54 protein-coding genes (2 of these 54 only partly in view) are annotated in these 57,357 nt (G+C 62.1%); 23 read left to right on the top strand and 31 right to left on the bottom strand.

Annotation, left to right across the window (positions count from 1 at the left end):
• From pseC to DWF74_RS24070, 17 genes are all read right to left on the bottom strand, one after another.
• On the bottom strand, nt 1–1,019 hold the 5' portion of the coding sequence (pseC, locus tag DWF74_RS24150; RefSeq protein ID WP_115581857.1) for a UDP-4-amino-4,6-dideoxy-N-acetyl-beta-L-altrosamine transaminase. Its footprint begins 151 nt before the window's first position; only the first 1,019 of its 1,170 coding nucleotides appear in the window; it begins with the start codon at nt 1,017–1,019; its stop codon lies beyond the left edge, outside the window.
• A gap of 94 nt (nt 1,020–1,113) precedes the next feature.
• Nucleotides 1,114–4,050, bottom strand: a complete 2,937-nt coding sequence (locus tag DWF74_RS24145) for a TIGR00180 family glycosyltransferase (protein WP_115581856.1) — start codon at nt 4,048–4,050, stop codon at nt 1,114–1,116.
• A 51-nt stretch (nt 4,051–4,101) separates the two neighbouring features.
• A complete protein-coding gene (locus DWF74_RS24140; RefSeq protein WP_102864042.1) occupies nt 4,102–4,839 on the bottom strand; it encodes a cephalosporin hydroxylase family protein in 738 nt (245 codons plus the stop codon).
• Between the two features lie 20 nt (nt 4,840–4,859).
• Nucleotides 4,860–5,930: a class I SAM-dependent methyltransferase gene (locus DWF74_RS24135; protein ID WP_115581855.1), complete on the bottom strand. Its 1,071-nt coding sequence runs from the start codon at nt 5,928–5,930 to the stop codon at nt 4,860–4,862.
• Nucleotides 5,920–6,777, bottom strand: a complete 858-nt coding sequence (locus tag DWF74_RS24130) for an NAD-dependent epimerase/dehydratase family protein (protein ID WP_115582483.1) — start codon at nt 6,775–6,777, stop codon at nt 5,920–5,922. Before DWF74_RS24130 ends, DWF74_RS24135 begins: the two co-directional genes overlap by 11 nt.
• A gap of 5 nt (nt 6,778–6,782) precedes the next feature.
• On the bottom strand, nt 6,783–8,009 hold the full coding sequence (locus DWF74_RS24125; RefSeq protein ID WP_115581854.1) for a class I SAM-dependent methyltransferase: 1,227 nt from the start codon (nt 8,007–8,009) through the stop codon (nt 6,783–6,785).
• Complete coding sequence (locus tag DWF74_RS24120; RefSeq protein WP_102864045.1) at nt 8,006–8,566, bottom strand: dTDP-4-dehydrorhamnose 3,5-epimerase family protein; 561 nt, start codon at nt 8,564–8,566, stop codon at nt 8,006–8,008. The genes DWF74_RS24125 and DWF74_RS24120 overlap by 4 nt, the downstream gene beginning before the upstream one ends.
• Complete coding sequence (gene rfbG / locus DWF74_RS24115; RefSeq protein ID WP_102864046.1) at nt 8,563–9,645, bottom strand: CDP-glucose 4,6-dehydratase; 1,083 nt, start codon at nt 9,643–9,645, stop codon at nt 8,563–8,565. The genes DWF74_RS24120 and rfbG overlap by 4 nt, the downstream gene beginning before the upstream one ends.
• Complete coding sequence (rfbF, locus tag DWF74_RS24110; RefSeq protein ID WP_102864047.1) at nt 9,627–10,400, bottom strand: glucose-1-phosphate cytidylyltransferase; 774 nt, start codon at nt 10,398–10,400, stop codon at nt 9,627–9,629. Before rfbF ends, rfbG begins: the two co-directional genes overlap by 19 nt.
• Before the next feature lie 270 nt (nt 10,401–10,670).
• Nucleotides 10,671–14,243 (bottom strand): glycosyltransferase, encoded by a 3,573-nt coding sequence (locus DWF74_RS24105; RefSeq protein WP_115581853.1) that lies wholly within the window; start codon nt 14,241–14,243, stop codon nt 10,671–10,673.
• A 121-nt stretch (nt 14,244–14,364) separates the two neighbouring features.
• A complete protein-coding gene (locus tag DWF74_RS24100; protein WP_115581852.1) occupies nt 14,365–15,933 on the bottom strand; it encodes a flagellar hook-associated protein 3 in 1,569 nt (522 codons plus the stop codon).
• 13 nt (nt 15,934–15,946) lie between these two features.
• Complete coding sequence (flgK, locus tag DWF74_RS24095; protein ID WP_102864050.1) at nt 15,947–17,998, bottom strand: flagellar hook-associated protein FlgK; 2,052 nt, start codon at nt 17,996–17,998, stop codon at nt 15,947–15,949.
• 10 nt (nt 17,999–18,008) lie between these two features.
• Entirely contained in the window at nt 18,009–19,274 is a 1,266-nt protein-coding gene (flgJ, locus tag DWF74_RS24090; RefSeq protein WP_102864051.1) for a flagellar assembly peptidoglycan hydrolase FlgJ, read from the bottom strand.
• A 10-nt stretch (nt 19,275–19,284) separates the two neighbouring features.
• The gene (locus tag DWF74_RS24085; protein ID WP_016963126.1) at nt 19,285–20,394 is read right to left on the bottom strand and encodes a flagellar basal body P-ring protein FlgI; all 1,110 of its coding nucleotides are present in this window, start codon (nt 20,392–20,394) and stop codon (nt 19,285–19,287) included.
• 15 nt (nt 20,395–20,409) lie between these two features.
• The gene (gene flgH / locus DWF74_RS24080) at nt 20,410–21,105 is read right to left on the bottom strand and encodes a flagellar basal body L-ring protein FlgH (RefSeq protein ID WP_102864052.1); all 696 of its coding nucleotides are present in this window, start codon (nt 21,103–21,105) and stop codon (nt 20,410–20,412) included.
• 61 nt (nt 21,106–21,166) lie between these two features.
• Nucleotides 21,167–21,952 (bottom strand): flagellar basal-body rod protein FlgG, encoded by a 786-nt coding sequence (gene flgG / locus DWF74_RS24075; RefSeq protein WP_102864053.1) that lies wholly within the window; start codon nt 21,950–21,952, stop codon nt 21,167–21,169.
• A gap of 45 nt (nt 21,953–21,997) precedes the next feature.
• The gene (locus DWF74_RS24070; RefSeq protein ID WP_102864054.1) at nt 21,998–22,738 is read right to left on the bottom strand and encodes a flagellar basal body rod protein FlgF; all 741 of its coding nucleotides are present in this window, start codon (nt 22,736–22,738) and stop codon (nt 21,998–22,000) included.
• Between the two features lie 332 nt (nt 22,739–23,070).
• On the opposite strand from DWF74_RS24070, the gene DWF74_RS24065 reads away from it, so the two are divergent.
• Together DWF74_RS24065 and DWF74_RS24060 are read left to right on the top strand one after the other, a co-directional pair.
• Complete coding sequence (locus DWF74_RS24065; protein ID WP_102878839.1) at nt 23,071–23,937, top strand: hypothetical protein; 867 nt, start codon at nt 23,071–23,073, stop codon at nt 23,935–23,937.
• Nucleotides 23,934–24,656: a TylF/MycF/NovP-related O-methyltransferase gene (locus DWF74_RS24060; RefSeq protein WP_102864056.1), complete on the top strand. Its 723-nt coding sequence runs from the start codon at nt 23,934–23,936 to the stop codon at nt 24,654–24,656. Before DWF74_RS24065 ends, DWF74_RS24060 begins: the two co-directional genes overlap by 4 nt.
• A 54-nt stretch (nt 24,657–24,710) precedes the next feature.
• Here the strand turns inward: DWF74_RS24060 and DWF74_RS24055 are convergent, their stop codons facing one another.
• A complete protein-coding gene (locus DWF74_RS24055; protein WP_102864112.1) occupies nt 24,711–26,273 on the bottom strand; it encodes a sigma-54-dependent transcriptional regulator in 1,563 nt (520 codons plus the stop codon).
• 305 nt (nt 26,274–26,578) lie between these two features.
• On the opposite strand from DWF74_RS24055, the gene phhA reads away from it, so the two are divergent.
• The 6 genes from phhA (at nt 26,579) to DWF74_RS24030 (ending at nt 30,907) form a co-directional block, all read left to right on the top strand.
• Nucleotides 26,579–27,370 carry a phenylalanine 4-monooxygenase gene (gene phhA / locus DWF74_RS24050; RefSeq protein ID WP_102864057.1) on the top strand — a complete coding sequence of 264 codons (792 nt, stop codon included), beginning with the start codon at nt 26,579–26,581 and terminating at the stop codon, nt 27,368–27,370.
• 69 nt (nt 27,371–27,439) lie between these two features.
• Nucleotides 27,440–27,796 carry a 4a-hydroxytetrahydrobiopterin dehydratase gene (locus DWF74_RS24045; protein WP_007930096.1) on the top strand — a complete coding sequence of 119 codons (357 nt, stop codon included), beginning with the start codon at nt 27,440–27,442 and terminating at the stop codon, nt 27,794–27,796.
• On the top strand, nt 27,796–28,986 hold the full coding sequence (locus DWF74_RS24040) for an amino acid aminotransferase (RefSeq protein WP_102864059.1): 1,191 nt from the start codon (nt 27,796–27,798) through the stop codon (nt 28,984–28,986). The genes DWF74_RS24045 and DWF74_RS24040 overlap by 1 nt, the downstream gene beginning before the upstream one ends.
• 202 nt (nt 28,987–29,188) lie before the next feature.
• Nucleotides 29,189–29,320 (top strand): hypothetical protein, encoded by a 132-nt coding sequence (locus DWF74_RS30830; RefSeq protein ID WP_258009278.1) that lies wholly within the window; start codon nt 29,189–29,191, stop codon nt 29,318–29,320.
• An 87-nt stretch (nt 29,321–29,407) separates the two neighbouring features.
• The gene (locus DWF74_RS24035; protein ID WP_102864060.1) at nt 29,408–29,590 is read left to right on the top strand and encodes a hypothetical protein; all 183 of its coding nucleotides are present in this window, start codon (nt 29,408–29,410) and stop codon (nt 29,588–29,590) included.
• Nucleotides 29,591–29,707: 117 nt separating this feature from the next.
• The gene (locus tag DWF74_RS24030) at nt 29,708–30,907 is read left to right on the top strand and encodes an MFS transporter (protein WP_115581851.1); all 1,200 of its coding nucleotides are present in this window, start codon (nt 29,708–29,710) and stop codon (nt 30,905–30,907) included.
• Here the strand turns inward: DWF74_RS24030 and arfB are convergent.
• Nucleotides 30,904–31,317 carry an alternative ribosome rescue aminoacyl-tRNA hydrolase ArfB gene (gene arfB, locus DWF74_RS24025; protein ID WP_065363350.1) on the bottom strand — a complete coding sequence of 138 codons (414 nt, stop codon included), beginning with the start codon at nt 31,315–31,317 and terminating at the stop codon, nt 30,904–30,906. The two genes, DWF74_RS24030 and arfB, sit on opposite strands and share 4 nt — an antisense overlap.
• 201 nt (nt 31,318–31,518) lie before the next feature.
• Nucleotides 31,519–32,940 carry an amino acid permease gene (locus DWF74_RS24020; RefSeq protein WP_102864062.1) on the bottom strand — a complete coding sequence of 474 codons (1,422 nt, stop codon included), beginning with the start codon at nt 32,938–32,940 and terminating at the stop codon, nt 31,519–31,521.
• Between the two features lie 1,027 nt (nt 32,941–33,967).
• Here DWF74_RS24020 and DWF74_RS30485 point away from each other — a divergent pair.
• Both DWF74_RS30485 and DWF74_RS24015 read left to right on the top strand, forming a co-directional pair.
• Nucleotides 33,968–34,105, top strand: a complete 138-nt coding sequence (locus DWF74_RS30485; RefSeq protein WP_162884115.1) for a hypothetical protein — start codon at nt 33,968–33,970, stop codon at nt 34,103–34,105.
• A 63-nt stretch (nt 34,106–34,168) separates the two neighbouring features.
• Complete coding sequence (locus DWF74_RS24015) at nt 34,169–35,134, top strand: leucyl aminopeptidase (protein WP_115581850.1); 966 nt, start codon at nt 34,169–34,171, stop codon at nt 35,132–35,134.
• 154 nt (nt 35,135–35,288) lie between these two features.
• On the opposite strand, the gene rluB is transcribed toward DWF74_RS24015, so the two are convergent.
• The 5 genes from rluB to DWF74_RS23990 form a co-directional block, all read right to left on the bottom strand.
• Nucleotides 35,289–36,479, bottom strand: coding sequence for a 23S rRNA pseudouridine(2605) synthase RluB (rluB, locus tag DWF74_RS24010; protein ID WP_102864064.1), 1,191 nt, complete (start codon nt 36,477–36,479; stop codon nt 35,289–35,291).
• Nucleotides 36,480–36,738: 259 nt separating this feature from the next.
• Nucleotides 36,739–37,770, bottom strand: coding sequence for an SMC-Scp complex subunit ScpB (scpB, locus tag DWF74_RS24005; RefSeq protein WP_115581849.1), 1,032 nt, complete (start codon nt 37,768–37,770; stop codon nt 36,739–36,741).
• Between the two features lie 12 nt (nt 37,771–37,782).
• A complete protein-coding gene (locus tag DWF74_RS24000) occupies nt 37,783–38,481 on the bottom strand; it encodes a segregation and condensation protein A (RefSeq protein WP_170001339.1) in 699 nt (232 codons plus the stop codon).
• A gap of 120 nt (nt 38,482–38,601) precedes the next feature.
• Nucleotides 38,602–39,231, bottom strand: coding sequence for an L-threonylcarbamoyladenylate synthase (locus DWF74_RS23995; RefSeq protein ID WP_102864113.1), 630 nt, complete (start codon nt 39,229–39,231; stop codon nt 38,602–38,604).
• Between the two features lie 13 nt (nt 39,232–39,244).
• Complete coding sequence (locus DWF74_RS23990) at nt 39,245–40,105, bottom strand: PHP domain-containing protein (protein ID WP_102864067.1); 861 nt, start codon at nt 40,103–40,105, stop codon at nt 39,245–39,247.
• A gap of 87 nt (nt 40,106–40,192) precedes the next feature.
• Between DWF74_RS23990 and DWF74_RS23985 the strand changes: the two genes are divergently transcribed.
• From DWF74_RS23985 to DWF74_RS23960, 6 genes are all read left to right on the top strand, one after another.
• The gene (locus DWF74_RS23985) at nt 40,193–40,789 is read left to right on the top strand and encodes a septation protein A (protein WP_115581848.1); all 597 of its coding nucleotides are present in this window, start codon (nt 40,193–40,195) and stop codon (nt 40,787–40,789) included.
• A gap of 1 nt (nt 40,790) precedes the next feature.
• Nucleotides 40,791–41,090, top strand: a complete 300-nt coding sequence (locus DWF74_RS23980) for a YciI family protein (RefSeq protein ID WP_102864069.1) — start codon at nt 40,791–40,793, stop codon at nt 41,088–41,090.
• A gap of 110 nt (nt 41,091–41,200) precedes the next feature.
• Entirely contained in the window at nt 41,201–41,611 is a 411-nt protein-coding gene (locus tag DWF74_RS23975) for a translation initiation factor 2 (protein WP_102864070.1), read from the top strand.
• 7 nt (nt 41,612–41,618) lie between these two features.
• Nucleotides 41,619–42,296, top strand: coding sequence for a response regulator transcription factor (locus tag DWF74_RS23970; protein ID WP_102864071.1), 678 nt, complete (start codon nt 41,619–41,621; stop codon nt 42,294–42,296).
• 143 nt (nt 42,297–42,439) lie between these two features.
• A complete protein-coding gene (locus DWF74_RS23965; protein ID WP_102864072.1) occupies nt 42,440–42,877 on the top strand; it encodes a Spy/CpxP family protein refolding chaperone in 438 nt (145 codons plus the stop codon).
• A 67-nt stretch (nt 42,878–42,944) separates the two neighbouring features.
• Entirely contained in the window at nt 42,945–44,285 is a 1,341-nt protein-coding gene (locus DWF74_RS23960; protein WP_102864073.1) for a sensor histidine kinase, read from the top strand.
• Nucleotides 44,286–44,366: 81 nt separating this feature from the next.
• Here the strand turns inward: DWF74_RS23960 and DWF74_RS23955 are convergent, their stop codons facing one another.
• Nucleotides 44,367–44,933, bottom strand: a complete 567-nt coding sequence (locus tag DWF74_RS23955) for a nitroreductase family protein (RefSeq protein WP_102864074.1) — start codon at nt 44,931–44,933, stop codon at nt 44,367–44,369.
• A 122-nt stretch (nt 44,934–45,055) separates the two neighbouring features.
• Between DWF74_RS23955 and DWF74_RS23950 the strand changes: the two genes are divergently transcribed.
• On the top strand, nt 45,056–46,510 hold the full coding sequence (locus DWF74_RS23950) for a TrkH family potassium uptake protein (protein WP_102864075.1): 1,455 nt from the start codon (nt 45,056–45,058) through the stop codon (nt 46,508–46,510).
• On the opposite strand, the gene DWF74_RS23945 is transcribed toward DWF74_RS23950, so the two are convergent.
• Entirely contained in the window at nt 46,467–47,528 is a 1,062-nt protein-coding gene (locus DWF74_RS23945; RefSeq protein ID WP_102864076.1) for an AraC family transcriptional regulator, read from the bottom strand. The genes DWF74_RS23950 and DWF74_RS23945 overlap by 44 nt on opposite strands.
• 158 nt (nt 47,529–47,686) lie before the next feature.
• Here DWF74_RS23945 and DWF74_RS23940 point away from each other — a divergent pair, with 158 nt between their 5' ends.
• Nucleotides 47,687–47,998 carry a DUF962 domain-containing protein gene (locus DWF74_RS23940; RefSeq protein ID WP_025132224.1) on the top strand — a complete coding sequence of 104 codons (312 nt, stop codon included), beginning with the start codon at nt 47,687–47,689 and terminating at the stop codon, nt 47,996–47,998.
• 136 nt (nt 47,999–48,134) lie between these two features.
• Here DWF74_RS23940 and DWF74_RS23935 read toward each other — a convergent pair whose 3' ends face one another.
• Nucleotides 48,135–48,956, bottom strand: coding sequence for a UDP-2,3-diacylglucosamine diphosphatase (locus tag DWF74_RS23935; protein WP_102864077.1), 822 nt, complete (start codon nt 48,954–48,956; stop codon nt 48,135–48,137).
• Between the two features lie 132 nt (nt 48,957–49,088).
• Between DWF74_RS23935 and DWF74_RS23930 the strand changes: the two genes are divergently transcribed.
• Together DWF74_RS23930 and DWF74_RS23925 are read left to right on the top strand one after the other, a co-directional pair.
• Complete coding sequence (locus DWF74_RS23930) at nt 49,089–49,898, top strand: helix-turn-helix transcriptional regulator (RefSeq protein ID WP_102864078.1); 810 nt, start codon at nt 49,089–49,091, stop codon at nt 49,896–49,898.
• 229 nt (nt 49,899–50,127) lie between these two features.
• A complete protein-coding gene (locus tag DWF74_RS23925; protein ID WP_102864079.1) occupies nt 50,128–51,021 on the top strand; it encodes a DMT family transporter in 894 nt (297 codons plus the stop codon).
• Here the strand turns inward: DWF74_RS23925 and DWF74_RS23920 are convergent.
• Nucleotides 51,015–51,302 (bottom strand): SelT/SelW/SelH family protein, encoded by a 288-nt coding sequence (locus DWF74_RS23920; protein WP_102864080.1) that lies wholly within the window; start codon nt 51,300–51,302, stop codon nt 51,015–51,017. The genes DWF74_RS23925 and DWF74_RS23920 overlap by 7 nt on opposite strands.
• A 72-nt stretch (nt 51,303–51,374) precedes the next feature.
• Here DWF74_RS23920 and DWF74_RS23915 point away from each other — a divergent pair, with 72 nt between their 5' ends.
• Nucleotides 51,375–53,564: a patatin-like phospholipase family protein gene (locus tag DWF74_RS23915; RefSeq protein ID WP_102864081.1), complete on the top strand. Its 2,190-nt coding sequence runs from the start codon at nt 51,375–51,377 to the stop codon at nt 53,562–53,564.
• A 96-nt stretch (nt 53,565–53,660) separates the two neighbouring features.
• Here DWF74_RS23915 and DWF74_RS23910 read toward each other — a convergent pair whose 3' ends face one another.
• Nucleotides 53,661–54,095: a MarR family transcriptional regulator gene (locus tag DWF74_RS23910; RefSeq protein WP_102864082.1), complete on the bottom strand. Its 435-nt coding sequence runs from the start codon at nt 54,093–54,095 to the stop codon at nt 53,661–53,663.
• 119 nt (nt 54,096–54,214) lie between these two features.
• On the bottom strand, nt 54,215–56,341 hold the full coding sequence (gene recQ / locus DWF74_RS23905; protein ID WP_102864083.1) for a DNA helicase RecQ: 2,127 nt from the start codon (nt 56,339–56,341) through the stop codon (nt 54,215–54,217).
• Nucleotides 56,342–56,615: 274 nt separating this feature from the next.
• On the opposite strand from recQ, the gene DWF74_RS23900 reads away from it, so the two are divergent.
• Both DWF74_RS23900 and DWF74_RS23895 read left to right on the top strand, forming a co-directional pair.
• Complete coding sequence (locus DWF74_RS23900; protein ID WP_102864084.1) at nt 56,616–57,203, top strand: YecA family protein; 588 nt, start codon at nt 56,616–56,618, stop codon at nt 57,201–57,203.
• Between the two features lie 10 nt (nt 57,204–57,213).
• Nucleotides 57,214–57,357, top strand: partial view of a YbaN family protein gene (locus DWF74_RS23895; RefSeq protein WP_115581847.1) — the 5' end (the start) only. Its footprint extends 252 nt past the window's final position; the window shows 144 of its 396 coding nt (coding positions 1–144); its start codon is at nt 57,214–57,216; its stop codon lies off the right edge, out of view.

Raw genomic sequence — 57,357 nt, 5'->3', positions numbered from 1 at the left:
TGCAGATGCACGGGAATGTAATGCAGGTTCACCCCCAGCCCCGCCGCACGTAATTCGTCAAAGACTTGCTTCTGGGTCAGCCGGATACGGTTCAGATCCAGACGCACCACATACAGATGCCAAGCCGAGTCGGACCCGTTCTGCACCACCGGCAAGGTCAGCGGCAAGTCGGCCAGCAACATCTGGTAGCGCGCCGCCAGCTCCCGGCGCCGAGCCACGAACTCGTCGAGCCGGGACATTTGAGATAGTCCCAGTGCTGCATGCAAATCGGTCATCCGATAGTTGAAACCAAGCTCCAGTTGCTGGTAGTACCACAGGCCGGTATCCGGGATCTGCATCAGCGCTGGGTCGCTGGTAATGCCATGACTGCGCAAACGGCGCAGGCGTTCGGCAAACTCAGGCCGGTTGGTCAGCACCATTCCGCCTTCGGCACTGGTGATGATTTTCACCGGGTGAAAGCTGAAGATGGTCATTGCCGCATAGGTTCCGCAACCCACTGGAAGCCCCAGATAGGAGGCCCCCACGGCATGTGCCGCGTCTTCGATCAAGACAAATCCGTAGCGTTCGGCAAGCTCGGCAATGGCCTGCATATCGGCACTCTGTCCGGCGAATGCGACAACCACCACCACCTTCGGCAGGGTGCCGTTGCGTTCGGCTAACTCGAGCTTCTGCGCCAGCAGAGCAGCGTCCATGTTCCAGGTATGAGGATCGATATCAACAAAATCCACCTCGGCTCCGCAGTAACGCCCACAGTTGGCCGATGCGACGAAGGTATTGGGGCTGGTCCACAGAAAGTCGCCCGGCCCCAACCCCGCCGCCAGACAGGCAATATGCAGCGCCGCCGTGGCATTGCACACGGCAACCGCATGCCCGGCCTGACAATAGTCGGCCAGGGCCTGCTCAAAACGCTCGATAGTCGGCCCTTGGGTCAGCCAGGGAGACTTGAGCACCTGGAGCACCGCATCGATGTCCGCCTGATTGATGCTCTGGCAGCCATAAGGAATCCTGTAGGGAGTCATGGCCGTATCCCACTGCAAGCAGGTGTCAAGCCACGATGCGCAGAGCGGATGATCAAAAGCTTGTTGAGCATGTTTGGGCCCCTGGAAACAGCAATCAATTGGCAATCATCTGCAGCCAATCCACACCACTGGCGGTACCGAGCGAAAAACCCTTGCCGCTCAACGCCAGGTTCTGGTTATAGGCAATATCCTGGGCAAAGCGTGCCGCCCATTTGTCTTGCAGGGCCGCGGCCGCCTGTGGGTGTTGCGGCAACGTCCCCGGATGCTGCACCTGGGCCTGGGGCGTCAGTACCGTGAGGTAACCGGCATCGGCCACTTTCAGGCACAGGTCGACATCGGCGAAAGCCTGGTCGAAATGCTCTTCATCCAGCCCGCCCACCGCCTCGAACAGCGCTTTGCCGATCATCAGACAGGCACCGGACACCGCTGAATAATTCTTCTCCACCCACAGGCTATTCATGTAGCCCGCAGCCTCCTTGGTCTCACCGGCGAAGGCCGCACCCAGGTGGCCGTCGAACCCCAGGATCAGCCCGGCCTGGGTGGTCACGCCGTTTTCGTTCACCAGCTTGGCGCCAACAATCCCGACTTCCGGACGCTGGGCCTGGTTGAGCAAGCTCTCGATCCAGTTGGCGTTGACCACCTCAGCATCGGCCGCAAGCAGCACCAGGTACTCGCCCCGAGCTTCCCGGCACGCCATGTTGAACAAGGCCGAAGCGCTCAGGCGTTGGCCGCTGCGCAACACACGAATGCGCTCGCCGCGGCCTTCCAGGCTGGTCAGCCAGCTGTCGAGCTCGGCACTCTGGTTGTGGTTTTCAGCGATCAGCACTTCATAGCGCTGGTAGCGGGTGCGCTGCAGCACGCTGACCAGGCAGCGTTGCAACTCGGCGAAATTGTCCTGGCTGGGCAGGATGATCGACACCAGAGGGCGCTCGGCGTGCTGATACTCGATCTGGTAGGTACCCGGCTGCGCCGAACCGACCTGAGCGCGATAACCTCGTGCGGCCAGGTGCCGGGTCAGCACCTGCCGCTCTTCGGCGTCAGCCTCATCCCCCGGGGCCTGACAAATCAGCAAGGGCTCGGCCAGGTGGGCCAGACCGGACAGGCCACCGTCCTGGATCAGGCGCAGCAACAGGTCCAGCTCCAGCGCCTGCTTGAGCTCACGGGAGAAACCACCAGCCTGCAACACAGTCTCGCGGTCCAGCAACCAATGCCGGGCCATCAGCGCCGGTGTGCCTTGCAATTGATCGAGGTTGACCCCGGGGCGGAACACCGAAGTCAAAGTGGCATCGGCACGGCGCTGGATCTCGTCCATGGCCACGGCACGAATGCCTTCGGCGCCGAGCAATTCCAGGCTCGCCCGCAGCAGGCCGCTGGCGGTGAACTGATCACCGGCCTCGGCCAACAGCACCCAGTCGGCACGGGACTGGGCCATGGCCTGATTGAGGCGCTCGACGTAGTTGTTTTCCGTGACCTTGACGAAATGCAAGGTGTCCTGGGCCGTGGTGGTGGCTGGCAGCTCGCCCGTGGTGAACACCACCAGTTTGAACGCCTTGTAATGACCGGCCAGCAGGCTGTCGAGCGTGGCCTGCAACTTGACCAGGTCAGCGTCCAGGTCCAGCAGCAGGATCTGCACTTGCGGGCCACCGGCATGGCGGGCCAGGTGCGCAGCGATGGCACTCAGCTGTGCCGGCTCCGGAGCACGGGCCTCGAGCCATTTGAGCAAGCGTCCCGACTCGGTCGCGTTGAACAGCGCACGACTGTCCGACCCCGGTACCGACGCCAGGCGCTCGGCCCAGGCCTGCAGCTTGCGCGCCTCCTCGGGCTCGTCGCTGTCTTGCATCGACTCGGCCAGGCGCTTGACCACCTCGCGGTTGAACAGGTTCAGGGTCAGCGCTTCCCACAAGCGGGCGCGCAGGCTCTCTGGTGTGTCGTTGGGATGAACCCGCATCAACTCTTCCTGACGCAGCAACACACCCTCCAGCTCTTTGAGCTGCAGACGCCCGGTGGGCATGGCATGCATGAGGAATTCCAACTCGGTCAGCAGATCGAACATCGGCTGGTTGTAGAACGGCATCTCGACGAACTGCTCGGGACCGAAGGAGCGTACCGGCTCGGCCCCGACCTCGACCCAGGCCGAACGAAAGATCGCCGTGCCCTTGAGGGAACGTCCGCTGAGCAAGCAGTCGGCCATGGCGGTGAAACTGTCCAGAGCGATCTGCTTCACCTGCTCGGGGTCCCGACCACTGAAACCGGTGGGCAGCGAGGCGAGGAACTCGGCGAACGCCTCACGCTGGGCCACCGATTGCGCGTCCTTGTAGGTCAGCACCGTCAGCACATTGGTGTTGTGCTCCGAGGCCCCGTAGTTGGCCTCACGCACGGCAAACGGAATCGGCAGGATCCGCGCCTTGGCGCAGGCCAGCAGGAAGAAGGAATGACCGATTTCCTGCCATTCGAAACTCACCCCTGGCGGCAGCAGCTCATACCACTGGCGCAGCAGGTCGGTGCGGGTTACCGCATAGAACGGCGGCAGGAAATGCCCCATGAAGTTCATCACCCGATCCTGGGCATCATCGGCGTCATAGTCCTCCATGACCCGGCGATCACGGCGGTAGTAATTGGTTTCCGAAGCTCGGGCCAGATACATCATCCCGTAGCCATGGCACAGCCCGTAGTCGGGATGGGCCTCAAGAAACTCCAGGGAGCTGGTCAGCGCATCATGGAGGAGAAAATCGTCATCGGCAGCGAACGCCATGTAGGGCGTGGTCACCAGGCTCATGCCGTAGGTCAGCTTGTCCTGCAGCCCCTTGTAGCCGAACTGCGGCAGATGCCGATAGTCGACCTGGGGATAGAGCTGCGCCAGGGACTCATCCGCCTCCAGCGACGAATCCAGTACCAGGATCGAGCACGGATAGGTGCTGTAATACTGCAAGGTGCGCCGCATGAACGCTTTGCGGTTGTGGGACAACAGCACAAGGGTGAAACGCTCACTCAGGGGTGCTTTGTCATTCATTGCTTTGTCTCCAACCCACATAGGTACTTCCCCACAACCGGCCAAACGCCTTGAACCTGCAACCATTGATAGTTAACGAACCCGACGCAGGTAACCGTCCGGCGCCACGGTGATCAGCAACTTGTTCTGCATCTGATAGTCGATCTCGAAATCGCGGTTCTCCTCCAGATAGGCCCAGACTGCGGTTTTCGGGTTGTCACCCGGGCCCCACGGACGATCCGGGAAGAACTCCGGCGGCATGTCCTCGACCACGGTGTCCATGACCACGCAGTAGCTGTCCACCGACACCAGCGGCGCATACAGACGCAGCTCTTCGAGCACGTGCTCGTGGGTGTGGTTGGAGTCCAGGACCAGAATCACCTTCTTGCCGGCGGCTGCAGCCCGTACCTGCTCGGCGATGGCCGGGTCGATGCTCGAACCTTCGATCATGCGGATCCGCTTGCTCATCGGATGCTGCTCGATGGCTTCGCGGTTGTGCGGGCGGATATCCAGGTCGATGCCCAGCACTTCGCCATGGCCCTGCAACTCCAGCAGCGAGGCGTAGTAGATGATCGAGCCGCCGTGGGCGATACCGCATTCGATCACCAGGTCCGGCTTGACCTGCCAGATGATCTCCTGCATCGCCATCATGTCCTGGGGCAGCTGGATGATCGGCCGGCCCATCCAGGAAAAGTGATAGCTGTACTTGTGGGTCGCGGACTCGTTGAAAAAGTCACGGGCCAGGCCCTTGAGTTTCTCATCCTGGCCCTGGGCGCTGATCTGCGCCTGGCATTCTTGTTCAAAGGCTTGAATGACGTTGTGCTCGGTCATGTTCGGTTCTCAATGGCAAATTAGCTGAACGAAGCGCTGTCGACGGCGTGATAGACATAACGGCCGTCGGTCATGCGCTTGATTTCTTCGAGGTAGTTGGAATTCATCACGAACAGGTTGGCGCCTGCCGGCAGTGCCTCCATGGCTTCTTGTGGCGATGACACACGCATGCCACTGAGCGGCAGGTACCGGCCCTGTTTGGCCGGGTTGATATCGACGACCTGATCCACCGCCACACCCGCGCGTTGCAGGAACAGCGAATAGATCACGCCCTTGGACGACGCGCCCCAGATCCCGGCAGCGGTGTGCGGCGCCGAGCCGATGATGCGTTTGGCGCACTCGATGCTGGCGGTGAAATCCGCCGGCATCTGCAAGGGCTGGATCGGCGCCGGCAACGACGACGTCAAGCTGCCCAGGTCCGCCACCACGTACAGGTACTGGCCGCCGAACAGATGCCCGGCCTCGTGCACGGTGCCGAACATGCGCTGCAGGTCCTCGAGGCGGAAGTAGTTGACGTGCTCATAGAACACGTCGAACCAGGCACGATGCTCGAGAATCCAGTCGAAACACGGCACTTCGATATAGATCTGCCCGCCCTGGTTGGCATCGGCAATCTCTGCCAGAAAGGCCAGCGGATCAGCAATATGCTCCAGCACATGACGCAGCACGATGGCCTCGGCAGCCAGCCCCAGGCCTCGGGTGAAAGGCGCCTTGATCACCTCGGGGTTGGTCCCCTCGTAGGCCGGGTCGATGCCGGTGATGGCATAGCCCTCACTGCGCAGCAGTTCGAGGAAATAGCCCTTGCCGCAACCGACCTCGATCAGCTCGCGCCCCTTGAAGTGCCGGGCGATGATGCTCTCTACATCCATCAGGTGCTGCTGGAACTGCGCCGAATGGGCCTGTTCGTTCTGGTAGTCGCTGTCGTAGCTGAGCTTGTCGGCATCGAAGGCCTGATTGAAGATCAGCCCGCTCTTGAGATCCTGCACCAGCACGATGTCCGCAGACGCCGAGGCGCGGGCACTCTGGGCATCGGCGAAGGTACGGTTCTGCAACACCGGCAAGTCGGCGACCCGATACAACTCATGCGCCATGTTCGGCTCCTGTTATGTGCAGCAAGCGCTGGTTCAAGCCCCAGAACGCCATGGGTTCGTAGTCCGGGTACGGGTAATGCCCCAGGTTCAGGCGAATCGCCGAACCGCGCTGGGCGATGCGCTGCTCCACCAGGGAACGCACGGCTATTGGCCGGCCGCTGGAGCAATTGACCACCCCGGAAAACGTCCGCTGGCGCAGCAGCGCCGCGAGGTAGCCGGCCGCTTCTTCGATGGCCAGGTAGTCCCGCAGCTGCTCGCCGCCGGACATGTCGAACACTTCGTCACCGGCGTCGATGGCCCGATCCAGTGCCGCCAGCAGGCTCTTGGGATTCTGTCCGGAGCCATGCAGGTAGAACAGCCGCGCCCACTGCAAGCTGAAGGGCAACTGCTGCTGCAGGGCCTGGAGGAACAGGTGCAGGCTGTGCTTGGCCAGGCCGTAGGGATTGCCTGGACGAGCCTCGGCCTGCTCTGTCAAAGGTCCGCTCTGCATGCCGTACTCGAAGCAGGTGCCGGTGACCAGCACCTGGCTCACACCCGCCTCGACCACGGCCTTGATAAAGCGATAGTCGGCCATCAGGTTGTGCTCCAGGTGAAACAGCGCCTGGTAGTTCGGCAATCCGGGCCAGGCCAGATGGGCCAAGGCATCGACCCCGTCCACCAGGGCCGCGATATCCAGCTGCGGGTCATGCACATCCAGCGCGCGAAACTCTACCGCGTCGAACCAGGGCATCTGCCGCGCCTTGTCCAGATCCCGGGCCAGCGCCCGGACCCGGCAACCCCGGGCCAGCAAGGCCGCGACCAGATGCCGGCCGACAAAGCCGGTGGCGCCGGTGACCAGCACCGTCATGCCCTTCACAGCAGCTTCAACTCAGGCACCGCAATCACGAAGCGCCCGCCCCATTGCCGTACCTGGGCCAATTGCTCGCTGACTTCGTCCAGCAGGTTCCAGGGCAACACCAGCACATAGTCCGGCTGCTCCTGGTCGATGCGCTCGGGGGCCACCACCGGGATGCGACTGCCCGGCAGGAACTTGCCCTGCTTGTGCGGGCTGGCGTCGGCGACCCAGGCCAGCAAGTCGGCCTTGACCCCGGCGTAGTTGAGCAAGGTATTGCCCTTGGCTGCCGCGCCGTAGCCCACCACGCGCTTGCCTTCGGCCTTGGCCTGGAGTAGGAAGCGCAGCAGCTCGTGCTTGATCCGCTGCGCGGCTGGCGCCAGGGTCTGGTAGTACTCGGGCGTGTTCACCCCGGCGCGCTGTTCCAACAGCAACTGCTGCGCCACGCTGTCTTGCACCGGCCGGCGCGAGCCGTCGATGCGCTGCACGAAGACCCGTAGCGAACCCCCATGGGTGGCCAGGGTCTGGACGTCGAAAACTTCCAGGCCGTTGCGTTGGCACAGGCTCAGGACGGCGGTCAGTGACAGGTAGGAATAATGTTCGTGGTACAGGGTGTCGAACTGCTGCCCGGCCATCAGGGTCAGCAGCTGGGGAAACTCGAACGTCGCCACCCCCGTCGGCTTGAGCAAAGTCGCGAAACCGCAGAGGAAATCGTTGATGTCCGGCACATGGGCCAGCACATTGTTGGCCGCCATCAGGTCGGCGGCCCAGCCCTCCTCCAGCAACTGCGCGGCAGTGCCACGGCCGAAGAACAGCTCGCGGATCTGCAACCCCTTGGCCCGCGCCGCCTGGGCGGTGCTGCGGGTCGGCTCGACCCCCAGGCAGGGAATGTCACGCTGGGCCACGTACTGCAGCAGGTAGCCGTCGTTGGCCGCCACTTCCACCACCCGGCTGCGGGCGTCCAGGCCGAAACGCTCGACCATCTGCGCCACGTAGTCCCGGGCATGCTGCAGCCAGGTGCTGGAGAACGAACTGAAGTAGGCATAGTCGGCGTCGAACAGGTGGTCGGCGCGGGTGTAGTCCTCGGTCTGCACCAGCCAGCATTGCTGGCACACCTGGACCTTGAGCGGCACCCACTGCTCGGCCTGATCCAATTGCTCGGCCCGCAGGTAGGCGTTGGATGGCGGCGAGGTGCCCAAGTCGATCAGAGGCAGGCTCAGGCATGCGCCACAACCGCGGCAATTCATAGTCTTACTCCAGCGAAGGCAGCATCGAGCAAGGGGTGGCTGGCATCCCGGGTCGACAGATTATTGACAGGCAACGGCCAGTTGATCGCCAGTCGCGGGTCCAGCACCGACAACCCGGCCTCGTGCTCGGGGGCATAGTCGGCGCTGTGCAGGTAGAGCAACTCGGCATCGTCGCTCAGGGCCTGGAAGCCATGGGCGAAACCCGCCGGCAGCAACAGGCTGCGCCCATCGCCGCCACGCAGGTGCTCGGCATGCCAATGCAAAAAGGTCGGTGACTCGGGGCGCAGGTCCACCGCCACATCCCAGACTTCGCCGCGCAAGCAACTGATGAGCTTGGCTTCGGGCCGGGCGGCGGTCTGATAGTGCAAGCCACGCACGCTGCCCTGTTCGCGGGTGCAGGAGTGGTTGATCTGGCGAATATGGAAGGGCTGGCCAAAGGCGCTAAGGCTGCCTTCGCAGAACAGCCGGGAGAAATGCCCGCGCTGATCTTCGAAGCGTTTGTGGCGCACCTCGAACAACCCGGCCATTGGCAGAGCCAGGACCTGGAACTCGCTCACAGCGCCCCCCGGTACAGGTTCAACTGCCCAAGGGTCACGGCACGCATGTCCGCGCCGCTCTTCCAGGCCAGGTGCCAGTCCAGGGTCTGCGCCAGGCACTGTTGCAGCGTCCAGCGAGGTTTCCAGCCCAACAGCTGGCGCGCACGACTGCTGTCCAGACGCAGCAGGCCGGCTTCGTGCAGCTCACTGGGTTCGATTCGCAGGCCCGGGGCCTCGGGCCATTGCCGGGCCAGCAGCTCCACCACTTCACCGACGCTGCACATGTCCTGTTCACCGGGCCCGAAGTTCCAGGCACCGGCGTATTGCGGGCCGTTCACGTACAGGCCGGCTGCCAGTTGCAGGTAACCGGCCAGGGGCTCCAGGGCGTGTTGCCAGGGGCGTACCGCCTGGGGATAACGCAAGGTCACCGGCTCGTCGGCCGACCAGGCCTTGAGCACATCGGGAATCAACCGCTCGGGGGCGAAATCGCCACCGCCCAGCACATTGCCGGCCCGGGCCGTGGCCAGGGCCAGGCCGTGCTCGGCATAACGCTCGGCAGCAAAGAAGGATGAGGCATAGGACTGGGCCAGCAACTCGCAACAAGCCTTGCTGCTGCTGTAGGGATCATGGCCGCCCAAGGCTTCGTTTTCCCGATAGGGCCACAGCCATTCCTGATTGGCGTAGACCTTGTCAGTGGTCACCAGGACGCAGGCACGGACCCCACCGACCTGACGGATCGCTTCCAACAGGTTGAGGGTGCCCATGACGTTGCTTGAGTAGGTTCCCAGCGGATCACGGTAAGCCTCGCGCACCAGGGGCTGGGCCGCCAGGTGCAGGACGATTTCCGGCTGCACCTGGGCGATCAGCTCCAGCAGGCTACCCAGGTCCCGCAGGTCGCCACGATGATCGTCGACACCTTCGGCCACCCGGGCCAGTTCGAACAGGCTCGGCTCGGTCCCCGGGTCCAGGGCGAATCCGCTGACCTGGGCCCCCAGGCTTTGCAGCCACAGGCTCAGCCAACTGCCCTTGAAACCGGTATGGCCGGTCAGCAGGACCCGCTTGCCACGCCAGAATTCCTGGCTCAGTCCCATTGCTTCCACGGGGCCTCCCCGCTTTGCCAGAGCTGCTCCAGATGATTCTTGTCCCGCAGGGTATCCATGGACTGCCAGAATCCCGAATGCTCGTAGGCGCTCAGTTGCTGATCCTTGGCCAGCTGGATCAGCGGCTCGGCCTCCCAGGTGGTGCTGTCGCCATCGATGTAGGACAGCACCTTGGGCGACAACACGAAGAACCCACCGTTGATCCAGCCACCATCGCCACGGGGTTTCTCGGTGAAGCCCAGGACCTGGTCGCCATCGCGATCCAGGGCGCCATAGCGGCCCGGGGGCTGCACGGCCGTGACCGTGGCCAGCTTGCCGTGGGACCTGTGGAAATCCACCAATGCACCGATATCCAGATCGGATACGCCATCGCCATAGGTGAAGCAGAAAGCCTCGTCTTCCTGCAGATAACGTCCGGCCCGGCGCAAGCGTCCGCCGGTCATGGTTTCCTCTCCAGTGTCGATCAGCGTCACGCTCCACGGCTCGCTGTAATTCTGATGCACGTCCATGCGGTTGTTGCGCATGTCGAAGGTCACATCCGAAGTGTGCAGGAAGTAGTTGGCGAAGAAGTCCTTGATCGCGTAGCCCTTATAGCCCAGGCAAATCACGAAGTCATGAATCCCGTGGGCGGAATACTGCTTCATGATGTGCCAAAGAATTGGCTTGCCACCGATCTCGATCATGGGCTTGGGCTTGAGGTGGGACTCTTCGCTGATTCGCGTACCCAGTCCACCTGCCAGAATTACTGCCTTCATCGCTGTCCTCTTGCTCTTCGTGGGCCAGCCCAGCCCTTTCAGGACTGGCACGGCGCCAGATGCAGATCATTCATCGCAACCAAAGGGGCCCTTGCACTGCGCCGCAGTGAAGGATTTATGGCGATTTGCCGAGGACTTGCAGGAAGTGCGCCAATTGCGTGCGCGGCGCCCGCAGGCGCCGCAGAAGACAGCGAGAGCAACCACCCGAACGGAGGATTGCCCAACATCCCGGCCAACGACGATGGCAATCGCCGGCCCGGGGGAGGACGATCAGTCCGCCAACCATCCCCACAGCCAGTGCCGCAGGTTGTCGTCGCGCAGCATGAAGTCGCGATGCACCGCTTCTCGCAGCTCATCCCCCATGCGGTAGCTGGCTGCCGGGTCGGACAGGTGCATGCGGATCGCCTGCAACCATTCCTCGGTGCTGTTGCTGCGGACCTTGGTGCAAGGCAGGAAACCGCGATAGGCCTCGGTGTCGGTGCAGATCACCGGGTAACCGCAGGCACCGTATTCCAGGAGCCGCAGGTTGCTCTTGCAGTCGTTGAAGATATGAAACTCCAGCGGCGCCAGCGCCAGATCCAGGTTCAGGCTGGCCAGCTTGAACGGATAGCTCTGCAGGCTGGTGAGCGAGTGAAATTCGTGTACGTAAGGACGCAGATCGTCAGGGCACATGCCAAAGAATACCCACTCGACCTCGTTCGCCAGCTCGCGCACCACCTCGGCGATGATCTCCAGGTCGCCGGTATGGCTGGTGCCACCGCCCCAACCCACCCGCGGCTTGCTGGAGGTACCACGACGACTGGTCAAACTGGCCCAGGGGTCCAGCGCCAGCATGTTGGGCACCACGCGAATGTCGCTGTGCATGCTCGACAGGGCATCGGCCAGGGGCTGGGTGGTCACCACCACGCGATCACACAAGCCGATGCCTTCGCGCAGCATCTGCTCGGTGTTCACCGGCTTGTTCCGAGCGTGGGTGTTCTTCTTCGGCGCACTGACGATGTAGTCGTCGAGCTCGAAGACCCGCAGGGCGCTGGAGTATTTTTTCATCCGCAGAATGTCACTGGCCGCCCCTTCGCTGTAGCGGCACTGCAGGATGATGGTATCCGGCGACAGGCGCTCGATGTCCGCCGTGGACGGCGACTCGTAGGCCACCCGGGCAATCACCCGCCCCGCTTCTTCCAACGCCGTCAGGGGACCGGTCACCCGGTAATGCCCGACCGCGGAACTGTTGACCGGCAAGCCGAGGATCAAGGGCAAGGCGCGACTGCAGAACGGATTCCAGTTGTTGCGCAAGGAAGGCTCCAGACTGAAGCTGGAGTAGCCCAGGCTCAGGGCCGGGTTATAGGCCGGATCGCGAGCGATCTTCGCCATCCACTGCTGATAGAAGCGCTCCTGCTCGGCCTCGCGGGCCAGCTGCCGCTCGCTGTCATCACCGGCAGGCGACGCTGGCCGCAGCATCAGGGTGGCGTGAGGCGTCCAGACCACCAGATAGCCGTTGCGGTCGACCCGCAGGCACAGGTCGGTCGCCCCCAATTCGTCGGCGAAGGCCTGCTCATCCAGGCCGCCCAGGCTGTCGAAGACCTCCTTGCGTACCATCAGGCAATCGCCACTGACCGCACTCCAGTTCTGTACCACTTGCAGCCGTTGCATGTAGCCCCGGGCGTCCATGGCTTCGCCGACAAAGGGCGAACTCGCAGGCCCGGCCATCCCCAGCACCTGGCCGGCATGGAGAATGGAGCCATCGGTGGCCAGAATCCGCGCCCCCACCACGCCCACCTCCGGACGCTGGGCCTGATTGAGCAACTCATCCAGCCAGTCGCCGCTACAGATCAGCGCCCCCGGATTGAGCAGCAACAGGTAGTCGCCACGCGCCTGGCTCGCCGCACTGTTGATCAGCGCAGCCTGGCTGTGCGGACCGACATAAGGCAGAACCCGCAGCATCGCACCACCCAGCTGGGCCATGGCCGCCAGCCAGTCGGCCATGGCCGGGTCGCGACTGCCGGCATCCACCAGCACAATTTCGTAGTGGTTGTAGGCCGTCTGCTCGATCAGGCTTTCAACGCAGCGCTGCAGGGTCGCCAGGGAGTCACCGCACGGCAGGATGATCGACACCAGCGGCCGGCTGCCATGCAGGTAATAGATCCGATTGAGCAGGGGCAGGTCATCGTGAACAATCCGGTGTTCCACACCGATCCGCTGCAGATGCGCGGCCACCAGCCCTTCACTGGCCTCGATCACCTGGGGCCGGGACAGCCACTGGGCGAAGCTGAACTCGGACTCCAGCTGGATATCGGCAATGTGCTCGATGGTCCGGGGCCCCGCCGCCTCCACCATCCGCCATAGAAGATCATGGGGCGCCAGTTCGCCATGGCGCGGATCGAACCCGCCTTCGGCCATGAAGCGCTCGCGGGAAAAAGCCAGGGCACGACCAACATAGGGATAGGAGCGCATCAGGTCGAGGTTGAAGTCAGGCTTGAACACCGGCTCCGACGACTCACCCTCCAGCAGCGCGCCTTCATCACTGTAGGCACAGAGCATGGCCGGGGTATTGGCGATGCGTTCGGCAAGGATCAACAGCGCCGACTCCTGCAGGCGATCACCGGCCTGCAGCAGATAGAACCAGTCGCAACCTTCCAGCTGCGGCACCAGCTCATTGAGCTGCTGCACCCAGTCGCCTCGCAGAGGCTGGTGCAGAACCCGGTCACGCACCTGCTCCTCGCCCACCGACAACACCAGCACCGCGGCAGGCGCGAACAGCTGGCCATCAATACTCTCCAGAGTCCGGGCAAGCGCTTCGCCATCGCCCTCGAAGTCAAGGACCACCGGCACCAACTGCACCCGCCGCGGCCAGCTGTCGATGCGCTGAGGCATCAGCCGCTGCTCCACCGCCGAGAACTTGCGTACCGACAGCCACTCCCGATAGAAATCCTCGTAACTGATGCTCTCGCCACCCACCCGACCATCGACCACGGTACTGCGGTTGCCCAGCACCCGGGTCACGCACAGCTCCTGCCAGTTGCGCGGCTGCCCGGCCTCCCGAGCCATATCGACATACCGCACCCAGCCTGCCGCCGGCGCCGACTCGCCACTGCGTGCGGCCAGCATCTGCACCAGCCACTCCCACTCACTGCGTGCCTGCTTGAGCATTTCCGGGGTAGCGCTCAGGCGCCCCGGGTACAGGCGTTCGCAACTGAGCACCGTCACCAGCGCCGCGAGATTGCCACGGCGCATCAGGCAGATGAACAGGGCGAAATCCAGCAGCGCGACAAAACCCGCGCCCTCCTGGATCAATGCCGGCAGCAGCTCCAGCACATCGGCACGACGCATCAGTGCCGAGCTGAAGTTGCCGAGGAAGTTGCGTGGCGTGCTCTCGAAGATCGCCAGCATATCCTCGCCCTTGAGCACGGCATCGTTGTAGGTAAAGCGGCAGTTGTCGACCCGCGGCGGCAGGATGAAATTCCCAGCGTCACTGAATACCCGCAGCGCACACACCAGATTGACATCCGGATTGTCGATCAGCACCGGCGCCTGCAGGGCGATACTGGGTGCAAACAGCCGATCGTCATCACACAACACCTTGATCAGCTCGCCACGCGCCTCTTCAACACAGCGCAGAACGTTCTTCTGCAGCCCAAGGCGTTGCGGGTTGCGCAGGTAACGCACAGGGTGCGCAGGCTCGGCCACGGCTTCAACGATACGCTGGATCTGATCGTCGGCACTGTCGTCGCAAATGACGATTTCCAGGGGCTGGTAGGTTTGGGCCAAGGCACTGTCGAGGGCCTGGCTGAAGAAGCGCGGGTTGAAGGCGGGGATAACGATGCTGACTAGAGGGGCTTGGTTCACGGTTGCAAACTCTCGAGCGGCGAGCCCTGGCCAGAAAGACCAGGGCTGCAGAACCGCTTAAAAAAGACGGCTGACGGCTCGACGGTCATGGCGTTCGAGCCGCAGCTCGAACGCCATGTTCTCAGACCTTGTTGAACAGGCCGAGCTGAGTGATCTTGCTGAAGGCCAATTGCGAGGCCTGCAACATGGTCTGCTGCAGGGTCAGGCGGGTCATGACTTCGGCCGGGTCGGAGTCACTGATGGCAGAACGGGTGGTGACGTTGGCTGCCGCCAGACTTTCGTTGATTTCGTTCTGGGTGGCCAAAGCCGAACCACGACCACCGATGGAGCTGATGCCGATGGACAGCTGATCGACACCACTGGCCAGGTTGGCCATGCCCGACGCAAGGTCGGCCAACTGCTTCTGGGTTGCCAGGACGTCACCGTCAGTGGGTGTGTTCAACGCGTTTTTCAACTGACTCACGGTGTCCAGGATGTTCTGGGTTTCGTGGGTGTTCACCGCCACGCTGAACTGATCGTTGGCGGCCGGCGAAGGAGCGCCCGTCAGGGTGAAGCTCACGCCTGCCGCAGTGGCGATATTGCCCGGCCCTACCACACCCGAAGACACCGGTTTGCTGTCTGCCGTCAGCGGCGCGGCATACAGATCGAAATTGGTGGCGCTGGTGAACTTGAGCACGGCAGAGCCACTCGGGAACGTCGAGTTGTAGGCCACCGGATCAGTCACGCTGGCGGCCGAGACCTGAGTCATGCTCGGGTTGCCCGGAGAACGCGCAACGTTGAAGGTGTCCGGCTTCGACGCCAATGTAAAACTGTGCCCCGGCAGCACCGCGCCAGCGACATCGCCGGACTTGAGATTGACGTTCAGGTTCAGATCGACACCACGGAAACTCACCGTCTGATTCGGCGAAGTACCGATCACCCCGCCCTTGCTGGCCTCAGCCGTCACATCGTTGCCGCTGCCATCGAGGATCTGCAACTGGGTGCCGCTGACGAACGACACGGTATAAGGCTCGCCACCGCGGAACTGGCTGTTGTAGGTGCCGCTGTTGGTCATCTGGCCATTGGACAGGGAAACCCGTCCATCATCCACCACCGGCGAAGTCATGGTGACCTGGCTACGACTGGTGTTGAGCGCCTGCTGGAACACATCCCAACCGGTGCTGTTGGCAGCCATCATCATGGTGTCGCCCACCGGCAGCTTCAGGCTGCTCTGGTCACCGTTGTAACTGTAGGTGCCATCAGAGTTGCGGCTGAACGGCGGAACGTCGTCCTTGGAGCCGCCAAAGAGGTACTTGCCGTTTTCGTCCTGAGAGTTCATCAGGCTCAGCAGTTGCTCTTCGATCTGCCCCAGCTCGGCAGCATTGGCCTGCCGGTCGGCATTGGTGTATCCGGCGCTGCCGGCGCCGACGGCCAGTTGCTTGGCCCGGTCCAGAACGTTGTTGATGCTGGTCATCACCGACTCGGCCTGGCCCAGGGAAGCCTTGATCGAGTTGCTGTTGGCCTTGTACTGATCAAGCAGGGAAGCCTGCTGACCCAGCTGCAGCAAACGGGCAGCGCCCACCGGATCGTCGGCGGCAGTCTTGACCCGGACCAGGCTGCTGGACTCTTCGCCGCTCTTGACCGCGTTGGCGAAATTCTTCTGATAGTTGGCAGCCGAAGTCTCGTAATACTGGGCGGTGGAAATGCGCATGGGCTACGACTCCTTAAAGGCTGTTGATCAGCGTGCTGAAGGTTTCCTGCGCAGCCTTGATGATCTGCGAAGACGCGGTGTAGTACTGCTGGAACTTGACCAGGTTGCCGGTCTCATCGTCCAGGTTGACGCCGGACAGCGAGTCACGGGCACCCTTGGCGTTGGCCAGGATGGAACCGTTGGCAGCACTGTCGAGCTTGGCCTGGCTGGCCTTGGCGCCGACGTTCTCGATCAGCTTGCCGTAGGCATCCACCAGGGTGATGCCCTTGCTCGCCGAACCGGTGTCCACGGTCTGCTTGGTCTGCAGCCCCGACAGCGCCAGGCCGTTACGGTTATCGGAAGAGCCGGCGCCATTCACCGAAATGTTCATGTTGTCGCCGGCATTGGGCGAACCGGCAACGGTCATCTGCACCGTGAAGGTCTTGGTCACAGGTGGCACGCCGCCATCAGTGATCGGGTTACCGCTGGCATCGAGCATCTTGATCTGCAGGTTCAGGACATTGCTCTGCCCTGGCACGATGGAGCCGCTGCCCATCTTGACGCCCTTGGCGTCAAAGTAATCGTAGGTCTGGCTGCCGCCGGACGCCGCATTGAACACCACCTTGACCGGGCCGGAGTTCTTCAGGGCGGTCTGCATTTCCAGCTTGCTGGCTGCATCGTAGTTATTGATCGGCACCGCCAGGGACGGCTGCGCAGAGATGCTCAGGGAGCTCTTGACCCCGGCACCGATCTCGGCCTTCAGCGGCGCAGCCAGAGCCAGGCGCTTGGCGTCAGTCATTTCCGTCTGGATGGTGGCTGCGGCATTGCGGGTCGGGGTGATCTTGAAGCTGTCACCGGCGGCCACCGTGCCATTGAGATTCAGCGAGAAACCGTCGATCACGGGTGCCGGGCTGGTCGTGGTGCTGAAGGTGCCCATGTCCTTGCCGTCGGAACGCTTGACGGTGTAATCCGTGGCACTGCTGAAGGTCACGGTGTAGTCGCCAGTGCTCAGCTTGCCGGTGTCCTTGATGGTCACATCGAAGTTGCCCGAGCCCGCGCTGTTGGCGGCGCTGGCCATACTGCGCTGACTGATCATCCGCAGGCTGTTGATGTCGTTGAACAGGTTGCCGCCAAACTCACCGTTCTTGTCGATACCCTGGGCCATCTGGCTGTTCATCTGGTCGGCAACCACCAGGGCCACGCGCCCCAGTTCATTCATTGCCGGGTCCAGCACTTCACTGCGATAGCGCAACAGGCCACCAATCTCGCCACCGGTGGTGACGTTGGTGATGTCCACGGTGCTGGTGCCGCGATTGAGCTGCAGCATGGAGCGCGTCGGGTCGTTCTTGCCCTGCACCACTTCCAGGGTGTTGGCGGAGTTGCCCATCACCAGCGGCTGGCCACTGCCCAGGTACAAGTCGAGGCTGGAACCACGCTCCGACACCTGGACGCCGATAAAGGTCGAAAGCTGGCGCACGGTTTCGTTACGGGCATCCAACAGGTCGTTGGGCATGCCGTTGCCATTGGTCGACAGTTCGGAAATCTTCTGGTTGAGCTGGGCGACGGTATTGGCCAGCTTGTTGACCTGATCGGCCATGCTCGCCATGTTGCCGTTGATGTTGCTGTTCTGTTCGTTGAGCTGGCTGGACACCGAGTTGAAACGGTTACTCAAGGCCTGGGTATCGCTGAGCAGCAACTGCCGAGAGGCTTCATCGGTAGGCTTGGCGTTGAGGTTCTGCAGCGAGGCGAAGAATTTGGTCAGGGCGCCGTTCATGCCGGTGCCGTTGTCCGACAGCAACTGGTCGACCGGGCTGATCTGACTCTGGTAGGCCGCGACGTCACTGTTCAAGGACGTGGCGGTGCGCAACTGGGCATCGAGGAAGCTGTTGTACACCCGGCGTACGTCCGCCAGGGTGGTACCGGTGCCGATGAAGACGTTGCCGAATTGAGCGGAGGCCTTGGTGCCCTGCACGGTCTGCTGCCGCGAGTACCCGGCGGTGTCGGCGTTGGCAATGTTGTTACCCGTAGTCACCAACGACGTTTGGCTGGCGGCCAGCCCCGACATCCCAATATTGAGCAAACTCATGATTCAGACCTTATAAATTCGTGGAAACGCCCGCCGCAGCGTAGCTCTCGTAGTTCTTCATCTGCTTGGCTATCTGCGAAATCTTGCTAGCGTAATCCGGGTCCGTTGCATACCCGGCTTTTTGCAACTCGCGAACAAACTGTTCTGGTTTATCGGCAACCTTCAGCACTTCTTGATAGCGATTATTGCTCTGCAACAAGGTCACCAGATCGTGGAAGCTGTCCTGGTAGGAATCATAGGAACGGAACGCCGCCGTCTCCTTGACCATCTGTCCATCGCGGAACTCGCTGGTGATCGCTCGGGCCTGAGCGCCCTGCCAACTTTTGTTGGCCTTGATGCCGAACAGGTTGTGACTGCTGCTGCCATCCTGCTGACGCATGACCGATTTACCCCAGCCGGTTTCCAGCGCGGCCTGGGCTACCAGATAACGCGGATCGATACCGATGCGCTGGGCCGCCTGCTGCGCCATCGGCAACATGGTGGCGACAAAATCATCTGCGGAACTGAAGGCGCGCTTGGCCGGCGCCAGCGGCGGCTGAGCCATGGCCCGGCCATACACGCGCATCTTGCCCTGGGACGCGGCGTAGCCCTGGTTGACCCGCCACTCGCCACGCAGCACCGCATCGGCGGCTGCGCTATTGCGGGTGGGCGCAACGTTCTGGGTAGAAGCGTCAGCAGTCGCACCGGCCGAAGGCACGATACCGGTCAACAGGCGATCGGTAAGCTTGCTCGGCAACGACAGGCGCCGTTGATTGAGCAACGCCATATCGTTATGCGACACCGTGCTGCGCAACGGGTCCTGGGCACGCGAGGCCCACATTGGACGCTGACCATTGACCCGGCTCAACGGACCATCCTGGGCGGTGGTACCGGCGGCAATCGGGGTCGGAGTCGCCACCGGCGCCGCGGCTGTCAAGGCCGTATGGGTCGCGCCCGGGTTGGCCGGCTTGTTCTTCATCATCTGGCGCATCAGCACATTGGCCAGGCCGATACCGCCACCCTCACGAGACAGGGATACCGCCAGCTGCTGGTCGTACATGTCCTGGTACTGCTTTGCGGCCGGGGTATTGAGCGGGTTGTCCTGGGCAATGACGTCAGTGGCCTTGCGCATGGACTTGAGCATTTCATTGAGGAACAGCGACTCGAACTCCTGCGCCACTTTGCGCACGTTGGCTTCGCCGTTCTTGTCGCCGACCTTGAGTTGCTGCAGGCGATTGAGGTCGGAGTAAGACCCGGAATCGCCGCTGCCAATCAGTCCACTCTTACGAATATCCATGGCGCTCACCTCAAATCACGATCAGGTCGGCCTGCAAGGCGCCGGCCTGTTTCAAGGCTTCGAGGATCGCCATCAAGTCACCCGGCGCAGCCCCGACCTGGTTCACCGCACGGACAATCTCATCCAGGGTGGTGCCCGGGCCGAACTTGAACATCGGCTTGGCTTCCTGCTGGGCGTTAACCCGCGAACGCGGCACCACAGCGGTCTGGCCATTGGACAGAGGGCCGGGCTGGCTGACGATCGGGTCTTCGGTAATGGTCACGGTCAGGCTGCCATGGGTCACCGCCGCCGGCGACACCTTGACGTTCTGGCCAATGACGATGGTGCCGGTACGGGAGTTGATGATGACCTTCGCCACCGCCTGCCCCGGGTCGACTTCCAGATTCTCCAGGATCGACAGGTAGTCCACGCGCTGGCTTGGGTCCAGAGGCGCGGTGACCCGGATCGAACCGCCATCAATGGCCTGGGCCACGCCCGGGCCGAGCATGTCGTTGATCTTGTCGACAATGCGCTTGGCGGTGGTGAAGTCCGAACGATTGAGGTTCAGGGTCAGGCTGTTGCCCTGGTTGAAACCGCTGGGCACGGCGCGCTCCACCGAAGCACCACCGGGAATCCGCCCGGCAGATGGCACGTTGACGGTGATCTTCGAGCCGTCACGCCCTTCAGCGTCGAAACCGCCCACCACCAGGTTGCCCTGGGCAATGGCGTAGACGTTGCCGTCGATCCCCTTGAGCGGGGTCAGCAGCAAGGTGCCGCCACGCAGGCTCTTGGAGTTACCGATGGAGGACACGGTGATGTCCACCTGCTGACCCGGCTTGGCGAATGCCGGCAGATCGGCGCTGACCGACACCGCCGCGACGTTCTTCAACTGCACGTTGCCGGAGCCGGCCGGCACCTTGATGCCAAACTGCGACAGCATGTTGTTGAACGTCTGCAGAGTGAACGGGGTCTGGGTCGTCTGGTCGCCGGTGCCGTTAAGCCCGACCACCAGGCCGTAACCGATCAATTGGTTGGAACGCACGCCGGAAATACTGGCAATGTCCTTCAACCGCTCGGCCTGGACGCCAAGGGAAGTGGACAGCAACAACGCCGCCGCCATCAGGTGCTTGAAGTTGAACATGAGGCTTCTCATCACCTAGAAAGGGAACAGCGGACTGAGGAAGAAACGATCGAACCAGCCAGGCTGGTTAGCATCGGCAAACGAGCCGGTACCCGAATAGGTAATGCGGGCATCTGCGACCCGGGTCGAAGATACCGTGTTATCCGTGGCGATATCGTCCGCACGCACCAGGCCGGCAATGCGCACCAGTTCATCACCGGTATTGAGGGTCATCCACTTCTCGCCACGCACCGCGATGATGCCGTTGGGCAATACATCGGCCACGGTGACGGTGATCGAGCCGGTCAGGCTGTTGCTCTGCGCGGCCTTACTGTCGCCCTTGGTGGCGCGATTACCGCTGTAGCCGGCATTCAACGTCAGGTCGCCATCGCTCAACGGGTTGTTGACATTGGGCACAGCGCCAAACAGCGAGGTCAGGCCGATGCTGTTGGAGCTGGTCTTGTTCAGGGCCGAGTTGGCGCCCTTGCTGGCGCTGGTCCGCTCGTTCAGGGTGATGGTAATGATGTCACCCACCCGGAACGCCTTGCGGTCGCTGTACAGGTTCTGCTCAAAACCGGCCTGGTAGATCGAGCCGTTGTTGGACGCGGAAGGCAGCGGCGTGCGCGGCAACACCGGGGCGTAATAAGGGTCATTGGGCTTGGGCGGCGGAGCAACACAGCCCGCGAGCACGGCACTCCCACTCAGCGCTAGAACACACATAAACCGATTCATGACCCTTCCTCACGATGTTGCCGGTGCGCCACTTCAGACCCGTGGCGACCTCAAGACTTGATTACAGCTTCTGCGTAATGAACGAGAGCATCTGGTCCGCAGTGGAGATCACCTTGGAGTTCATCTCGTAGGCCCGCTGGGTGGTGATCATGTTGACCATTTCCTCAACGGTGCTGACGTTGGACGCTTCCAGGGTGTTCTGCAGCGTGGTGCCGAAGCCGTTAAGGCCCGGGGTACCAATTTGCGGCGCGCCACTGGCGGCGGTTTCCAGGAACAGGTTGTTGCCCTGGGACTGCAGGCCAGCCGGGTTGATGAAGTCGGCGGTTTGCAGGTTACCGATCACCTGGGAAGCCGGGTTGCCGGCGATGGTGATGGATACGGTGCCGTCCTGACCCACGGTGAAGGTCTGTGCGTCGTTGGGCACAACCACCGCAGGCTCCAGGGCAAAACCGCTGGCAGTGACAATCTGACCATCGGAATTGAGGTGGAACGTACCGTCACGGGTATAGGCCGTGGTGCCGTCGGGCTGCAGGATCTGGAAGAAACCACGGCCATTGATGGCCAGGTCCAGAGGCTGCTCGGTGGTCTGCAGGCTGCCGGCAGTGAAGTTCTTCTGGGTCCCGACAATGCGCACGCCGGTACCGACCTGCAGGCCGGTTGGCAGTTCGCTGTCCTGGGTCGACTGGGCACCGGGCTGGCGCTTGATCTGATACAGCAGGTCCTGGAACTCGGCGCGATCACGTTTGAAACCCGTGGTCGAGACGTTCGCCAGGTTGTTGGAAATAACACTCAGGTTGGTGTCCTGGGCGGACAGACCGGTTTTGGCAACCCATAGAGCCGGAAGCATTCGATTCTCCTCTCGCGCCTGTTTTACGGCGCTAGATACTGGTAATTAGCTGATCTGCAAGACCCGAGCCATGGCCTGGTCGTCTTCTTTGGCGCTGTTCATCATCTTGACGTGCAATTCGAACTGGCGGGACAAGGCCAGCACCGCGGTCATTTCTTCCACGGCGTTAACGTTGCTCGACTCCAGGAAACCCGAGACCAACTGCACATTGGCATCGGCAGGCGCCGGCTGGCCGTCCTTGGTCTTGATCGACCCATCCAGGCCCTTGGTCAGGTTCTTGATATCCGGATTGACCAGCTTGATGCGATCGACCTCGGCCATGACCCGCGGACCTTCACCCATGGCACGAATGCTGATGGTGCCGTCCTGGCCGACTTCGATCTTCTGCTCTGGCGGCACGGCGATAGGACCGCCATTGCCCATGACCGGCATGCCATTGCCTGCCCGCAACACGCCCAGAGCGTCGACATTCAAGCTGCCGGTGCGCACATAGCTTTCGCTGCCATCGGGGCTCTGCACGGCGATCCAGCCCTTGCCGCTGACGGCCACGTCCAGGTCACGACCGGTTTCCACCATGGAGCCGGGAGTAAAATCCGTTGCCGGCCGCTCCCCCATGGCAAAGGCCCGCGCCGGAAAACTGTCACCAAACACCGGCATCGCGCGCGCCTGCTCCAGGTCGCGCTGAAAACCGTTGGTGGAGATGTTCGCCAGATTGTTGGCATGAGCCTTTTGCGCCAGAGCATTCTGGCTGGCGCCGGTCATTGCCACATAAAGGTACTTGTCCACAATCGTTCCTCATCTGCCGGACGTTTGCCGCCCCACACTGTACTGAGCATGGCGTAAGCAATTTCTACACCAACTTTAACTTCCAGCAGCGCTCCCCATGCAGGCCGGGGCTTTGCCGCGAGCAACGGGTTTTTCTGGGCGGAATGAGAGACGAAAAAACGGCGGACTTATGCCGCTAACGGCAAGTCTCGGTCCCATGACCCGGGCCCGCTCCGCACTCGGGCTGGACACTTTGTGAACGGATCTTGCTAGGCACAGTGACTGGCTATCGCAACTTCAGTTTGCGCAGGGGTGGCCGACACCTAAGCCAGTGACTGCCAAGGAGAACCACTTTGAACCTGTACCTCAATCAGCTGCGCAAGACAGCTGACTTCAAGGAAGCCATCTATTCCGGGGATATCTTCCTGGACACTGACCTGGCCACCGCAAAAGAACTCTGCGGGTACGCCAAGGAAAGCATCACCGCGGCATTCGATGGCGAAACCAACCACCAGGCTCTGCACACGATGATGCCGGTAGAAGAGTTCGTCAGCCGGGTTACCCGACTCAAGGGCCAGTTCACCAACAGCCAGCGCGTCAAGGATCTGATCCTTGGCTTCATTCACGAGATCGGCATCGATCCTCGGGACTACATTTTCGACGTACCGCGCCTGCGGGTCGTGCCCAACTACGACTACCTGCACGCTGGCGTCAGCTACGCCTACAAGCCTCATCGCGACAGCTGGTACGGCAGCGTGGATTGCCAGATCAACACCTGGATGCCGGTCTACACCATCACCCCGGACCAGACCATGATGATCAACCCCAGCTACTTCGAGAAGCCGGTGGCCAACACCTCGAAGGACTGGAGCCTGAAGGACTGGATCAGCAACCAGCGACACAAGGCCAAGGACAACCTGACCGAAGAAGTACGGGTCCACCCGGTGCCCCTGGGGGAGATCGACGACAGCTCTGAACTGCGCATCGCCGGCAACTCAGGCGAGATGCTGGTGTTCTCCGGCTCGCACCTGCACGGCACTGTCCCCAACCGTACCGACCGCACCCGCTTCAGCGTGGACTTCCGCCTGATGCACCTCGAAGACCTGAAACACAACCGCGGAGCCCCCAACGTAGACAGCGCCTGCCCCGACGTCGGCTCCGGCTTCAAAGACTACTTCCACGCCCACGACTTCTCGAATTTCCAAGGATTCAAGCCATGACCAAACGTCGCCTTACCCCCGCCGAAGCCCAATACAACGAAACCCGCGCCGGCGTACTCAAGCGGGTCGACGCCGAGTACGTTGCCGACGCACCCTTCGTCTTCGCCAACCGCATCAACGTCACCGCCGCGCTGTCGCGCATGGAGCTGTTCAAGAAGGTCATGGATGTGCCCGGGGCGATCATCGAGTGCGGCGTGTACAAGGGCAACTCGCTGATGCTCTACATGCACCTGTCGATGATCCTCGAACCTTATGCCATCAACCGCTCCATCGTCGGCTTCGACACCTTCGAAGGCTTCACCAGCATCAACAAGGACGAGGACCCGGCCGACATCAACGAAAGCATGTTCTCCGACACCGACCAGTCGCTGATCCAGGACATGATCGATGCCAACGACCTGCTGCGTCCGGTGAACCGCATCCCGCGCTGCGAGCTGGTCAAGGGCGACATCTGCAAGACCGCGCCGGAATTCGTCAAGTCGCGTCCGGACCTGGTAGTGGCCATGCTGATCCTCGACACCGACCTGTACGAGCCCACCAAGGTCGCCCTGGAAACCTTCCTGCCGTACATGCCCAAGGGCGCTATCGTGGTTCTCGACGAAGTCGCCTACCGCAACTTCCCGGGCGAAACCAAGGCTCTGCGCGAAGTGTTCGACATGAACAAGATCGAACTCAAGCGCCTGCCTTTTGACTCCTGTGTCGGCTACTTCCATATCTGAAGACAGCCAGCCCCGAGCCAAACGAAAAGCCCCGCTTCATAAGCGGGGCTTTTTTCATTCCGGCGACTCCTTGCCAACCTCGTACTGGCGCAACTTGTTGGCGATGGTGGTATGGGAAACCCCCAGGCGCTTGCCCAGTTGCCGACTGCTGGGATGCTCGGCATAGAGACTTTCCAGCACCGCCTTTTCAAAGCGACCGACAATCTGCTCCAGGCCGCCTTCCAGGGAAAAGTCCCCCAGGGGCTGGCGCGCGCCATAGTCCGGCAGACGGATATGCTCGGCCTTGACCGTGCCGCCATCACACAGCGAGACCGCCTGGAACAGCACGTTCTCCAACTGCCGGACATTACCCGGCCAGTGATAGTGACTGAGGCGCTCCATGGCCGCCGGAGCCAGCCGTGGCAGCGCACAACCGATCTGGCGACTGGCCTGATCGAGGAAGTGCTCCACCAGGGGCGTCAAACCGTCGAGGCATTCGCGCAGCGGCGGAATATGCAGGGACAGCACGTTGAGTCGGTGGTACAGGTCCTGGCGAAACTCGCCCCGGGCACAGAGTTCGGACAGATCCACCTGAGTCGCACAGATCACCCGCACATCCAGGTACACCTCCTCGTCACTGCCGACACGGCGGAAGCAACCATCCTGGAGAAAGCGCAGCAACTTGACCTGCAGGCGCGGGCTCATTTCCCCCACACCATCGAGAAACAGCGTGCCGCCGGCCGTCAGTTCCAGCAGCCCGAGCTTGCCCTCGGCCCGAGCCCCTTCAAAGGCCCCGGGGCCATAGCCGAACAGCTCGGTCTCGGCCATGGATTCCGGCAGCCCGGCGCAGTTCAGAGCCATCAGCGGCGACTGGCCCCGAGGGCTGGCCAGGTGGCAGGCGCGGGCCAGCAACTCCTTGCCGGTACCGGTCTCGCCTTCAATCAACAGGGGCGCATCCAGGGGCGCCATGCGCCGGGCTTCCCGCACCACCGCTGCCATGACTTTCGAACTCTGGAAAATACTGTCAAAGCCCCGCAACTCCTGCTTGCGCACATTGTAGATACGCTCACCAACCCGATCCGCCCGGTGCAGAGTCAATACCGCACCGGCCATGGCCTCGCTGTCATCGTGCTCGGATTGCAGCGGGGCGATGTCCGCCAGAAACACGTCGCCCTTGACCTTGACCCGCAGCCCGTTGATCCGCGACTGGTTGGCCCGCACCAACTCCGGCAAATCGAAGTCCTCGGCGTAGCGTGACAGCGGAATCCCCGGCACCTCATCCACCCGCACGCCCAGCAACTGCGCTGCCGCTCGGTTGGCGGCCACGATGGAGCCGCCCATGTCGATGGACAGCACCGGGAACTCCAGAGCACCCAGCAGCGCATTGAGCTCCATGTGCCGACGCTCGCTGGGCATCAGCCCGACCCTTTTGACGCCAAACACTCCGGCGATGGATTCGAACTTGGGGCGCAATGCCTGGAACTGCAGATTGATCAGGTTCGGACAGTGCAGATAGATGGCGTTGCCATGTTCGCCCCCCACCTCGCCCCGGGCCACGTTGATCCCGTATTCCACCAGCAGATTGAGGATGTCCCGCAGGATGCCGATGCGGTTCTGGCAGTGAACTTTGATACGCATGAAGAAAGGCCCGAAGCGGATAATGGAGGGCATAAACGCCGAAAACCGACGCTTTTGACGTCGGCACTTGCAAACTTTCTGCTGGGTGGCGCAGATAACCGTCAAGATTATGTGACAGCAAAGGGCTTTTTCAAACCTGAAAAGCCACAATACTTGGGCGCCCCGGGCAAAACCGTAACGATTAGTTTACAAATTGGCGTCCTACCCCCCTCCATCAGCGCCTGTCAGCTGCTGCAAAGCGTCGCACCCTGGGGTATCACTGGGGTCACCCATAACAAGAACGCATCCCCTGGCAGGAGAGCAGCATGAAGCAGACGCAGTACGTGGCCCGCGAGCCCGACGCGCAAGGTTTTATCGACTATCCACCCGAAGAACACGCGGTGTGGAACACCCTGATCACGCGCCAGTTGAAAGTGATCGAGGGGCGCGCGTGCCAGGAGTACCTGGACGGCATCGACAAACTCGGACTGCCCCACGACCGCATCCCGCAGTTGAGTGAAATCAACAAGGTCCTCGGCGAAACCACGGGCTGGCAAGTGGCCCGGGTGCCGGCACTGATTCCTTTCCAGACCTTTTTCGAACTGCTGGCCAGCAAGCGCTTTCCGGTGGCGACCTTCATTCGTACTCCTGAAGAGTTGGACTACCTGCAGGAACCGGACATCTTCCACGAGATTTTCGGCCACTGCCCGCTGCTGACCAATCCCTGGTTCGCCGAATTCACCCACACCTACGGCAAGCTCGGCCTGCAAGCCACCAAGGAAGAGCGCGTATACCTGGCGCGTCTGTACTGGATGACTATCGAGTTCGGCCTGGTGGACACCCCGGACGGGCGACGCATCTACGGCGGCGGCATCCTCTCCTCGCCCAAGGAAACCGTCTACAGCCTGTCCGAAGAGCCGGAACACCAAGCCTTCGATCCGCTGGAAGCCATGCGCACGCCTTATCGCATCGACATCCTGCAACCCATCTACTTTGCCCTGCCCAACCTCAAGCGCCTGTTCGACCTGGCCCATGAAGACATCATGGCCCTGGTCCACCAAGGCATGCAGCTGGGCCTGCACGCCCCCAAGTTCCCGCCAAAACCCAAGGCGGCCTGAGCAGCCCGCCCTCGCGGGCGGCTGCGAAAGATAGTAACTTCCAACAAGAATCGAACTCAGGAATACACCATGACCGCTCTGAACCAAGCCCATTGCGAAGCCTGCCGCGCCGATGCCCCTCAGGTCAGCGACGAAGAACTGCCGGTACTGATCAAGCAGATCCCCGACTGGAACATCGAAGTTCGTGACGGCGTGATGCAGCTGGAAAAAGTCTTCCTGTTCAAGAATTTCAAATTCGCCCTGGCCTTCACCAATGCCATGGGCGAGATCTCCGAGGCCGAAGGCCACCACCCGGGCCTGCTCACCGAATGGGGCAAAGTCACCGTGACCTGGTGGAGCCACTCGATCAAGGGCCTGCACCGCAACGACTTCATCATGGCCGCCCGCACCGACGAAGTGGCCAAGACCGCAGAAGGACGCAAGTAATGCATTTTGATGCCATCGGTCGCGTACCCGGCGATCCGATTCTCGGCCTGATGGAGGCCTACGCCAACGATCCCAATCCGCGCAAATTCGACCTCGGCGTGGGGGTCTACAAGGATGCTCAGGGCCTGACGCCGATCCCGCAATCGGTGAAGCTGGCGGAGCAGCGCCTGGTGGATCGCCAGACCACCAAGACCTACATCGGAGGCCACGGCGACGCGGCCTTCGGCAAGGTGATCAATGAGCTGGTACTGGGCAGTGATTCGCCACTCATCGCCGCGCAGCGCGCCGGTGCTACCCAGACCCCGGGCGGTACCGGCGCCCTGCGCCTGAGCGCCGACTTCATCGCCCAGTGCCTGCCGGGCCGCGGCGTTTGGTTGAGCAACCCGACCTGGCCGATCCACGAAACCATCTTCGCCGCAGCCGGGGTCAAGGTCAGTCACTACCCCTACGTGGGCAGCGACAACCGCCTGGACGTCGAGGCCATGCTGGACACCCTGAACCGGGTGCCCGAAGGCGACGTGGTGCTGCTGCACGCCTGCTGCCACAACCCCACCGGCTTCGACCTGAGCCAGGCCGACTGGCAACGGGTGCTTGAGGTGGTGCGCAAGCGCAACCTGCTGCCGCTGATCGACTTCGCCTACCAGGGCTTTGGCGACGGCCTGGAACAGGATGCCTGGGCGGTGCGGCTGTTCGCCGCCGAAGTGCCGGAAGTACTGATCACCAGTTCCTGCTCGAAGAACTTCGGCCTGTACCGCGATCGCACCGGGGCCCTGATCGTCTGCACCCGGGACGCCGAAAAACTCCTCGACGTGCGCAGTCAACTGGCCCATATCGCCCGTAACCTGTGGTCCACACCACCGGATCATGGGGCCGCAGTAGTCGCCACCATCCTCGGTGACCCGGAGCTGAAAAGCCTCTGGGCCGACGAAGTGGAAGCCATGCGCCAGCGCATCGCCCAATTGCGCGCCGGTCTGCTGGAAGCCTTGCAGCCCTATGGACTGGCCGAGCGCTTCGCCCACATCGGCGTGCAACGCGGCATGTTCTCCTACACCGGCCTGAGCCCGTCTCAGGTCAAGGAACTGCGTGAACACCACAGCGTGTACATGGTCAGTTCCGGCCGGGCCAACGTGGCCGGGATCGACGCTTCGCGCCTGAGCCTGCTGGCTGAGGCGATCGCTCGGGTCGTCTAAAAGCAGAGCGCGTGCTTGCCGGCGCGGGAGGCCCTGAGGGTGCCTTCGCCGGCAAGCCGGTTCCTGCCGCCGCTTTGTCCTTTCATCCCGAAATCGCGATAAAAATCTTTTTGTCATTTCCAGTGCTGTATCCTGCCCAGGCTTTTTAAAAGCGCGGACCTACCCAGCGATTTAAAAAACAGACTTTGCGAGGAGCAACGACATGCATGAGATCCCGAATCTCCCCTTCCCAAGCCTGCACGAAACTGAGCAGACAACCACGCCACAAGCCAGTGCCGAAAAGCCTGTAGTGCAAGAAGCCGCCGACAGCCGCAAGGCCGACAGCGAAGACTGAAAAGAGCTGTAACCAGACCGTGTGGAAAGCGCTACTCAAGCGCTTTCCACACCGCCTGAATCTTTCCCCCCGAGCCCCTGCCGAACCATGACCGACTCCTTCAGCGAAACCCAAGCCAGCGTACTGCTGGGTACTGCGGAAAAAATGATCGAGATCTGGAATCGCCTCAGCCCGGAAAAACAGGCCGCCCTGCTGGCCCGTTTCGGCACCCAGGAAAATGCCCTGGCCGCTCTGGTCACCACTCAGCTGCTGAGCGCCAAAGACGCCTGACTCAATCCCTCAACCAGGGACGTTCTGAACAACGCGTCGAATTCTGCCCCTGCATCCCCGTCCACATCGGTATCATAAGCAGCCTATCTATTGAGCTGTCGCAGTGGACCCATCCCCATGCCAGATACCCAGCGCCCCTTGACGGTCACGCTGCAAGTCGTCTCCATCGTCCTGTTCACCTTTATTGGCTACCTGAATATCGGCATTCCCCTGGCGGTACTGCCAGGCTACGTCCATAGCGACCTGGGGTTTGGCGCAGTGATCGCCGGCCTGGTGATCAGCGTGCAATACCTGGCCACCCTCCTCAGCCGCCCCTACGCCGGACGCATCATCGACAACCTGGGCTGCAAGCGCGCTGTCATGTACGGCCTGGCCGGCTGCGGCCTGAGCGGCGTGTTCATGCTGCTTTCCACCTGGCTGCAGGGTCAGCCGACCCTGAGTTTGATCAGCTTGCTGATCGGCCGCCTGGTACTGGGCAGCGCGGAAAGCCTGGTGGGTTCGGGGTCGATTGGCTGGGGCATCGGCCGGGTCGGCGCACAGAACACCGCCAAGGTGATTTCCTGGAACGGCATCGCCAGTTATGGCGCCCTGGCCATCGGCGCGCCCCTGGGGGTTTGGCTGGTCAATCGCCTGGGCCTGTGGAGCATGGGGGTAAGCATCATTCTGCTGGCGGTGCTCGGCCTGCTACTGGCCTGGCCAAAACTCGCCGCGCCGATAGTCGCCGGGGAACGCCTGCCGTTCATCCATGTGCTGGGCAAAGTCTTCCCTCACGGTTGCGGCCTGGCCCTGGGCTCCATCGGCTTTGGCACCATCGCCACCTTCATCACCCTGTACTACACGACCCAGCACTGGTCCAACGCGGTGCTTTGCCTGAGCCTGTTCGGCGCCAGTTTCATTGGTGCACGCCTGCTGTTCGGCAACCTGATCAACCGCCTCGGCGGCTTTCGCGTGGCCATTGCCTGCCTGTCGGTGGAAACCCTCGGCCTGCTCCTGCTGTGGCTGGCCCCCGATGCCCACTGGGCCCTGGCCGGCGCGGCCTTGAGCGGCTTTGGCTTCTCCCTGGTGTTCCCGGCACTGGGCGTGGAGGCGGTCAATCTGGTGCCGGCCTCCAGCCGTGGCGCGGCGGTGGGCGCCTACTCGCTGTTCATCGACCTGTCTTTGGGCATCACCGGACCACTGGCCGGGGCGATTGCCGGCGGTTTCGGCTTTGCCTCGATCTTCCTGTTTGCCGCCATCGCCGCGTGCTGCGGCCTGCTGCTGAGCCTGTACCTGTATCACCAGGCCCCCAAGCAGCGTAAGGAACGTTCAAACCGCTAGAAGTCCACTTTGCCGCGGCCAGCCTTGATGCTGCCGCGCTTGGCCTTGGTCTCCAGGCGGCGCTTCTTCGAGCCCAGGGTCGGCTTGGTGGGGCGGCGCTTCTTTTCCACCTTGACGGCGCTGAGGATCAGCTCGGTGAGACGCTCCAGGGCATCGGCGCGATTCTGCTCCTGGGTGCGGTACTGCTGGGCCTTGAGAATGATCACGCCGTCACTGGTGATGCGACTGTCGCGCAGCGCCAGCAGGCGCTCCTTGTAGAAAGGTGGCAGGGACGAGGCCGGAATGTCGAAGCGCAAATGCACTGCACTGGACACCTTGTTGACGTTCTGACCACCGGCGCCCTGGGCGCGAATGGCGGTCAGCTCGATCTCGGCATCCGGCAGATGCACGTTGTTGGAAATCACCAGCATGGAACAGGAATCCGTCTTCAGGGCGCACAGGATACCCCCATTCCCCACGCTCTTGCGGACCTGTTCGCTGGCAAGCCAGCGCCTGCGACAGGCAGCTCCCACGCAGGAGCCGACTGGCCGACGAAAGCGGTCTCGCTCCCACAAAGATCACAGGCATGAAAAACCCGGCCGGAGCCGGGTCTGTCATGGCCGAGGCCGCGCTTACTTCAGCGCAGTACTGGCTGCTTGCAGCGAGTGCTGAGCACTGCGCTTGTTCTTGATCAGGTAGCAGACCCACATGAACACCACCCACACCGGGATCGCGTACACCGAGATCTGAATGCCTGGAATCATCAGCATGATGCCGAGGATGAACACCACGAACGCCAGGCAGACATAGTTGCCGTAGGGGTACCACAGCGCCTTGAACAGCGAGGTCTGGCCGGTACGGTTCATGTGCTGGCGGAACTTGAAGTGCGAGTAGCTGATCATGGCCCAGTTGATCACCAGGGTCGCCACCACCAGGGACATCAGCAGCTCAAGGGCGTGCTGGGGAATCAGGTAGTTGAGCACCACGGCAACGAAGGTCACCACCGCCGAGGCGAGGATCGACAGCACCGGCACGCCGCGCTTGTCGATCTTGGCCAGGACTTTCGGCGCATCGCCCTGCTCGGCCATGCCCAACAGCATGCGGCTGTTGCAGTAGGTGCCGCTGTTGTACACCGACAACGCCGCGGTCAGGACCACGAAGTTGAGGATGTGCGCTGCCGTGTTGCTGCCCAGCATCGAGAACACCTGGACGAACGGACTGCCGCTGTAGGCATCGCCAGAGGCATTCAGGGTCACCAGCAGGGTGTCCCACGGGGTCAGCGACAGCAGCACCACCAGAGCGCCGATGTAGAAAATCAGGATGCGGTAGATCACCTGGTTGATGGCCTTGGGGATCACGGTTTTCGGCTTGTCGGCCTCGGCTGCAGTGAAGCCGAGCATTTCCAGGCCGCCGAAGGAGAACATGATGATCGCCATGGCCATCACCAGTCCGCTGACGCCGTTGGGGAAGAAGCCGCCATGGGACCAGAGGTTGCTCACCGATGCCTGCGGGCCACCGTTCCCGCTGACCAGCAGGTAGCTGCCCAGGGCGATCATGCCGACGATGGCCACCACCTTGATGATGGCGAACCAGAACTCGGCCTCGCCGAACACCTTGACGTTGGCCAGGTTGATGACGTTGATCATCACGAAGAACACCGCCGCCGAGGCCCAGGTCGGCACCTCCGGCCACCAGTAATGCACATACTTGCCGACCGCGGTCAGTTCCGACATGCCCACCAGGATGTAGAGAATCCAGCAGTTCCAGCCGGAAAGGAAACCGGCAAAGCCGCCCCAGTACTTATGGGCGAAGTGACTGAAAGAACCGGCCACCGGCTCTTCAACGATCATCTCGCCCAGCTGGCGCATGATCATGAAGGCGATGAAACCGCAGATGGCGTAACCGAGGATCATCGACGGACCGGCGGATTTGAGCACCCCGGCCGACCCCAGGAACAAACCGGTACCGATCGCGCCACCCAGGGCGATCAGTTGAATATGGCGATTTTTCAGGCCGCGTTTCAGCTCGCCCGAATGCGAGTTTTGTCCACTCATGAAAAGGTTCTCACGCAAGGTTTGATGATGTTTGCAAGACGTTGCCGCCCGGTGAAGGCTTAAGCGGCGCGGAGCAAACCCCAGCGCAGGCACCCGAAGTTCAGCGTTTTTCTAACGGTCATGCGTCACCTGTTTGTTTTTATCTGTGACGAAATCGAACCCACCACGCTCGTGACGCGGCGGAGTGAACAAGGTGGATAACCTTGAGTTTATTGGCCCGGCAGCAGTGTCTTCAGCGCCCTGGGAGCAGGCTGAAACACGCGGCGCAGACGCAAAGTGCGCGGGTACGCAGTTGGGTCACAGTTAAAACGCCGCGCATTGTACACCCCTGACCCCCTGCCGCCAGACACCGCTGTATCAGCGTGCCGGTAACCGGGATCCTGAGGGGCCAGCTCGATGCTCAGCATCGGCGGCGCAACGTTGGACGGACCGAGTGGGGTCGTCGATGAAGGTGCGATGACCATCGCCCTTCGAAGGGTGTCGGTGAAAGTCGGTTACGGCGTTCATTGCGCCTCCTTCTTGTTATGCACCTGTACGCAGGCAGGTGTGCATCTCACCTGCCTTGGCGCCCTGGAACAAGCGGGCCAGAGCTCTGGCAAGCGGATTAACCGATGCCCGGCGGCAGCTTTTCCTTACAGCGTCCGGGCCTTCGCCGATTCAGGGCGAAACACGGAGGATTTCGTAATATTTTCTTTACAGTGCGTAACGTGAATTTGCCAAACCAGATCAATGAGCGCGGCGACTGCAAATTGACGCGCACGCCATCCCACATCGGAAAAAGCCTTAGCTTTTTGTTTTCAGGTGATAAATTTCCGCTCTAAAAATAGAAAATAAAGTTCAGTAGAAAATAATCTAATTATTTTTTTGCACTTCAAAATCCCCTGAACTAGGTTTCCAGCCACTTGCCGGATGCCTCATCCGACAAGTACGAGGAGTGGATGAGCAGCCCTCGCAACCATCCCGTTCGCCGCTGTTGATCCGTTCCGCCAATGGACTGCTGTGCCCTATGTCATCTAGGAGAGTCACCATGCAAACACTGGAACAAGACCTGGAAACCGAACTGCAACTGGACGATTGGTTCGAAGCGGCAACCCACGATGCGGCCGTGGAAATGATGCAGGCCGAGGCGGTGGTGCCGTTCGGCACGGCGATGTGGCCGATGTAAGGCGCCCGGACCGGAGCAGGCCTCGCGCCTGCCCCGGTCACCTTTGTCCTCCAGGGAGGTTTTATGGACCAGACCCGCGCCATCCGCCATTTCCTGTACTACCTCGAACGCCATCCGGCCTTGAGCGGCGCCCAAGCATTGAAAGTGGTGATCGGCCATACCGCCGACTACCAGGCCATGGCCAACGCCATCATCGAACAATCGCGCCAGGCCACACCCCTGACTGTCAGCGCCCTGCGCCTGGACCTGGAGCCGGCCGAACGCCTCGCCCAGGCGATCATCGACTGTGACCTGTACATCTTCTTCTACGACTCCTCGACCCTGCCCCAGCCACGCCCCGATGGCCCGGAATTCCTCCGCCCCCTGCATGGCCTGATGGCCGAACACTGGAAGAAGTCCCTGCTGTTCAAGGATTACGGCGACTATTTCTACGACACCTTCAGCGTCGAGCCACAACGTATCGCCGACCTCAACGCCACCTTGATCCGGCGCCTGTCCCACGCCAGCACTCTGAGCTTCAGCGATCCCCAGGGCTCGTATTTCGAGGCGCCCCTGAACAGCGTGAAGAAGTGGACCGACATCAACGGCGTGGGCAATTACGACCTGGCACCGGGTGAGATCGCCACCCACAGCGATGCAATCAATGGCCATGTGAAATTCCTCGGCACCTTCCTCAGCACCATCCCCTTTGCTCGCAAATACGGGGTGCTGCAGACTCCGCTGGAGCTGTGGATCGAGAACTCCAGCATCCGCCAGGTCGCCACCCAGGTGCCCGGGCTGGCCAATGACTTCAACAAGTACCTGGACGCCAACCCGTCGAACCGACGCATCGAGGAGCTGGGGATCGGCACCAACGAAGGCATCAAGTCCTTGTACGGACGCAACTCCGGCTTTGAAGAGCGTCATTGCGGCCTGCATCTGGGGCTGGGAGGCGGAGCCAAGGGCAGCCACCACCTGGACCTGATCTTCAGCGCCGGCGTGCTGACGGTGGACAACAAACCAGTGTTCGACGGCCAGTTCGCCTTTTAACCTCTCTTGATACAGGAACCGGCTTGCCGCGGCGAAGGCGATCATGAGCCTTGCCCAAGGCTTGAGAGCCTATTCGCCGGCAAGCTCCGACGAAGCACCGGGCAAAAAAAACGCCAACCCGAAGGTTGGCGTTTTTTTGTCTGCGGGCCGAGGCTTATTCCGGCTTGCGACGACCGAAGCCAGGACGCTGGCCGCTACCGGCCGGGGCGCCACGGCGCTTGCCGGACGGTGCGTCCTTGTCCAGCACCAGGCTTGGGCGCTTGGACTTCGGTGCCGGCTTGGCTGGACGCTTGGTGTCCGCCGGACGCTCGGCTACTGGAGTACCACGGCCGCTTGCCGGACGCGGTGCACGTGGCGCGCGCTCGCCATCCTGACGGGCCGCCGGCTTGCGCCCTGGACGCTCGCCCTCGATCTGCGGCTCGCGGGACACCCGCGGATTGGCCGGTGCGCCATTGGCCGGACGCAGGGTGCGTACACGCTCGCTTTTGCCCACCGGACGCGAGGATTTACGCTGCATGCGCTCCAGCTTGTCCTTGGACTTGGCGTTGAGCTGTGGCAGCGCCACCGGGGTCAGGCCGACTTCGGCGCTGAGCACGTCGACTTCGTACTGGCTCATTTCGCGCCAGCGGCCCATGGGCAGGTCGGAGTTGAGGAACACCGGGCCGAAACGCACGCGCTTCAGTCGGCTCACCACCAGGCCCTGGGACTCCCACAAGCGACGCACTTCACGGTTGCGGCCTTCCATCACCACGCAGTGGTACCAGTGGTTGAATCCTTCGCCGCCGGGCGCCTGCTGGATATCGGTGAACTTGGCCGGGCCGTCTTCGAGCATGACGCCCGCCTTCAGGCGCTCGATCATCTCGTCATCGACTTCACCACGCACGCGCACCGCGTACTCGCGGTCCATTTCGTAGGACGGGTGCATCAAGCGGTTGGCCAGCTCACCGTCGGTGGTGAACATCAGCAAGCCAGTGGTGTTGATGTCCAGGCGGCCGATGTTGATCCAGCGGCCTTCCCGCGGACGCGGCAGCTTGTCGAACACGGTCGGACGGCCTTCCGGGTCGTCACGGGTGCAGATCTCGCCGTCGGGCTTGTTGTACATGATCACGCGGCGCACCGATTCGGCGGCCTCTTCGCGCTTGATCACCTTGCCATCGATGGAAATGGCGTCATGCAGGTCGACGCGCAGGCCGAGGGTGGCCTCTTTGCCGTTGACCTTGATCCGGCCCTGGCTGATCCAGGCCTCGACGTCGCGGCGCGAGCCGACGCCGATGCGGGCGAGGACTTTCTGCAGTTTCTCGCCGGCTGGACGGATTTCCTGATCGTTCTGATCGGTATCGCTCATCTGGGCACCTCCCGGTGTAGCGCTTCAGGCTAGAGCGGCCTGAAGACGTGAAAACAGGTTCTGTGGCGAAGGGATCGCCAAAGGGTCGCGAATCATACGCTCATGGCGGCGATTGCGCATCACAGACTAGTTGATAAGTCGCCGCCCGGGCTTTTTTCCGCCCGCCGGCGCCCCTTCTGCGCAAGCCGGCTTGCCGGCGAAGAGGCCCACACGCCTTGCACCTAAGCGGCCGACACCTTCATTGGCCAGCCAGCTACGGTCAGTCGTCCAGCAGACGGCGTTCGTTTTCGATCGCTTCGGCCAGGGCCAGGGCTTCGGCCTCTTCTTCACTCAATTCCGGCGCCGAAGGTTCCAGAGCCGCAACGGCAGCCAGCAACTTGGCTCGGGCCTCGGCAACGCCGAGCACATCGTCCTCGGCGTCAAGCAGCGGCTCCTCTTCGGGCTCGACCGCCAGTTCATCGGTGTCATCAGAGTTGTCATCAGAGTTGTCATCAGAGTTGTCATCAGGGACGGCAGCCTCGGTTTGCCCCTCAGGCTGATCGAACACCGGCTCCGGGTTCTCTGGCTCAACCGCGCCATCACGATGCAGGTCGTCGAAGTCGGTCTTGATTCCCTCCTCCATGGAGTCCAGCTCCAGCAACAGGCTATGGAAGCTGGTTTCTTCCTTGGGTTCCTCAGGCTCGGCGCTGGCATCGGCCAACTGCTGCAGGTGCTCGGGCACCGGCGCATCGTCGAACTCCAGCACCGGCTCGGCCTCGATCTCCCGCAATTCGGCCAGGGGCGGCAGGTCATCGAGGTTCTTCAGGTTGAAATGGTCGAGAAACGCCTTGGTGGTGGCGAACATCGCCGGTTTGCCCGGCACATCGCGGTAACCCACCACCCGAATCCACTCGCGTTCGAGCAGGGTCTTGACGATGTTGCTGTTGACCGCCACGCCGCGCACATCCTCGATCTCGCCGCGGGTGATGGGCTGGCGGTAAGCGATCAGGGCCATGGTTTCCAGCAGGGCACGGGAGTAGCGCTGCGGGCGCTCCTCCCACAGGCGGCCGACCCAGGGCGCGAACTTTTCACGGATCTGCAGGCGATAGCCGGAAGCCACTTCCTTGAGCTCGAAAGCCCGACCTTCGCAGGATTTGCCCAGCAGGGTCAGGGCCTTCTTGAAGACGGCCGGGTCCGGTCGCTCGGCTTCTTCGAAGAGCTCGAACAGGCGTTCCAGGGACTGGGGTTTTCCCGAGGCCAACAGAAAGGCTTCGAGCAGGGAGGCCAGCTCGCGGGGTTCATTCAGGTTCATGATTTAAGCTCGTTATTCGGCTCGCGCCCGTACGTGGATGGCCGCAAAGGGCTCATTCTGCACCAGCTCGACCAGGGATTCCTTGACCAGTTCGAGGATCGCCATAAAGGTCACCACCACTCCCAGGCGCCCCTCTTCTGCGGTGAACAGCTCGACAAAGGGCACGAAGCCACCGCCTTTGAGCCGCTCCAGCACATCACTCATGCGTTCGCGAGTGGACAAGGCCTCGCGGCTGACCTGATGGCTTTCGAACATGTCGCCACGGCGCAGCACCTCGGCCATGGACATCAGCAACTCTTCCAGGGCCACATCCGGCAGCAGCTTGCGCGCCCGGGCCTCCGGGGCATCGAGCTTGGGCACCACCACGTCGCGGCCGACCCGGCTCAGGCCGTCGATGCCTTCGGCGGCCGCCTTGAAGCGTTCGTACTCCTGCAGGCGGCGAATCAGCTCGGCCCGGGGATCATCCTCTTCTTCCTCGATCTCAGCAGAGCGCGGCAGCAGCATCCGCGATTTGATCTCGGCCAGCATCGCCGCCATCACCAGGTACTCGGCGGCCAGCTCCAGGCGCACCGACTGCATCAGCTCCACATAGCCCATGTACTGGCGGGTGATTTCCGCCACCGGGATGTCGAGGATGTTGATGTTCTGTTTGCGGATCAGGTACAGCAGCAGGTCCAACGGGCCTTCGAAGGCCTCGAGGAAGACCTCCAGTGCATCCGGGGGGATGTACAGGTCCAGGGGCATTTCCATGACCGCCTGGCCGTAGACCATGGCGAATGGCAGCTCCTGTTGGGCGCCGGCCTGCTCGTCGACGGTTTCCAGTACGGACATCTAGGCCTCGGCCATGAACGGCGCAGGGTCGCCGCAACCGACGCGAATCACTTCCGGCTCACCATCGGCCAGGCTGATCACCGTGGAGGACTCGGTGCTGCCAAAGCCGCCGTCGATGATCAGGTCCACCTGATGCTCCAGCAGCTGGCGCATTTCATAGGGGTCGCTCAGAGCCTCGGTATCGCCGGGCATGATCAGGCTGACGCTCATCAGTGGCTCACCCAGCTCGGCCAGCAGCGCCAGGGCAATAGGATTGCTCGGCACCCGCAGGCCGATTGTGCGGCGCTTGGGATGCAGCAGCAGGCGCGGGACTTCCCGGGTGGCGTTGAGAATGAAGGTGTAAGGTCCCGGCACATGAGCCTTGAGCAGGCGGAAAGTGCCAGTATCGATCTTGGCGAACAGCCCCAACTGCGACAGGTCACTGCAGATCAGCGCAAAATTGTGCTTGTCGTCCAGTTGACGCAAGCGCCGCACTCGTTCGATCGCGCCCTTGTCACCCATCTGGCAGGCAACGGCGTAGGACGAATCCGTGGGATAAATCACCACGCCACCGCCGCGAATGATCTCGACGGCCTGTTTGATCAGACGTGGCTGTGGGTTTTCCGGGTGGATCTGGAAAAATTGACTCACTGTCTCTACCTGTTCAGGCGGCAATAATTGGCTCATGTTTGAACCGACACCAAAGTGGCGGCAGGTCCTCCGGAACCGGACGATACTCGCCGATCTCGGACCAGCCTCCTGGGCCATGAAAGTCACTGCCAGCGCTGACCAGCAGTCCGAATTCACGAGCAAGGATAGCCAAACTGCCCACTTGCTCTGCAGGTTGGTGGCCATTGACTACTTCGATTGCATGGCCGCCGGCTTGAATATAGTCGGCAATCAAGCGACGGCGCTTGCTGCGGGTGAAATCGTAATGCCAGGGATGGGCCAGACTGACCCAGGCCCCCGCCTCGCGAAGGGTGCCGACGGTGTCTTCCAGTGTCGGCCAATGCTGTTTGACGTCTCCCAGCTTTCCCGCCCCCAGCCATTTGCGAAAAGCTTCGGCACGATCCTTCACAAAACCGGCACGTACCAGATAGTCGGCAAAGTGCGGCCGCGCCGGGGCATTGCCACTGTCCCCCAACTCCTGCTGGATCGCCCTGGCGCCTTCCAGCGCCCCGGGCATGCCCTTGAGGGCCAGCTTGCGGCTGATCTCCTCGGAGCGCAGCCAGCGCCCCTCGTGCAGTTTGTCGATGGCCGCCACCAGAGCCGGGGCCTGGGTATCGAATCCGTAGCCCAGCACATGAATAGTGGCACCGCCCCAGGTGCAGGACAGCTCGACGCCGTTGACCAACTGCATGCCCAGTTGCGCCGCTGCCTGACGGGCCTCCGCCAGGCCTTCGAGGGTGTCGTGGTCGGTCAAGGACAGGATTCGCACGCCTCTCTCGTACGCACGCGCAACCAGAACCGCAGGCGCCAGGGCGCCGTCGGAGGCCGTGCTATGGCAGTGCAAATCAACATTCACAGGACGATAAAACCTCAAGTCAGCTGGCGCTTTCGCTACCAAGGATGTTTGTTATTATGCCGCCACATCCTGCTTCTGGCTGCCACTGTGAAACAATTCATCGACTTCATCCCGCTGTTCCTGTTTTTCATCGTCTACAAAATCGATCCCCGGATCATCGACCTTGCCGGTCACGAAGTCAGCGTGGGCGGTATCTACAGCGCCACCGCAGTACTGATCATCAGCTCCCTGGTGGTTTACGGCGCACTGTTCATTTCCCAGCGCAAACTGGAAAAAAGCCAATGGCTGACCCTGATCGCCTGCCTGGTCTTTGGCAGCCTGACCCTGGCCTTCCATAGCGAAACCTTCCTTAAATGGAAGGCGCCGGTGGTCAACTGGCTATTCGCCCTGGCCTTTGCCGGCAGCCACTTCATTGGCGATCGCCTGTTGATCAAGCGCATCATGGGCCATGCCCTGACCCTGCCGGACCCGGTGTGGACCCGCCTGAACATCGCCTGGATCGCCTTCTTCCTGTTCTGCGGCGCCGCCAACCTGTTCGTCGCCTTCACCTTCCAGAGCATCTGGGTCGACTTCAAGGTCTTCGGCAGCCTGGGCATGACTGTATTGTTCCTGGTGGGCCAGGGCGTCTACCTGTCGCGCCACCTGCATGACGCTGATCCCACCACCCCGAAAACCGAGGACTGACATGCTTTACGCAATCATTGCCACAGACGTCGCCAACTCCCTGGAAAAACGCCTGGCCAACCGGCCGGCGCACCTGGAACGGCTGCAAGTGCTCAAGGACCAAGGGCGTGTGGTGCTGGCCGGCCCACACCCGGCGATCGACAGCAATGACCCTGGCGCCGCCGGCTTCACCGGCAGCCTGATCGTCGCCGAGTTCGACTCCCTGAGCGCCGCACAAGCCTGGGCCGACGCCGACCCCTTCGTGACCTCCGGCGTCTATGCCCATGTGCAGGTCAAGCCGTTCAGGCAATCGATGCCGTAAATCCTCCCTGACGCGATGAACCTTCACGGTTCATCGCGTTCTCAATCGCTCATTATTCTCGTTTGACGGCCGACAACCTGCCCAACACTCGATTGGAATCAGGAGTTTCGATGCGCCAAGGTCCGCTGTGCCTGCTGTTGGTCATGTTGTCGATCGGGGCTCCGGCCCTTGCCGAGGAAACCCAGGAAACCGGCCATTCCACGCCGCTGTCCCTGAGCGCCGGCAGTCAGATCACCGAGTTGCAGCAACGCTTGAAAGAAAGCGAACGCCTGCGTGAAGAGCTGAGCAAACAACTGCAGAGTGCCGATGCCGAACGGGAAAGCCCGCAGCTGACCCGCTTGCGCCAGGAGAACCAGCGCCTCAAGCTGCAACTCAAAGAGGCCCAGGCCAACCCGGCGCCACGCCTGCTGACCGACCAGCAGCAATGGTTCGTCACCGGCGGCGGCGTGGCCCTCATCGCCCTGCTCTGCGGTATCTTTGCCAGTGGCGGACATCGCAAGCGTCGACAATGGCTAAATTGAGTGATTCATGAGCGACCTGTTACTGATTGATGACGACCAGGAGCTGTGCGAGCTCCTGAGCAGCTGGCTCGGCCAGGAAGGCTTTCAAGTGCGGGCCTGCCACGATGGCCTGAGCGCACGCCGGGCCTTGTCGGAAATGGCCCCGGCTGCCGTAGTCCTGGACGTGATGCTGCCCGACGGCAGCGGCCTGGAGCTGCTCAAGCAACTGCGCAACGACCACCCCGACCTGCCGGTACTGATGCTCTCGGCCCGGGGCGAGCCCCTGGACCGAATCCTCGGCCTGGAACTGGGCGCCGACGACTACCTGGCCAAGCCTTGCGATCCTCGCGAACTCACTGCCCGCTTGCGCGCCGTGCTGCGCCGCAGCCACCCGGTGGCCACCTCCAGCCAGATGGAGCTGGGCGATCTGTGCTTCAGCCCAGTGCGCGGCGTGGTCAACATCGACGAACAGGACATCACCCTGACGGTTTCCGAAAGCCGCCTGCTGGAAGCCCTGCTCAAGCAGCCTGGCGAGCCCCTGGACAAGCAGGAGCTGGCGCAGATCGCCCTGGGCCGCAAGCTGACCCTGTACGACCGCAGCCTGGACATGCACGTCAGCAACCTGCGCAAGAAGATCGGCCCCCACCCCGACGGCCGCCCACGAATCGTCGCCCTGCGCAGCCGCGGCTATTACTACAGCCTGTGATTGCAATGTGCCCTGGCGCATTTGTCAGGGCCCGGAAATACCTTCTTTACCCAAGCTTTACCCTCCGCTGACTGCCGCTGACCTTGATCTGGGTAACCTGAACTCATCCGGAACTTACCGGGAATGAGACAAGGAGACACACCATGCGCAAGACCCTGATCGCCCTGATGTTCGCCGCCGCCCTGCCAACCGTGGCCATGGCCATGCCTGAAGGCAACGGCCCGATGGGTCCGATGGACGGCCCTCGGCACAGCGAACACATGCGCGGCAAAGGCCCCTTCAGCGAACTGGACCTGAGCCGTGAACAGCGTCAGCAGATCGGCAAACTGATGGGTGAGCAAATGCACGACCGCAAGGCCGTGGTGGAAAAGTACCTGGAGAAACTCTCGCCGGCAGACCAGAAAGCCATGAAGGATGAACTGGCCGCCAAACAGCAGAAAACCCAGGCCGACATCCGCGCCCTGCTCAAGCCCGAACAACAGAAAGAGTTCGACGCCATCGTCAAGAAACAAGAGGAACGTCGCGCCGAATGGGCCCAGTTCAAGGCCTGGAAAGCGCAACAACCGCAAAAAGCGCAATAATGCGTTAGCGTTCACCCTAATAGCCCAGTGGCCTCCCCCACTGGGCTTTCGCGTTCGAGGAGTTCCTGTGCGTTCATTGTTCTGGCGCATCCTGGCCAGTTTCTGGCTGGCCATCACCCTGGTTGCAGGACTGTCGATCCTGCTTGGGCACATGCTCAACCAGGACGCCTGGATTCTCAGCCGCCATCCGGGGCTCAACAGCCTCACCGCACAGTGGACGCAAACCTACGAGACCCAGGGCGAAGACGCCGCCCAGGACATCCTCCAGCAGCGCAAGCGCCAGTACCACATCGATGTTCAGGTACTCAACGAGAGCGGCGACCCGGTGGTACGCGGGACTTTCCCGCGCCGCGCGGCTGCCTTCGAAGCCCGGCAGAACAACGATGACCGCCACCTGCCCTGGCGCCGCCTGACAGCGGAATACACCAGCCCGACCACCGGCGACACCTACCTGTTCATCTACCGCATCCCCCATCCGGAACTGGATGCCTGGCATCGCGACAGCCTGACCTGGCCCCTCAGCGCCCTGGCCATTGCCCTGGTGGTGCTGACCCTGTTCAGCCTGCTGGTGACCCTGTCCATCACCCGCCCCTTGAGCCGCCTGCGCGGCGCGGTTCACGACCTTGGCCAGGCCACCTATCAGCAGAACAGCCTGGCGCGCCTGGCCAATCGCCGTGACGAGTTCGGCGTGCTGGCCCGAGACTTCAACCGCATGGGTTCACGCCTGCAGAGCCTGATCGGCAGCCAGCGCCAACTGCTCAGGGATGTCTCCCACGAACTGCGTTCGCCCCTGGCGCGCCTGCGTATTGCCCTGGCATTGGCGGAGCGCGCCGCCCCCGAAGAACGGGAGAGACTCTGGCCACGCCTGACACGGGAATGTGATCGTCTGGAGGCGCTGATCAGCGAGATCCTGGTGCTGGCTCGGGTCGATGCGGACAACGCCAGCGCCGAAGATGTCGACCTCAACGCCTTGCTGCAGGCCCTGCAAAAAGACGCGCAACTGGCCTGTCCCGAGCAGCAGGTCCAGATCACTGCCCAAGCGCAACTGAGCCTGCGGGGCTGGCCGACCATGCTTGAACGGGCGGTGGACAACCTGCTGCGCAACGCCCAGCGCTTCAATCCTGCCGGGCAACCGATCGAAGTCACGGCCCTGCGCCAGGGCGAGAAGATCCAGATCAGCGTGCGCGACCATGGTCCTGGCGTGGATGCCGAGCACTTGCGACAACTGGGAGAGCCGTTCTTCCGCGCCCCTGGGCAGAGTGCTCCAGGCCATGGCCTGGGGCTGGCCATCGCCCGCCGCGCAGCGGAACGCCACGGCGGCAGCCTGATACTGGGCAACCATCCCCTGGGCGGATTCGTCGCCACGCTGGAGCTGCCCCTGGTCCCGGGAGCCGTGGTGCAGGCCTGAATGCAACGCGGGCAAGCCGCCGCTGCGAGGTTCGACAGCAGCGGGCTTGCCCGCAAGGTACTCAGCTTTCGAAGGGGATAATCAGGCCCTGGCGGTCCAGGCGCTGACGAACTCGGCGGTGTCGACTTTCGGTGCGACCCGCGGTTCGTTCAGCGGCGTGCCCAGGTAAAGGAAGGCGATGATCTCTTCGCCGTCTGCCAGGCCGAGCCCCTTGGCCACATGGGGCGAATAGGACAACTCGCCCGTGCGCCATACCGCGCCGATACCCTGGGCATAGGCTGCCAGCAAAATACCGTGGGCTGCACAGCCCGCCGCCAGCAATTGCTCGGACTTGGGCACCTTGAAATGCTCCTGCAGCCGTGCCACGACCACGACCACCAGCGGTGCACGCAGCGGCATGGCCCGAGCCTTGTCCAACGCGGCCTGAGTCACTTCGCCGCCTTGCAGTTGTACCGCTTCGACCAGCAGTTCACCCAACTGGTCACGGGCTTCGCCTTCAACCGTGAGAAAGCGCCAAGGGCGCAGTTGCCCGTGATCCGGCGCCCGCAAGGCGGCAGCGAACAGTGCTTCGCGTTGCTGCGCTGTGGGGGCTGGCTCCACCAGGCGCGGCACGGAAACACGGTTGAGCAAAGCGTCGAGAGCCTCCATCGGCCACCTCCTGAAAAAAATGTCCGGCTATTCTAGCGGTATCTGCCGGCCGGGTGCCGGTTTACATGCCCTGCACCGCAGGTAGAATGGGCGCCCTTCTCATACCAGCCCGAGCGGAACACATGGCGTTGCCGACCTTAAGGATCATTGGTTTCATTATCGGCATCTTCCTCATCACCCTGGCCATCGCCATGGTGGTGCCGATGGCGACACTGGTGATCTTCGAACGCACCGGCGACCTGCCGTCCTTCCTCTGGGCCAGCATGATCACCTTCATCGCCGGCCTGGCTCTGGTGATTCCTGGCCGTCCCGAACATATTCACCTGCGCCCCCGGGACATGTACCTGCTGACGGTCTCCAGCTGGGTGGTGGTGTGTATCTTCGCCGCCCTGCCGTTCCTGCTGACCCAGCACATCAGTTACACCGACTCGTTCTTTGAAAGCATGTCCGGCATCACCGCCACCGGCGCCACCGTGCTCAGCGGCCTGGACAGCATGTCCCCGGGCATCCTGATCTGGCGCTCGATGCTGCACTGGCTGGGGGGGATCGGCTTTATCGGCATGGCGGTGGCGATCCTGCCGTTGCTGCGCATCGGTGGCATGCGCCTGTTCCAGACCGAATCTTCGGACCGCTCGGAAAAGGTCATGCCGCGCTCGCACATGGTGGCGCGCCTGATTGTCGCCACCTACGTGGGCATCACCATCTTCGGCAGCCTGGCCTTCTGGTGGGCCGGGATGAACATCTTCGATGCCATCAACCACGCCATGTCGGCGATCTCCACTGGGGGCTTCTCTACCTCTGACCAATCCCTGGCCAACTGGCAGCAACCGGCGGTGCACTGGGTGGCGGTGGTGGTGATGATCCTCGGCAGCCTGCCCTTCGCCCTCTATGTGGCAACCCTGCGGGGCAACCGCAAAGCATTGATCAAGGATCAGCAGGTCCAGGGCTTGCTGGGCATGCTCCTGGTGACCTGGCTGGTGCTCGGCACCTGGTACTGGTGGACCACCAACCTGCACTGGCTGGAGGCCCTGCGTCACGTAGCTCTGAACGTGACCTCGGTGGTCACCACCACCGGGTTTGCCTTGGGTGACTACAGCCTGTGGGGCAACTTCTCACTGATGCTGTTCTTTTACCTGGGGTTCGTCGGCGGGTGTTCGGGGTCCACGGCGGGCGGGATCAAGATCTTCCGCTTCCAGGTCGCGTACATTCTGCTCAAGGCCAACCTCAATCAGCTGATCCACCCCCGGGCAGTGATCAAGCAGAAGTACAACGGCCATCGCCTGGACGAAGAAATCGTCCGCTCGATCCTGACCTTCTCGTTCTTCTTCGCAATCACCATCTGCATGATCGCCCTCGCCCTGTCGCTGCTGGGCCTGGACTGGATGACCGCCCTGACCGGCGCCGCCAGCACCGTGTCCGGCGTGGGCCCGGGCCTGGGAGAAACCATTGGCCCGGCAGGCAACTTCTCCACCCTGCCCGACGCTGCCAAGTGGATCCTGTCCCTGGGCATGCTCTTGGGCCGGTTGGAAATCATCACGGTGTTCGTGCTGTGCATTCCGGCGTTCTGGCGTCATTGATCGAGCCCGGCAGCGCCAGCAACCGCGCCCGGTACTCTCCGGGCGTGACATCGAACCAGCGACGGAACGCCCGGAAAAAATTGCTCGGATCGGCAAACCCTAACAGGTAGGCAATTTCCAGCAAGGTCATGCGCGGCTGTGCCAGGTACTGTTCGGCCAGTTCGCGGCGGGTGTCATCGAGCAGGGTCTGGAAGCTGGTGCCCTCCTCCTGCAAGCGGCGTTGCAAGGTACGCTGGGACAAGTGCAGGGTCTGCGCCACCATCTCGCGCTTGGGCTCGCCCTGCGGCAGCAGACGGCACAGCACCTGCCGCGCCTTGTGGGTCACCCGGCTCTCGGAGAAACGCGCCAGGTATTCGCCGGCGAAACGATCGTGCAACAAGGCCATGGCCTCGTTGGCAGTCGGCAGTGGCGCTTCCATGTCGGCCCGCTCGAAAATCAGCGCATCAAAAGGCGCAGCGAACACCAGCGGCGCATGAAACATGTCCTTGTAAGGCTGCACATCCTGCGGTTGCGGCCCTTGCAACAGCACTTTGCGCGGCTGCAGGGCGCGCCCCGTCAACCAGCCACACAAGGCCAGGGCGCAAGCCAGCGAGGCTTCGGAGCTTTGCCGGGTAGGGGGCAGATGATCGCCATGCACCGTCAGAATCAGCGCATAACCCTCAGGTAAAAGACGGAAACTCAGGTCAGCACTTTCAGCAATGATCCGTTGATAACGCACCAGGCGCTGAAAGCCCTCTACCAGGGTGCGGCTCGACATCAGTGCATAACCGGCCACATGGAAGGACGCCGGACGAACCAACTTGCCCATGTTCAGGCCGATCGCAGGGTTGCCGGACAACTCGACCGCACGCTGCCAGAGCCGTGTCATCGAGTCTTGGGTGAAACGCGCGTCGGGGTCGTCGAGGGCGCCATAGTCGAGCCCTAACTGCAGGAACAAAGCGCGGCAATCCAGGCCGTCCATCTCCAGGGCCTTGACTATTCCCAAGGCCCAGCTCGCAGAAGTCGTTCGTTCGCTCATGAGGATTTCTTACATGATGAGCCGCATGCTACGGCCAATTTCACAAGGATACTAAAGTGGCGCCTATTGTCACTGGCCAGCGCTGCCAAGGACTCTAGACTCAAATAAGCTCCCCGCAGAACATCCGCTCACGAACAACAAGCACAGAGATCGCGGCCATGGAAAACATCCGACAGTTCAACAGCTTCGCCGAGTTCTACCCCTATTACCTGAGCGAACACAGCGACAGCACCTGCCGTCGCTTGCACTTCATCGGCACCAGCCTGGTGATCTTCCTCCTGGCCTTTGCCATCGGCAAAGGCGCCTGGCTGCTACTGCTGGCCTTGCCGGTTGCCGGCTATGGCTTTGCTTGGGTCGGGCATTTCTTCTTCGAGAAAAACCGCCCGGCCACCTTCCAGCATCCGCTTTACAGCCTGCTGGGGGACTTCGTCATGTACCGCGACATGATTCTCGGCAAGGTCCCTTTCTAGGCCCGGCCGGACAGCAAGCCGCCCCCTACAGCCACTGTGGTGACGGGACGCCGGCATAGACTCCAGCCCCGAGCGTCGCTGTACAAGGCGATGGAACAGGCCAGCCCCACCTGAAGCCTGATCGACAAGCCATCGCTCAGGCCGGCTCCGCCATCTTCAAGCGCTCGGCCTTGAGCTGGGCTTCCCGGGCCTGGGCCTCGGCCAGGCGATAGAGTTCGATGCTGCCGTCCCAGTGCTCGATCAGGGCTGTGCAGGACTCCACCCAATCGCCGCAATTGAGATAATCCACCTCGCCCACCTTACGGATCTCGGCATGGTGAATGTGGCCACAGACCACCCCGTGCAACTCACGCTTGACGCACTCGTGGGCAATGGCCTCCTCGAAGTCACTGATGAAACTCACCGCAGTCTTGACCTTGTGCTTGAGGTAGGCCGACAGCGACCAGTAACCGTAGCCATAGCGCGCCCGCCAATGATTGAGCCAACGATTGAGGGTCAGGGTGAACTCATAGGCCGAGTCGCCGAGAAAGGCCAGCCAGCGGTGATATCGCGTAATGACGTCGAACTGGTCACCGTGGATCACCAGCAGATGGCGGCCGTCAGCCGTGACGTGCACGGCTTCGTCCACCAGTTGGATGTTGCCCAGAATCAGCTTGGAGTAACGGCGCAGGAACTCATCGTGATTGCCGGTGACGTAGATCACCTCGGTGCCGCGCTTGCTCATGGTCAGCAAGCGGCGGATCACGTTGGTATGGGCTTGGGGCCAGTACATGCCGCCCCGCAGTTTCCAGCCATCGATGATGTCGCCAACCAGATAGATACGGTCGGCCTGATACCCCTTGAGAAACTGCGCCAGGTGTTGCGCCTGGCAATCCCGGGTGCCCAGATGCACATCGGAAATCCATAAAGTCCGTACCCGTTGCTTGCGGCTGGGCTTGGCGAGTTCGGCATGGGTCATGGACGCTCTCCGGGATTTTTTGCGAGCTTGCGCCGCAGCGATTAATAGCCCATGACAAAAATGCGGCAGTGCGATGACAACGCGAGCCCTCCGACCGCCGGTGTACACTGGCCGCCTGCCAAGGAGACCGTGATGGGATCTATCCTCACCCTGCGCCACTACACCCATGACCTGATCGCCCACAGCCACGAGCATGCGCAACTGGTGTTCGGCCTGCGTGGCCAGCTCCAGTTCGAAGTCGAAGGCCAGGGCAGCCAAGTGCAGCAGCAGAGCTTCGTGGTGGTGCCGGCCGGCGCCCGACATGTCTGCGGCAGCCCCAGCGGAAGCCATTGCCTGGTGTTGGACATACCCGGTGAACGCTGGGTGCAACAGTCTTTGGGCGAACATGCCGAGGCCAGCCGGCGTTTGCTCGATGCGCCTCGACATCAGGTCCTGGGGCCGAGCCAGAGCCGCCTGGTCAACTGGCTAGCGGACAGCCCGGTGGACGACCCCTTGATTGCCCAACAAGGCGCAGTCCTGCTACTGGCCAGCCTCAACCATTGCGCCGACAGCCAGCCTGGCGAGCGTCGTCTGCCCTATGCCGCCCTGAATGCCCATATCGATCGTCACGCCGCCCACCCCTTACAGGTGGCCGACCTGGCCCAGATAGCCGGGTTGTCCGCTGCCCGTCTGCATGCACGGTTCATCGCCGAGTGCGGGGCCAGCCCCATGGAGTACGTGCGACGCCGGCGCCTGCACATGGCCCTGGAACTGTTGCGCGGATCAGCCTTGCCCATGGGCGAAATCGCCAGCCGCGTGGGTTATAGCTCCCAGAGTGCCTTTGCCGCAGCAATACTGCGGCAGTACGGCCACTCGCCGCGCCAACTGCGCCAAGGAGCAGACGCTAGTCCCTCGACAAAAAACGCCAGGATCGCGACAGACCAACAGGTCGCCCGCCCCTAGACTGAGCCCATTACCGCCTAGGCTCTGTACGAAAAGTGTTGAGACGAAGGTCAGGCACGGCGAAAACGGTCGAGGAACGGCCGGGGTCGCGTTCGACTTTACGGGGTGTAAATGAGCATTCCGATCGGACTCGCGCACGAGACCGTTTTCAACGCAGCATCACCGAGTATCAAGGCTTTTTGTACAAAGCCTAAGGCCATTACTGCCCGTCTTGTGGCTAAGGATAGAGATGACTCCGCGTACCGCCCTTGGCGCCCTGCATATCGGCGCCCTGATGTTCGGCCTGACCGGTGTATTCGGTAAGCTCGCCGCCGCTTCGCCCGCGGTCATCGTCTTCGGCCGCGCAGCCTTTGCCGTGCTCGCCCTGGGCGTCTTCGCCCGTCTGGCCAGCAACACCCCCTGGCAGAAACTGGCCGCCACCGATTGGCAACGCCTGCTGCTCAGCGGCCTGCTGCTGGCCGGACACTGGGTTAGCTTCTTCGTGGCAGTGAAGGTCGCCGGGGTGGCTATCGCGACCCTGGGCTTTGCCAGCTTTCCGGCCTTTACGGTGATTCTCGAAGGCCTGCTTTTCCGCGAGCGGATCCGCGTCAACGAGATTCTGCTGGTGATCCTGGTGAGCATCGGCCTGGTGCTGGTCACCCCGGAATTCGACCTCGCCAGCCAGGCCACCACCGGCCTGCTCTGGGCCATGGGTTCGGGCCTGCTGTTTGCCCTGCTGTCCTTGAACAACCGCACCAGCTCCGGGCGTATTCCTGCGGTGCAGGCAGCCCTCTGCCAGAACGTGGTGGTCACCCTGTGCCTGTTACCGGTGGCAGCCCCCGAGCTTGGCCAGGTGCGGGCCATGGATTGGCTGTGGATCAGTCTGCTGGGGATTTTCTGCACCGGCCTGGCCCACAGCCTGTTTGTCGCCAGCCTGGCGGTGATCAAGGCACGCACCGCGGCGGTGGTCTTCACCCTGGAACCGGTCTACGGGATCACCGTGGCCTGGCTGCTGTTCGGCGAGAATCCGACGCTGCGCATGCTGATGGGCGGAGCCTTGATCATCGTTGCCATCGTGGTTTCAAGTCGCCTGTCGATGGGCTCAGGCAGCAAGGCTGCCACGGCTGAAGCCGGCTCTCACTGAGTACGATCGTTGTGGCCCAGGTTGCGCTCCGGATCGATCTGGTCGCGCACCCGTTGCTTGAGTACCTTGGCCTCGGGAAAACCGCCATCGGCCTTGCGCTCCCAGATCTGCACGCCATCGCAGGAAATGCGGAACGTGCCACCGGTAGCAGGCTCCAGAGACACTTTGCCCAAGTCATCGCTGAACGTGCTCAGCAACTCCTGGGCCAGCCAGGCGGCTCGCAACAGCCACTGGCATTGGGTGCAATAGGTGATGACCACTTCGGGTTTACGTTCAGTCATGGTACGGCCGACTCCTGAGTTCAAGGGCGTCGCTATAATAGCCGGCTTTATCGTCCGTCCCCGAGAACCACGATGCGCCGCCTGCTGTCCTGCCTGTTCCTCTGCCTGCTACCCCTGCTCGCTCAATCCAGTGAAGCGCCGCGACCGAAAATCGGTCTAGTGCTGTCCGGAGGTGCTGCCCGTGGCATGGCGCATATCGGCGTGCTCAAGGCCCTGGAAGAGCAAGGCATCCGCATCGACGCGATTGCCGGCACCAGCATGGGCGCGGTGATCGGCGGGCTCTATGCCTCGGGCTACAAGATCGACGAGCTGGAAAAACTGGCTCTGAACATCGACTGGAGGCAAGCGCTGTCCGACGCTCCGCCCCGGGAAGACGTGCCCTTCCGGCGCAAGCAGGACGATCGGGATTTCCTGGTCAAGCAGAAACTCAGCTTCCGTGACGACGGTAGCCTGGGCCTGCCACTGGGGGTGATCCAGGGCCAGAACCTGGCGTTACTGCTGGAAAGCAAGCTGGCGCACGCCAGCGATACCCGGGATTTCGACAAGCTGCCCATTCCCTTCCGGGCCGTGGCCACCGACATCGCCAGCGGCGAAAAGGTGGTGTTCCGCAAGGGCCACCTGCCCCAGGTGATCCGCGCCAGCATGTCGATTCCGGCAGTGTTTGCGCCGGTGGAGCTCGATGGTCGGCTACTGGTGGACGGCGGCATGACCGATAACATTCCCCTGGACGTCGCCCGAGACATGGGAGTCGACATCGCCATTGTGGTGGACATCGGCACGCCGCTGCGCTCGCGCAAGCAACTCAACACCGTGGTCGACGTGCTCAACCAGTCCATCACCCTGATGACCCGGCGCAATTCCGAGGAACAATTGGCGACGCTGCACAAGGACGACGTACTGATCCAGCCGTCGTTGTCGAGCTTCGGCGTCACCGACTTCGGTCGAGCCCAGGAGGTGATCGACGCCGGTTATCGCGCCACCCGTATCCTCGACGCCCGCCTGGCGCGCTTGCGTGCGACCCAACCACAGGATGCGCAACTGGCCGCCGCGCGCCTGCCCAGCCAGCGCACGCCGATCATCAGCGCAATCAAGGTGGAGAACGACTCCAAGGTCAGCGATGAGGTCATTCGCTACTACATCCGCCAACACATCGGCGAACCCCTGGACCTGGGCCGCCTGGAAACCGACATGGGCACCCTGTACGGCCTGGACTTCTTCGAACAGGTGCAATACCGCGTGGTGCACAAAGGCCAGGACAACACCCTGGTGATCAGCGCGCGGGGCAAGCGCAGCGGCACTGACTACTTGCGCCTGGGCCTGAACCTGTCCGATGACATGCGCGGCGACAGCGCCTTCAACATCGGCGCCAGCTATCGCATGAACGGTATCAACAGCCTCGGCGCAGAATGGCTGACCCGGGTGCAGATCGGCGACCGGCAGGAAATCTACAGCGAGTTCTATCAACCCTTGGATGCCGGTTCACGCTATTTCATTGCGCCGTTTATCGCTGCCCAAGCACAGAATGTCGAGGCAGTGCTGGATAACGATCCGATCGCCGAATACCGCCTGGAACGCTACGGCCTGGGCCTGAATCTGGGGCGGCAGATCGGCAACAGCGGCGAAGTGCGTTTCGGTGTGGGCGAGGCCTGGGGCAAGGCCGATGTGCGGATCGGCGATCACGACCTGCCCAGCGAGAACTTCAATGAGGGTTATTACCAGCTGCAGTACTCCTTCGACTCCCTGGACAACGTCTACTTCCCCCACTCCGGTGAAGACATCGGCCTGACCCTGCGCCAGTTCGAACCGAGCCTGGGTTCGGACAATCGCTACCGACAGTGGGAATTCAAGCTCGACAAGGCCTTGAGCAGCGGCCCCAATACCTTCGTACTGGGAGGGCGCTATGGCCGAACCCTGGACAATGCCGATGTCGTGACCTCCAGCTTCCTCCTGGGAGGCGCACGACAGTTGTCCGGCTTCCGTCAGGATGCCCTGTCCGGGCAGAACATCACCCTGGCCCGCGCCGTGTACTTTCGCCGACTCACACCACGCTCCTACCTGCCACTGGATTTCCCGCTCTACCTGGGCGGCTCACTGGAACGCGGGCGGGTGTGGAACAACGACAACGCCTTCGACAGCGGCTATATCAATGCCGCGAGCATCTTCCTGGGCTTCGACACCCCGCTGGGCCCATTGAACTTCAGTTACGGCTTCAACGACGACAACCAGAAGGCCCTGTCGCTGAACCTTGGCCAAACCTTCTGACAGGCGCACAAATGCCGCACCGGACGGTGCAATCAGCAGGATTCAGGGGACACGAAAATAGGACGAACCGGGGTCAGGCAACCCCGGCTGAAGGCATCAGGATTTTTCCAGATTAGCCAGGATGCGCCCATGAACGCGCATGCAGACCCGCAGGTCTTCGTCGTCGACGCCAATGAACAATTCATGGCGCAAGGCAGTGGCGATGGTCTCGATCTGCTCGATCAAGGGCCGCGCGGAAGGACAGAGGACGATCTTCTTCGCCCGGCGATCTTCCACCACCGATTGGCGCTGGACCAGGCCCTGGGTTTCCAGGCTATCCAACAACCGAGCCAGGGTTGGCCCTTCTACGCCAACGCTTTGCGCCAGCTCACGCTGGGTTGGCGCGTCTTCAAAACGGGCCAGATGCAGCAGCACCAGCCAGCGGGCCTGGGACAGGCCAAGCCCGGCCAGGCGGCGGTCCAGTTCGGCACGCCAGCCGCGAGACATATGCGCCAGCTGCATACCAAAACGGTGTTCATCGGTTAACGGCATAAAACACTCATGATCAGACTGAAAATAAAGAAAAACTAATTATTAGTCAGCTAAGCATGACCCTTGCCAGGAGGCAAGGCCTCTAAGGGACTGAATCGTTACAACATTGACGCACCCCTTCACATTTCAAACTCCGACTGCAGCGCGGCACGCACGCAGTACAAAACACCTTCGGGGACTCGTCCGGCAAACACTTGGCTGATCTCGACCACGGGCGGCAGTTCGCCCTCGCCGTCGAGGAAGGCGTCCTGGATTTCCCCCAGCAAGTCCTCCGGAAGATCCAGCGCCTGCTCCAGGGACAGTTGCTGCTTGCCAATGGCTTCGGCCAGCAAGGTGTAGACGTTCTTTTCCGTGCACTGCAGTTGCCCGGCAATCTGCACCGGGGTCATCCCGGCACGGGCCAGGGTAATCAGCTCGTGGCGGATATCGGCGACCACCTTCGGCGCCTCGACACCGCCCCCCAGCACTTCGAGGAACGCCGCGCCATAACGCTCCAGCTTGCGCGCACCAACACCACTGACCTCGGCCATTTCCGCCATGGAGCCAGGTTGGCTGCGAAGCATCTCCAGCAAGGTTGAGTCGGGGAAAATGACATAGGGCGGCACCCCATGCTCTTCCGCCAGCTTGCGCCGCAGGGCTCGCAGCGCCTCCCATTGCTCGCGCTCCTCGCCACGTACCAGTTGGCTGGCCTGGCTGGTGCTGCTCTTGGGGGTGCTTTGCGGCTTGAGATCGCGTCGCAGCTCCAGGGTTACCTCGCCCTTGAGCAAGGGCCGGCACGTGTCGCTCAAACGCAGACCGCCATAACCTTCAAGGTCGATGTCCGCCAGCCCGCGAGCCACCAGTTGGCGGAACAGAGAACGCCATTCGCCTTCGCTACGAGCCTTGCCGACCCCGAACACCGACAAGTGCTGATGACCGAAGCTGCGGACCTTTTCGGTGTCCTTGCCCAGCAACACGTCCACCAGATGACCGACACCATAACGCTGACCAGTGCGATAGATGGCCGACAGTGCCTGGCGCGCCGGCTCGGTGGCGTCCCAGGTTTGCACGCCATCGACGCAGTTGTCGCAATGGCCACAAGGCTGGGGCATGTCCTCATCGAAATAGGCCAGCAATGTCTGGCGCCGGCAGCGGGTTTCCTCGCACAGGGCCAGCATCGCATCGAGCTTGTGCTGTTCAAGACGCTTGTGGCGTTCGTCGCCTTCGGAGTTCTGCAGCATCTGCTTGAGCATCAGCACATCTTGCAGTCCGTAGGCCATCCAGGCGTCCGCCGGCAGGCCGTCACGGCCGGCACGACCGGTCTCCTGGTAGTACGCCTCCAGGGACTTGGGCAGGTCCATGTGGGCCACAAACCGCACGTTGGGTTTGTCGATGCCCATGCCGAAGGCAATGGTTGCCACCATGATCAGGCCTTCCTCATTGAGGAAGCGTTTCTGGTGATAGGCGCGCAACTCGTTGGGCAGGCCAGCGTGATATGGCAGCGCGGTAAAGCCCTGTTCACAGAGGAAGGCCGCCACTTCGTCAACCTTCTTGCGCGACAGGCAATAGACGATCCCGGCATCGCTGCGCCGCTCGTTGAGGAAGGCCTGCAACTGCTTGCGCGGCTGTTCCTTGGGCACGATGCGATAGAAGATGTTCGGTCGGTCGAAGCTGGAAAGAAAACGCTCGGCGTCCCGCAAGTGCAGGCGATTGACGATCTCTTCCCGGGTACGCTTGTCGGCGGTGGCGGTCAGGGCAATGCGCGGCACGTTCGGGAACATTTCCGCCAACTGCCCCAACTGCAGGTATTCAGGACGGAAGTCATGCCCCCACTGGGACACACAGTGAGCTTCGTCAATGGCGAACAGAGCAATATCGAGGTTCTGCAGAAACGCCAGCATACGTGGCTGAACCAGGCGCTCCGGGGCCAGGTAGAGCATTTTCACCTCGCCGCGACGAATACGCGCCGCCAGGTCACGCTGCTGCTCGGCGCTCAAGGTCGAGTTCAAGGCGGCGGCCGCAACTCCGAGTTCCTCAAGGGTGGCCACCTGATCGTCCATCAACGCGATCAAAGGCGAGACCACCACCGCCAGGCCTTCGCGAAGCAGGGCCGGAACCTGGAAGCACAGCGACTTGCCACCGCCGGTGGGCATCAGTACCAAGGCATCGCCGCCGCTGGCCACGCGCTCAATGATCGCACCTTGGCGACCACGGAAACTGTCGTAGCCGAAGATGTCCTTGAGGACGCGTTGAGCCTGTTCGAGCATGAAAAACTCCAAAAATCGCCGATTTCCCTGGATGCAGACTGGCCGAAAAGTCGGCGTGGTTCACCGACAAATGCGTTAGCGGACTTGTCCGCACTTGCCGTCGGGCCTGCAGGGCATCACAAAACGCGCGAGTATACCCGAGCCCTTCCCGGCAGAGGGCGCCGACAATGGACCGCTGGTAACCTTTAGAACCGCTCAAATCTGCCCCGTGGCTGGCTTGAGCGCTCAAGAAAGCCTAGAATTCAGCATCGTTTATTCCCCAAGGTAGCCGTCAATGTCCTTCGCTGAGCAACTAACCCGCCTGCAAGTCTTCCTCGACGCAGATGATCTGCACGACGAGGCGCTGGACTACGTGGCCGCTCACGGCTACTTGACCGCGCTGTCGATCTGCTCGGAAAGTGTTCCCGACCGTGAATGGATCGACGCCCTGTTCGCCGAAGAGCCGCATTACAGCGACGACGCCGAACGCGAAGCCATCGAATCCACGCTACTGGCCCTCAAGGCGCACATCGCGCGCCAACTGGCTTCCGATGAAGAGTTCGAGCTGCCTTGCGAACTCGACCTCGGCGACGACCCGGACGACTCCGACCTGCGCGGCTGGTGCATCGGTTTCATGGAAGGCGTGTTCCTGCGTGAAGCAGCCTGGTTCGAAACCGCAGAGGAAGAAGTCAGCGAGATGCTGCTGCCGATCATGGTGGGTTCCGGCCTGTTCGACGAGCAGCCGGAATTCTCCGACATCGCCAGCGATGCCAACCTGATGGACGACATGATCGTGCAGATCCCCGAAGCACTGACCGCGCTGTACCTGCTGTGCAACGCACCCGACGAAAAACCGGCGCTGCTCAAGCCTCGCCACCACTGAGTCGGCGCCTATGGCCAAGCCCATAGGCCAACGCCCCCTGGTGTTGCGTTACGTTCTGCTGGCCATCGGCTGGCTGAGCGTAGCGCTGGGGGTACTCGGCATCTTCCTTCCGGTATTGCCCACCACCCCTTTCCTACTGCTGGCGGCCGCCTGT

Source organism: Pseudomonas protegens, from assembly GCF_003363755.1.
GTDB lineage: Bacteria > Pseudomonadota > Gammaproteobacteria > Pseudomonadales > Pseudomonadaceae > Aquipseudomonas > Aquipseudomonas danubii.
The sequence above is the reverse complement of the archived record's forward strand: the minus strand, read 5'-3'. Positions and strand labels throughout refer to the sequence as shown.

Bases quoted from the DNA above. Each gene is read 5' to 3' on its own strand.
- flgJ (WP_102864051.1), bottom strand. From the start codon at position 19,274: ATGGATATTCGTAAGAGTGGACTGATTGGCAGCGGCGATTCCGGGTCT.
- DWF74_RS23940 (WP_025132224.1), top strand. From the start codon at position 47,687: ATGGAAAACATCCGACAGTTCAACAGCTTCGCCGAGTTCTACCCCTAT.
- DWF74_RS24030 (WP_115581851.1), top strand. From the start codon at position 29,708: ATGCCAGATACCCAGCGCCCCTTGACGGTCACGCTGCAAGTCGTCTCC.
- DWF74_RS24055 (WP_102864112.1), bottom strand. From the start codon at position 26,273: ATGCGTATCAAAGTTCACTGCCAGAACCGCATCGGCATCCTGCGGGAC.
- phhA (WP_102864057.1), top strand. From the start codon at position 26,579: ATGAAGCAGACGCAGTACGTGGCCCGCGAGCCCGACGCGCAAGGTTTT.
- DWF74_RS23915 (WP_102864081.1), top strand. From the start codon at position 51,375: ATGCGCCGCCTGCTGTCCTGCCTGTTCCTCTGCCTGCTACCCCTGCTC.
- flgH (WP_102864052.1), bottom strand. From the start codon at position 21,105: ATGAATCGGTTTATGTGTGTTCTAGCGCTGAGTGGGAGTGCCGTGCTC.
- DWF74_RS24015 (WP_115581850.1), top strand. From the start codon at position 34,169: ATGGACCAGACCCGCGCCATCCGCCATTTCCTGTACTACCTCGAACGC.
- DWF74_RS24085 (WP_016963126.1), bottom strand. From the start codon at position 20,394: ATGTTCAACTTCAAGCACCTGATGGCGGCGGCGTTGTTGCTGTCCACT.
- DWF74_RS23925 (WP_102864079.1), top strand. From the start codon at position 50,128: ATGACTCCGCGTACCGCCCTTGGCGCCCTGCATATCGGCGCCCTGATG.
- DWF74_RS24140 (WP_102864042.1), bottom strand. From the start codon at position 4,839: ATGACCGAGCACAACGTCATTCAAGCCTTTGAACAAGAATGCCAGGCG.
- DWF74_RS24135 (WP_115581855.1), bottom strand. From the start codon at position 5,930: ATGGCGCATGAGTTGTATCGGGTCGCCGACTTGCCGGTGTTGCAGAAC.
- DWF74_RS23920 (WP_102864080.1), bottom strand. From the start codon at position 51,302: ATGACTGAACGTAAACCCGAAGTGGTCATCACCTATTGCACCCAATGC.
- DWF74_RS23945 (WP_102864076.1), bottom strand. From the start codon at position 47,528: ATGAGCGAACGAACGACTTCTGCGAGCTGGGCCTTGGGAATAGTCAAG.
- DWF74_RS23955 (WP_102864074.1), bottom strand. From the start codon at position 44,933: ATGGAGGCTCTCGACGCTTTGCTCAACCGTGTTTCCGTGCCGCGCCTG.
- DWF74_RS23970 (WP_102864071.1), top strand. From the start codon at position 41,619: ATGAGCGACCTGTTACTGATTGATGACGACCAGGAGCTGTGCGAGCTC.
- scpB (WP_115581849.1), bottom strand. From the start codon at position 37,770: ATGAACCTGAATGAACCCCGCGAGCTGGCCTCCCTGCTCGAAGCCTTT.
- DWF74_RS24040 (WP_102864059.1), top strand. From the start codon at position 27,796: ATGCATTTTGATGCCATCGGTCGCGTACCCGGCGATCCGATTCTCGGC.
- DWF74_RS30830 (WP_258009278.1), top strand. From the start codon at position 29,189: ATGCATGAGATCCCGAATCTCCCCTTCCCAAGCCTGCACGAAACTGAG.
- DWF74_RS24100 (WP_115581852.1), bottom strand. From the start codon at position 15,933: ATGCGCATTTCCACCGCCCAGTATTACGAGACTTCGGCTGCCAACTAT.
- DWF74_RS23975 (WP_102864070.1), top strand. From the start codon at position 41,201: ATGCGCCAAGGTCCGCTGTGCCTGCTGTTGGTCATGTTGTCGATCGGG.
- DWF74_RS23910 (WP_102864082.1), bottom strand. From the start codon at position 54,095: ATGCCGTTAACCGATGAACACCGTTTTGGTATGCAGCTGGCGCATATG.
- DWF74_RS23965 (WP_102864072.1), top strand. From the start codon at position 42,440: ATGCGCAAGACCCTGATCGCCCTGATGTTCGCCGCCGCCCTGCCAACC.
- DWF74_RS23980 (WP_102864069.1), top strand. From the start codon at position 40,791: ATGCTTTACGCAATCATTGCCACAGACGTCGCCAACTCCCTGGAAAAA.
- arfB (WP_065363350.1), bottom strand. From the start codon at position 31,317: ATGCTGGTGATTTCCAACAACGTGCATCTGCCGGATGCCGAGATCGAG.
- DWF74_RS23930 (WP_102864078.1), top strand. From the start codon at position 49,089: ATGGGATCTATCCTCACCCTGCGCCACTACACCCATGACCTGATCGCC.
- DWF74_RS24035 (WP_102864060.1), top strand. From the start codon at position 29,408: ATGACCGACTCCTTCAGCGAAACCCAAGCCAGCGTACTGCTGGGTACT.
- flgK (WP_102864050.1), bottom strand. From the start codon at position 17,998: ATGAGTTTGCTCAATATTGGGATGTCGGGGCTGGCCGCCAGCCAAACG.
- rfbF (WP_102864047.1), bottom strand. From the start codon at position 10,400: ATGAAGGCAGTAATTCTGGCAGGTGGACTGGGTACGCGAATCAGCGAA.
- flgG (WP_102864053.1), bottom strand. From the start codon at position 21,952: ATGCTTCCGGCTCTATGGGTTGCCAAAACCGGTCTGTCCGCCCAGGAC.
- rluB (WP_102864064.1), bottom strand. From the start codon at position 36,479: ATGAGCGATACCGATCAGAACGATCAGGAAATCCGTCCAGCCGGCGAG.
- recQ (WP_102864083.1), bottom strand. From the start codon at position 56,341: ATGCTCGAACAGGCTCAACGCGTCCTCAAGGACATCTTCGGCTACGAC.
- DWF74_RS30485 (WP_162884115.1), top strand. From the start codon at position 33,968: ATGCAAACACTGGAACAAGACCTGGAAACCGAACTGCAACTGGACGAT.
- DWF74_RS24125 (WP_115581854.1), bottom strand. From the start codon at position 8,009: ATGAATTGCCGCGGTTGTGGCGCATGCCTGAGCCTGCCTCTGATCGAC.
- DWF74_RS23950 (WP_102864075.1), top strand. From the start codon at position 45,056: ATGGCGTTGCCGACCTTAAGGATCATTGGTTTCATTATCGGCATCTTC.
- DWF74_RS23900 (WP_102864084.1), top strand. From the start codon at position 56,616: ATGTCCTTCGCTGAGCAACTAACCCGCCTGCAAGTCTTCCTCGACGCA.
- DWF74_RS24020 (WP_102864062.1), bottom strand. From the start codon at position 32,940: ATGAGTGGACAAAACTCGCATTCGGGCGAGCTGAAACGCGGCCTGAAA.
- DWF74_RS24045 (WP_007930096.1), top strand. From the start codon at position 27,440: ATGACCGCTCTGAACCAAGCCCATTGCGAAGCCTGCCGCGCCGATGCC.
- DWF74_RS24130 (WP_115582483.1), bottom strand. From the start codon at position 6,777: ATGACGGTGCTGGTCACCGGCGCCACCGGCTTTGTCGGCCGGCATCTG.
- DWF74_RS24060 (WP_102864056.1), top strand. From the start codon at position 23,934: ATGACCAAACGTCGCCTTACCCCCGCCGAAGCCCAATACAACGAAACC.
- DWF74_RS23935 (WP_102864077.1), bottom strand. From the start codon at position 48,956: ATGACCCATGCCGAACTCGCCAAGCCCAGCCGCAAGCAACGGGTACGG.
- DWF74_RS24145 (WP_115581856.1), bottom strand. From the start codon at position 4,050: ATGTGGGTTGGAGACAAAGCAATGAATGACAAAGCACCCCTGAGTGAG.